This is a genomic window from Micromonospora sp. USAFONa4 (genome assembly GCF_057197825.1).
The window spans coordinates 4,777,604-4,835,274 of sequence record NZ_CM170072.1 but is presented as its reverse complement, the minus strand read 5'-3'; the positions used below and the strand labels follow the sequence as shown (position 1 = coordinate 4,835,274).

General features: G+C 74.5%; 42 protein-coding genes and 1 pseudogene (2 of these 43 running past the window's edge). 22 read left to right on the top strand and 21 right to left on the bottom strand.

Annotated features, from left to right (window positions below; all coding sequences use genetic code 11):
• Both AC0OO9_RS21310 and AC0OO9_RS21305 read right to left on the bottom strand, forming a co-directional pair.
• A protein-coding gene (locus AC0OO9_RS21310) for an acetolactate synthase (RefSeq protein WP_484511863.1) crosses the window boundary here: on the bottom strand, positions 1 to 791 show its 5' portion. It extends 832 nt beyond the left edge of the window; 791 of the gene's 1,623 nt are visible here — the first part of the coding sequence; it begins with the start codon at positions 789 to 791; its stop codon lies off the left edge, out of view.
• Positions 792 to 911: 120 nt separating this feature from the next.
• The gene (locus AC0OO9_RS21305) at positions 912 to 1,685 is read right to left on the bottom strand and encodes an enoyl-CoA hydratase-related protein (RefSeq protein WP_311414554.1); all 774 of its coding nucleotides are present in this window, start codon (positions 1,683 to 1,685) and stop codon (positions 912 to 914) included.
• Positions 1,686 to 1,784: 99 nt separating this feature from the next.
• Between AC0OO9_RS21305 and AC0OO9_RS21300 the strand changes: the two genes are divergently transcribed.
• A complete protein-coding gene (locus AC0OO9_RS21300) occupies positions 1,785 to 2,261 on the top strand; it encodes a DUF6232 family protein (RefSeq protein WP_484511861.1) in 477 nt (158 codons plus the stop codon).
• Here AC0OO9_RS21300 and AC0OO9_RS21295 read toward each other — a convergent pair.
• Entirely contained in the window at positions 2,258 to 2,659 is a 402-nt protein-coding gene (locus AC0OO9_RS21295) for a nuclear transport factor 2 family protein (protein WP_484511859.1), read from the bottom strand. The two genes, AC0OO9_RS21300 and AC0OO9_RS21295, sit on opposite strands and share 4 nt — an antisense overlap.
• Before the next feature lie 430 nt (positions 2,660 to 3,089).
• Between AC0OO9_RS21295 and AC0OO9_RS21290 the strand changes: the two genes are divergently transcribed.
• Together AC0OO9_RS21290 and AC0OO9_RS21285 are read left to right on the top strand one after the other, a co-directional pair.
• On the top strand, positions 3,090 to 3,569 hold the full coding sequence (locus AC0OO9_RS21290; protein ID WP_132240829.1) for a DUF6232 family protein: 480 nt from the start codon (positions 3,090 to 3,092) through the stop codon (positions 3,567 to 3,569).
• Between the two features lie 57 nt (positions 3,570 to 3,626).
• Positions 3,627 to 4,376: a hypothetical protein gene (locus AC0OO9_RS21285; RefSeq protein WP_484511857.1), complete on the top strand. Its 750-nt coding sequence runs from the start codon at positions 3,627 to 3,629 to the stop codon at positions 4,374 to 4,376.
• Positions 4,377 to 4,387: 11 nt separating this feature from the next.
• Here AC0OO9_RS21285 and AC0OO9_RS21280 read toward each other — a convergent pair whose 3' ends face one another.
• Positions 4,388 to 4,978 carry a hypothetical protein gene (locus AC0OO9_RS21280; RefSeq protein WP_484511855.1) on the bottom strand — a complete coding sequence of 197 codons (591 nt, stop codon included), beginning with the start codon at positions 4,976 to 4,978 and terminating at the stop codon, positions 4,388 to 4,390.
• 183 nt (positions 4,979 to 5,161) lie between these two features.
• Here AC0OO9_RS21280 and AC0OO9_RS21275 point away from each other — a divergent pair, with 183 nt between their 5' ends.
• Entirely contained in the window at positions 5,162 to 6,517 is a 1,356-nt protein-coding gene (locus tag AC0OO9_RS21275; RefSeq protein WP_484511853.1) for a BTAD domain-containing putative transcriptional regulator, read from the top strand.
• Positions 6,518 to 6,537: 20 nt separating this feature from the next.
• Here the strand turns inward: AC0OO9_RS21275 and AC0OO9_RS21270 are convergent, their stop codons facing one another.
• Both AC0OO9_RS21270 and AC0OO9_RS21265 read right to left on the bottom strand, forming a co-directional pair.
• Positions 6,538 to 7,434, bottom strand: coding sequence for a ribokinase (locus AC0OO9_RS21270; protein WP_484511852.1), 897 nt, complete (start codon positions 7,432 to 7,434; stop codon positions 6,538 to 6,540).
• Positions 7,435 to 7,531: 97 nt separating this feature from the next.
• The gene (locus AC0OO9_RS21265) at positions 7,532 to 8,326 is read right to left on the bottom strand and encodes an ABC transporter ATP-binding protein (RefSeq protein ID WP_484511850.1); all 795 of its coding nucleotides are present in this window, start codon (positions 8,324 to 8,326) and stop codon (positions 7,532 to 7,534) included.
• A gap of 130 nt (positions 8,327 to 8,456) precedes the next feature.
• On the opposite strand from AC0OO9_RS21265, the gene AC0OO9_RS21260 reads away from it, so the two are divergent.
• Complete coding sequence (locus AC0OO9_RS21260) at positions 8,457 to 9,467, top strand: ABC transporter ATP-binding protein (protein ID WP_484511848.1); 1,011 nt, start codon at positions 8,457 to 8,459, stop codon at positions 9,465 to 9,467.
• The gene (locus AC0OO9_RS21255) at positions 9,464 to 10,477 is read left to right on the top strand and encodes an ABC transporter permease subunit (RefSeq protein ID WP_484511846.1); all 1,014 of its coding nucleotides are present in this window, start codon (positions 9,464 to 9,466) and stop codon (positions 10,475 to 10,477) included. Before AC0OO9_RS21260 ends, AC0OO9_RS21255 begins: the two co-directional genes overlap by 4 nt.
• Before the next feature lie 240 nt (positions 10,478 to 10,717).
• Here AC0OO9_RS21255 and AC0OO9_RS21250 read toward each other — a convergent pair whose 3' ends face one another.
• A complete protein-coding gene (locus tag AC0OO9_RS21250) occupies positions 10,718 to 11,893 on the bottom strand; it encodes an ROK family transcriptional regulator (protein ID WP_132240836.1) in 1,176 nt (391 codons plus the stop codon).
• Positions 11,894 to 12,059: 166 nt separating this feature from the next.
• Here AC0OO9_RS21250 and AC0OO9_RS21245 point away from each other — a divergent pair, with 166 nt between their 5' ends.
• Both AC0OO9_RS21245 and AC0OO9_RS21240 read left to right on the top strand, forming a co-directional pair.
• Complete coding sequence (locus tag AC0OO9_RS21245) at positions 12,060 to 13,511, top strand: glycoside hydrolase family 3 protein (protein WP_484511844.1); 1,452 nt, start codon at positions 12,060 to 12,062, stop codon at positions 13,509 to 13,511.
• Between the two features lie 92 nt (positions 13,512 to 13,603).
• A complete protein-coding gene (locus AC0OO9_RS21240; RefSeq protein ID WP_484511842.1) occupies positions 13,604 to 14,806 on the top strand; it encodes a PP2C family protein-serine/threonine phosphatase in 1,203 nt (400 codons plus the stop codon).
• 1 nt (position 14,807) lies between these two features.
• On the opposite strand, the gene AC0OO9_RS21235 is transcribed toward AC0OO9_RS21240, so the two are convergent.
• Complete coding sequence (locus AC0OO9_RS21235) at positions 14,808 to 15,164, bottom strand: STAS domain-containing protein (RefSeq protein WP_484511840.1); 357 nt, start codon at positions 15,162 to 15,164, stop codon at positions 14,808 to 14,810.
• A 166-nt stretch (positions 15,165 to 15,330) separates the two neighbouring features.
• Here AC0OO9_RS21235 and AC0OO9_RS21230 point away from each other — a divergent pair, with 166 nt between their 5' ends.
• From AC0OO9_RS21230 to AC0OO9_RS21220, 3 genes are read left to right on the top strand one after another with little or no spacing between them, the layout of a single operon-like run.
• A complete protein-coding gene (locus AC0OO9_RS21230) occupies positions 15,331 to 15,963 on the top strand; it encodes a hypothetical protein (protein WP_484511838.1) in 633 nt (210 codons plus the stop codon).
• The gene (locus AC0OO9_RS21225; RefSeq protein ID WP_484511837.1) at positions 15,960 to 16,451 is read left to right on the top strand and encodes a thiol-disulfide oxidoreductase DCC family protein; all 492 of its coding nucleotides are present in this window, start codon (positions 15,960 to 15,962) and stop codon (positions 16,449 to 16,451) included. Before AC0OO9_RS21230 ends, AC0OO9_RS21225 begins: the two co-directional genes overlap by 4 nt.
• Positions 16,414 to 17,112, top strand: coding sequence for a TetR/AcrR family transcriptional regulator (locus AC0OO9_RS21220; RefSeq protein ID WP_132240842.1), 699 nt, complete (start codon positions 16,414 to 16,416; stop codon positions 17,110 to 17,112). The genes AC0OO9_RS21225 and AC0OO9_RS21220 overlap by 38 nt, the downstream gene beginning before the upstream one ends.
• A gap of 200 nt (positions 17,113 to 17,312) precedes the next feature.
• Here the strand turns inward: AC0OO9_RS21220 and AC0OO9_RS21215 are convergent, their stop codons facing one another.
• Positions 17,313 to 17,975, bottom strand: a complete 663-nt coding sequence (locus AC0OO9_RS21215) for a GNAT family N-acetyltransferase (protein WP_484511834.1) — start codon at positions 17,973 to 17,975, stop codon at positions 17,313 to 17,315.
• Between the two features lie 325 nt (positions 17,976 to 18,300).
• Between AC0OO9_RS21215 and AC0OO9_RS21210 the strand changes: the two genes are divergently transcribed.
• Complete coding sequence (locus tag AC0OO9_RS21210) at positions 18,301 to 18,492, top strand: DNA repair protein (protein WP_357578092.1); 192 nt, start codon at positions 18,301 to 18,303, stop codon at positions 18,490 to 18,492.
• A 120-nt stretch (positions 18,493 to 18,612) separates the two neighbouring features.
• Positions 18,613 to 19,131: a hypothetical protein gene (locus AC0OO9_RS21205; protein ID WP_484511832.1), complete on the top strand. Its 519-nt coding sequence runs from the start codon at positions 18,613 to 18,615 to the stop codon at positions 19,129 to 19,131.
• 35 nt (positions 19,132 to 19,166) lie between these two features.
• Here the strand turns inward: AC0OO9_RS21205 and AC0OO9_RS21200 are convergent, their stop codons facing one another.
• Entirely contained in the window at positions 19,167 to 19,892 is a 726-nt protein-coding gene (locus tag AC0OO9_RS21200; RefSeq protein ID WP_484511830.1) for a Clp protease N-terminal domain-containing protein, read from the bottom strand.
• A gap of 206 nt (positions 19,893 to 20,098) precedes the next feature.
• Here AC0OO9_RS21200 and AC0OO9_RS21195 point away from each other — a divergent pair, with 206 nt between their 5' ends.
• Positions 20,099 to 21,067, top strand: a complete 969-nt coding sequence (locus AC0OO9_RS21195; RefSeq protein WP_484511828.1) for a peptidoglycan DD-metalloendopeptidase family protein — start codon at positions 20,099 to 20,101, stop codon at positions 21,065 to 21,067.
• A gap of 9 nt (positions 21,068 to 21,076) precedes the next feature.
• Here AC0OO9_RS21195 and AC0OO9_RS21190 read toward each other — a convergent pair whose 3' ends face one another.
• The 6 genes from AC0OO9_RS21190 to AC0OO9_RS21165 form a co-directional block, all read right to left on the bottom strand.
• On the bottom strand, positions 21,077 to 21,682 hold the full coding sequence (locus tag AC0OO9_RS21190; RefSeq protein WP_101411373.1) for a response regulator transcription factor: 606 nt from the start codon (positions 21,680 to 21,682) through the stop codon (positions 21,077 to 21,079).
• Positions 21,679 to 22,827 carry a sensor histidine kinase gene (locus AC0OO9_RS21185; RefSeq protein ID WP_484518002.1) on the bottom strand — a complete coding sequence of 383 codons (1,149 nt, stop codon included), beginning with the start codon at positions 22,825 to 22,827 and terminating at the stop codon, positions 21,679 to 21,681. Before AC0OO9_RS21185 ends, AC0OO9_RS21190 begins: the two co-directional genes overlap by 4 nt.
• A 38-nt stretch (positions 22,828 to 22,865) precedes the next feature.
• A complete protein-coding gene (locus AC0OO9_RS21180) occupies positions 22,866 to 23,690 on the bottom strand; it encodes an ABC transporter permease (RefSeq protein WP_484511826.1) in 825 nt (274 codons plus the stop codon).
• An 8-nt stretch (positions 23,691 to 23,698) separates the two neighbouring features.
• Positions 23,699 to 24,631, bottom strand: coding sequence for an ABC transporter ATP-binding protein (locus AC0OO9_RS21175; RefSeq protein WP_484511824.1), 933 nt, complete (start codon positions 24,629 to 24,631; stop codon positions 23,699 to 23,701).
• Positions 24,632 to 24,752: 121 nt separating this feature from the next.
• Positions 24,753 to 26,225 carry an amidase gene (locus AC0OO9_RS21170; protein WP_484511822.1) on the bottom strand — a complete coding sequence of 491 codons (1,473 nt, stop codon included), beginning with the start codon at positions 26,223 to 26,225 and terminating at the stop codon, positions 24,753 to 24,755.
• Position 26,226: 1 nt separating this feature from the next.
• Positions 26,227 to 26,532, bottom strand: coding sequence for a hypothetical protein (locus AC0OO9_RS21165; protein ID WP_484511820.1), 306 nt, complete (start codon positions 26,530 to 26,532; stop codon positions 26,227 to 26,229).
• 155 nt (positions 26,533 to 26,687) lie between these two features.
• On the opposite strand from AC0OO9_RS21165, the gene AC0OO9_RS21160 reads away from it, so the two are divergent.
• The 8 genes from AC0OO9_RS21160 (at position 26,688) to AC0OO9_RS21125 (ending at position 38,153) form a co-directional block, all read left to right on the top strand.
• Positions 26,688 to 27,632, top strand: coding sequence for an ABC transporter ATP-binding protein (locus tag AC0OO9_RS21160; RefSeq protein ID WP_484511818.1), 945 nt, complete (start codon positions 26,688 to 26,690; stop codon positions 27,630 to 27,632).
• A complete protein-coding gene (locus tag AC0OO9_RS21155) occupies positions 27,632 to 28,393 on the top strand; it encodes an ABC transporter permease (protein WP_484511816.1) in 762 nt (253 codons plus the stop codon). Before AC0OO9_RS21160 ends, AC0OO9_RS21155 begins: the two co-directional genes overlap by 1 nt.
• A 77-nt stretch (positions 28,394 to 28,470) precedes the next feature.
• The gene (locus tag AC0OO9_RS21150; RefSeq protein ID WP_421457658.1) at positions 28,471 to 29,292 is read left to right on the top strand and encodes a hypothetical protein; all 822 of its coding nucleotides are present in this window, start codon (positions 28,471 to 28,473) and stop codon (positions 29,290 to 29,292) included.
• Between the two features lie 4 nt (positions 29,293 to 29,296).
• Positions 29,297 to 31,087 (top strand): non-ribosomal peptide synthetase, encoded by a 1,791-nt coding sequence (locus tag AC0OO9_RS21145; protein WP_484511814.1) that lies wholly within the window; start codon positions 29,297 to 29,299, stop codon positions 31,085 to 31,087.
• Between the two features lie 2 nt (positions 31,088 to 31,089).
• Positions 31,090 to 34,086 (top strand): condensation domain-containing protein, encoded by a 2,997-nt coding sequence (locus tag AC0OO9_RS21140; RefSeq protein ID WP_484511812.1) that lies wholly within the window; start codon positions 31,090 to 31,092, stop codon positions 34,084 to 34,086.
• A 52-nt stretch (positions 34,087 to 34,138) separates the two neighbouring features.
• A complete protein-coding gene (locus tag AC0OO9_RS21135) occupies positions 34,139 to 35,134 on the top strand; it encodes a TauD/TfdA family dioxygenase (protein WP_484511811.1) in 996 nt (331 codons plus the stop codon).
• Between the two features lie 878 nt (positions 35,135 to 36,012).
• Positions 36,013 to 36,792, top strand: coding sequence for an AfsR/SARP family transcriptional regulator (locus AC0OO9_RS21130; protein WP_311414996.1), 780 nt, complete (start codon positions 36,013 to 36,015; stop codon positions 36,790 to 36,792).
• Between the two features lie 149 nt (positions 36,793 to 36,941).
• Entirely contained in the window at positions 36,942 to 38,153 is a 1,212-nt protein-coding gene (locus AC0OO9_RS21125; RefSeq protein ID WP_484511809.1) for a cytochrome P450, read from the top strand.
• Positions 38,154 to 38,337: 184 nt separating this feature from the next.
• On the opposite strand, the gene AC0OO9_RS21120 is transcribed toward AC0OO9_RS21125, so the two are convergent.
• From AC0OO9_RS21120 to AC0OO9_RS21100, 5 genes and pseudogenes are all read right to left on the bottom strand, one after another.
• Positions 38,338 to 38,583, bottom strand: a complete 246-nt coding sequence (locus AC0OO9_RS21120) for a ferredoxin (protein ID WP_311414152.1) — start codon at positions 38,581 to 38,583, stop codon at positions 38,338 to 38,340.
• An 87-nt stretch (positions 38,584 to 38,670) separates the two neighbouring features.
• Positions 38,671 to 39,546, bottom strand: a complete 876-nt coding sequence (locus tag AC0OO9_RS21115; RefSeq protein ID WP_484511807.1) for an FG-GAP repeat domain-containing protein — start codon at positions 39,544 to 39,546, stop codon at positions 38,671 to 38,673.
• A gap of 81 nt (positions 39,547 to 39,627) precedes the next feature.
• Positions 39,628 to 40,824: an alpha-hydroxy acid oxidase gene (locus tag AC0OO9_RS21110; RefSeq protein WP_421457651.1), complete on the bottom strand. Its 1,197-nt coding sequence runs from the start codon at positions 40,822 to 40,824 to the stop codon at positions 39,628 to 39,630.
• Between the two features lie 58 nt (positions 40,825 to 40,882).
• Positions 40,883 to 50,095: pseudogene (locus AC0OO9_RS21105) on the bottom strand (type I polyketide synthase); the annotation flags it as partial.
• A gap of 66 nt (positions 50,096 to 50,161) precedes the next feature.
• Positions 50,162 to 57,671, bottom strand: the 3' portion of a protein-coding gene (locus AC0OO9_RS21100) for a type I polyketide synthase (protein WP_484511805.1). 3,341 nt of this gene lie beyond the right edge of the window; 7,510 of the gene's 10,851 nt are visible here — the last part of the coding sequence; its start codon lies beyond the right edge, outside the window; it ends in the stop codon at positions 50,162 to 50,164.

Genomic DNA, 57,671 nt, shown 5'->3' with positions numbered 1-57,671 from the left:
ACGTCGGCGCCCCGCAGCGCCACGCGTCGGGCCTTGGCGAAGGCGAGCGGGTGCTCCGGCGGCAGCGCGCCCCGGCCCATCCCGTTGGTGAAGACCGGCACCTGGAGCGACTCGGCGGCGGCCCGCAGGGCGTCGACCGCGTCCCCGGCGTAGACGTCGGAGCCGGCGATGATCACCGGGCGGCTCGCGGCGGCGACCAGGCCGGCCGCCTTCGCCACCTCGTCGGGGTCGGGCTCGACCGGCGCGATACCCGGCAGCGCGGGCAGCTCGACGTCGGAGACCGAGAAGACCGCCTCCAGGGGGAAGTCGAGGAAGACCGGGCCCCGGTGCGGGGTGAGCGCCGTGGTCAGCGCCGCGGTCACCGCGCGCGGGATGTCGTCGGGGCTGAACACCGTCTCGGCGTGCTTGGTGACGGGGGCGACCAGCGGCAGGTGGTCCATCTCCTGGAGGCTGCCCGAGCCCCAGCGGAACTGCGGGGCCCGGCCGCCCAGCACCAGCACCGGGGAGGCGTTGAAGTACGCGCTCGTCAGCCCGGAGATGCCGTTGGTGACGCCGGGGCCGGCGGTGAGCACGGCGAGGCCGGGTCGGCGCTGGAGCTTCGCCACCGCCTCGGCGGCGAAGACCGCCGACTGCTCGTGCCGCACGTCGTAGAGGGGGAAGCCGGTCTTGTGCGCGGCGTCGTAGAGCGGAAAGACGTGCCCGCCGGAGAGGGTGAACATCTCCCGCACCCCGTACGCACGCAGCGCCGCGAGTGCGAGCTCCCCGCCGTGACCTTCGATCCGCTCCGTCATCGCCACTCTCCTCTTCGTCCGCATGGCCGGAGTCACACGCTACTCACCGGTAGGCGGAATGTGAACAGTTCTCTCGACTCGATGCCCGGGCCGGCGGGCCACCCCGCCGGCCCGGTCCGGTCAACGACCGGTGAAGTCCGGCTTGCGCTTCGCCACGAACGCCGCCATGCCCTCGCGCCGGTCGTCGGTGGCGAACAGCGCCGCGAAGAGCTGGCTCTCCCAGGCCAGGCCGGAGTTCAGGTCCATGTCCAGACCGGCGTCGACGGCGAGCTTGGCGGCGCGCAGGGCCTGCACCGGACCGGTGAGGTACGGGCGGACCAGCTCGACCGCGGTGTCGTAGACCTCGGCCGCCGGGGCGACCCGGTCGGCCAGGCCGATCCGCAGGGCCTCCTGGGCGTCCACCATCCGGCCGGACATGATCAGGTCCTTGGCACGGGCCGGGCCGACCAGACGGGCCAGCCGCTGGGTGCCGCCCGCGCCGGGGATGATGCCGAGCTTGATCTCCGGCTGCCCGAGCTTGGCGTCCTCGGCCACCACCCGCCAGTCGCACGCCAGCGCCAGCTCGCAGCCGCCGCCGAGGGCGTAGCCGGTGATCGCGGCGACGACCGGCTTGGGGATCCGGGAGATCGCGCCGAGCGCGCTGGACAGGTCGGCCGCCCGGTCCGCCATGTCCACGTAGGACATGTCGGCCATCTCCTTGATGTCCGCGCCGGCCGCGAAGACCTTCTCCCCGCCGTACACGATGACGGCGCGGACGCCCGGGTCGGTGGTGGCCGCCGCCGCGGCGGCGCGCAGCTCCTCCTGTACCTGGGTGTTCAGGGCGTTCATCGGCGGCCGCTCCAGCCGGATGGTGCCGATGCCGTCCCTGGTCTCCAACCGCACGAACTCGCCCACGCTGGCCCTCACTTCCTCGTCGAAGTCGCGTGCCAACCTTACGGCCCGGATCGTTGGGGTAAGTAGTGTGGTCTCAGGCCCGCCACCGGGAGTACCGCCATGATCACGTACTACGACGACAGGTCCGTGCAGGTCACCTCGACCGCCGTCCGGGTGGACGGCCGGACCTTCCGGCTGGCCGACATCAGCATGGTCTGGCACCAACGCGGCAGCCGGTCCTGGCGGGTGCTCGTCGGGCGCGGCGCGATCGGCGCGGCGCTCGCCGGCCCCCTGGTCGCCGCCGCCCTCGGCATCGCGCTGGCGCTCTGGCTGGACCGCTCCCTCACCGTCACCATCGCCATCGTCGGCGCCTCGGTGCTGATCGGGCTCGCGGTCGGCCCGGTCGCCGACTTCCTCTTCGAGCACCTCGACCGCTCGTACGCCCGGGGCAGCCGGCAGTTGGAGATCTGGGCCCGCTGGCGCGGCCAGCCGGTGCGCCTGCTGTGCACCGGCGACGCGCTGCGCTTCGGCCAGATCTACCGGGCGGTGCAGCGGGCCGTCGAGGCGGGCCAGCCCGCGTCGCCCCGCCGCCGCTAGAACCGGATCGGCTCGTCCGGCAGCATGCCCAGGCCGCGCAGCAGCCCGAACAGGTCCTGCTCGCCCCAGAACTGCACGATCCGGCCACCGGCCAGCCGGTACATCTTGCAGGCGCTCTGCACCGCCGTCGCGCCGGTCGCGTCCCGGCGGTAGGTCTGCGCCAGCGACACCACCACGCGGTCGCCGGCCGCGAAGATCTCGACGAGCTCCTGGTCGAGCACCGTCAGCCCCGGCGAGATGACGGCCCCCTCGACGAAGTGCCGCCCCCGGACCGGCGTGCCGGAACCGTAGATCAGCACGTCCTCGTCGACCACCTCGCGCAGCTCCGCCAGGTCCTTGCTGACGAAGGTCCGCAGGTAGCGGCGAACCACCTCGACGTTGCGCTCCTGCTCCGTCATGACCGGTCACGGTACCGCCCCGAACGGCCCGGCACCGCCCGGTGCCGCCCGGTGCCGCCCCGGACCGCCCGGACCGCCCGGGCCGTCCTGGACGACGGGCTGGCGACGTGGGCCTCGGGGCCCCTCGCCAGGCACGGTGGCCGGCCGCCCACGCTGTCGAGCTGCCCCGCCCGACGGGGCAGGCACGCCGGTCGGCCCTTCGGCTCGCACGCCGCTGAGCGGTCCCATGAACGGGGCAGCTCGACAGCCGCCGGCCGGGCTTCGGCGTCAACTCCGAGGTCGCTCCGACACCCTTGTGGTGCGTTGCAACGCCGAAGCGACGCCGCAGCGGTGGCGTTCCAACGCCGCTTCGGCAGCGCCTCACCTGGCGACACCCCCAGAGCGGGCGGCGCGAGCGGCGCGACCCGTGCGGCAGTGGTTAGGCTTAGTGATGACCATCTATTACCGGGACGACGCGGTGCAGGTGACGTCGGAGTCGATCCGGGCCGGGGGCCACGCCGTGGCGATCGCCGACGTGACGTACGTCTGGCACGCGCAGGGGCCGAAGACGCTGGCGGTACGGGGGCGGGTGCTGGGGCGCGGCGTCCTGGTCCTGCTCCTCTCGCTGCCTCCCCTGGTCGCGGTGGTCTGCGTGCTCTCGCTGGCCTGGTCGGCGCAGGACCGGGGCGAGTGGCAGCTGGCGCTGATCATCCTCGCCGCGTGCGTGGTCGGCGCGCTGGCCCTGGCCCCCTTCCTGGAGATCCCGCTCGGCTGGCTCGACCGCTCCTACGAGCGGGGCAGCAAGGTGCACGAGCTCTGGGTCCAGCACCACGGCCGGGAGGTGCTGCTGCTGCGCACCCCGGACGCCCTGCGGTTCGGGCAGATCTACCGGGCGGTGCAGCGCGCGGTCGAGCAGTACACCGACTCCTGACCCCGCTCCCACCGCCCTGTCCGGCGGCGCGGGCGTGGGCGACGCACACTTGGTGCCATGGTGATTCCCCTCCCCCGGCCCGCCGCGGTCGTCGGTCTGACCCGTTCCGCCCTCGACCAGGCCCTCGGCTCGGCGGCCTCGTTCGCCGCCGTGCCGGCCCGCGCGTTCGCCGTGCTGGACTCGGTGGAGGCCCTGCTGAAGCGGGTCGACGGCGTGGTGGACCGCATCGACGGCGTGGTGGACCGGATCGAGCAGACCCTCGACCGCACCGACCGGGTGCTCACCGACGCCGAGGGCGCGGTAAGGGAGGTGGCCGTCATCAGCGCCGCCGCGACCACCGCGATCGAGACCGCCACCGAGGTGGCCGCCGCCGCGGCCGTCGTGGTCGGCGAGGCGGAGAAGGTGTCCCGCACGGCCGGCGCGGTGGTCGCCGGGGCCGACGCGGTGGCCGTACGGGCCGCCGGCACCGTGGGCACCGCGGCGGAGGCTGCGGCCACCGCCGCCGAGCTGCTGACGGCGTACGAGCCGGCGCTGCGCCGGGGCGCCCCGATGGCGAACCGCTTCGTCGAGCAGCTCAGCCACGAGGAGGTGAACGCCGCGATCCGGCTCGTCGACGAGCTGCCGAAGCTCAAGCAGCATCTGACCGCGGACATCCTGCCGATCCTGGCCACCCTGGACCGGGTCGGCCCGGACCTGCACGACCTGCTCGACGTCACCCGCGACCTGAAGCTCGCCGTCGCCGGCATCCCCGGGCTGGGCATGCTCCGCCGCCGGGGCGAGAAGCTCACCGACGACGCCGAGGCGTGACCGGGACGCGCTCACGCCACGTCGGTGCACACGTCGTGCGTGCTGCCGCGCACCATCGTGATGGTCTTGTCGTACGTCGGGGTGAACTCCACCCGGAACACCCCGTCCACCAGCCACAGGCCGCGCGGCAGCGATCCGGCGTTCTCCCGGAACCCGAGCAGCACCGGCCCGAGCACGTACCAGGTCATCGAGCCGTCCGTGCCGTAGGTCACCAGGGAGGTGCCGCTGGCATCCGCCAGGCTCGTCGCCCCGGTCTCCAGATTGGTCACCTGGCTGACGAGCGCCCCGGTGTACAACTCCCGCTTCGGCGCACCGCCCGGGTACGTCTCCAACACCAGCTTGCGGACCTCGTCGACGACGGGTCGGACGCGCACGGCGAAGTCGCAGCGCGCCCCGGCGGGCATCTCGAAGGCCTCCTGCGGCGCCGGCACCCAGCCGCCGAGCCGGTTCGCCTCGGCGAGGGCGGCGGTGACCTCGGCCGGCGCGGCGGCACCGGCGGGGCCCGGGGACGCACCGGTGCCGGCGGCGGACGCCCCCGTCACCGGGGTCACGGCGAACACGGCGGCGGCCAGGAAGGTTCCGATGCTCGTACTCCAACGCATGGTCACTCCAGCTGTTCTCGACGGTCGGTCGAACCAGGGTCACCGGCGGCGCTGACCACGTCCTGACCGCCGGGCCAGCGGTCGCACCACCGTCGTCGCCGCCAGGCCCCGCCGGCGCCCGCGCGGTCACCAGCGGCTCACCGGCCGACAACCCCCGGCGGCGGTCAGGTGGTATTAGCGGGTATGGACTTCCGACTGCTCGGCCCCTTCGAAGCGCGCCAGGACGGCCAGCCGGTCGAGCTCGGCAGCCGCCGTCAGGAACGGTGCATCCTCGGCGTCCTCCTGCTCGAACCGGGCCACCTGGTCGGCACCGACCGGCTGATCGACCTGCTCTGGCACGGTCAGCCGCCCGCCTCGGCCCGCGGCGCCGTGCACACCTACATCGGACGGCTCCGGGCGGCGCTTTCCCCGCACCGGGTCCGGATCAGCACCCGGGGCGACGGCTACCTCGTGGAACCCGACGGGCACCGGGTCGACGTCGGCGAGTTCACCGGCCTCGTCCACCGGGCCGGCGGCGTCACCGACCCGGCCGAGCGGGTGCGGCTGCTCGACCGGGCAATGGACCTCCGGCGGGGCCCGCTGCTCGCCGACACGGCCGACGACGAACTGCGCGCACGGCTCGACGGCCCGATCGAGGAACTCCACCTCACCGGCGTCGAACTGCGGTCCGAGGCACGGCTGGCGCTGGGCCAGCAGGCCCGCGTGATCGCCGAGCTGACCCCGCTGGTCTCCCGGTACCCCACCCGGGAACGGCTCGTCGCGGCGCTGATGACCGCGCTGTACCGGGCCGGCAGGCAGGCCGACGCGTTGCTGCTGTACCGCACGGCCCGGCGGACGCTGGTGGCCGATCTCGGCGTCGAGCCGGGAATGCGGCTGCGGGAGGTGCACCGGCGGATCCTCCGTGACGACCACCGCCTCGACCGGCCCGACCGGCCCGTGTACGAGGTACGGGTCCACGGCGAGAGCCTGCCGTGGAGCGTGGGTGGGCATCCGGCGTTGGAGTTCTGCAACACCTTCGCCGGCTGGGGACACGAGCCACCGCTGCCCGGCTCGGAGTGGCTGCGCGGCTACCGGACCCTGGCGGTCTGGGCCGGGCACGTGGGGCTGGCCGACGACGCCGCCGTGAGCAGGCTCCTCGTCCTCGCACGGCGCCACCCCGGCGAGGCCGCCGTCGCGCTCGACGAGGCCCGTGCCCTCCGCACCCGCCTGTACGCCTGCCTGACCGATGCGGACGACCGGCACTCGTTCAACGCCGTCGCGCGGGCCGCCGAGGCTGCCGCCGGGACGCTGGTGTTCCGGCGCGACAGCGACGGCCGGGGGCGGTGGTGGACGGACCTCTCGGCCGGGCTGCGGCTGCCCGTGCACGCCGCCGCGTGGAGCGCCGCCGCGCTGCTGGCCGACCCGCGTCGGCTGACCGTCCGCGCCTGCTCGGACGAGCGGTGCGGTTGGCTCTTCCTCGACGAGAGCGGCCTGCGCCGCTGGTGCAGCCTGGGAACCTGCGGGCGCCCGGCCGCGCAGGCGCCGTGCCGGAGCGCCTGACGAGCGGCGGGTCGACCGGATCAGGCGGGGACGTACAGCTCGTCGATCTCGGCCCGGGTGGGCAGCGCGACGGAGGCGCCGAGCCGGCGGGCGCAGGCCGCCCCGGCCGCCGCCGCCCAGCGCACCGCGTCGACCACGTCCCGGCCCTCGCCCCAGGCCACGGCGAGCGCGGCGGTGAAGGCGTCCCCGGCCGCCGTGGAGTCGACCACGTCGACCTTGACCGCCGGCACGTGCACGGCGGTGCCGTCCCGGTCCCCGTACCAGGCGCCCTCCGCGCCGAGGGTGAGCACCGCCCGGGGCGCCAGGTCGAGCAGGGCCGACGGCTCGTCCCGGCCGCGCCCGGTGAGCGCCTGCGCCTCGGTCTCGTTGACCACCAGCAGGTCGGTCGCCGCCAGCAGCTCCGGCGGCACCGGCACGGCCGGGGCGGCGTTGAGCACCACCCGGGTGCCGGCCGCCCGGGCGACGACGGCCGCCTCGGTCACCGTCGCGACCGGGATCTCCAGCTGCGCGAGCAGCACGTCCGCCCCGCGTACGGCGGTCAGCTCGGGCTCGGTCAGGCCGGTCATCGAGGCGTTGGCCCCCGGGCTGACCAGGATCGCGTTCTCGCCCTCGGCGTTGACCATCACCAGCGCCACGCCCGACGTGCCGTACGTCGTGCGGAGCTGCCCGGTGTCGACGCCGGCGGCGGTGATCCGCGCCCGCAGGGTGACGCCGAACGAGTCGGAGCCGATCGCCCCGAGGAAGGCGCAGGAGGCGCCGGCCCGGGCGGCGGCGGCGGCCTGGTTGGCGCCCTTGCCGCCGGGCACCATGACGAAGTCGGTGCCGAGCAGGGTCTCCCCCGGCCGGGGCAGGGCTGGGGCGGTGCCCACCAGGTCCATGTTGGCGCTGCCCACCACGACGACCCGGGTCTGCCGCATCGCCACCTCCTCGCCGCCGGGTTGCGCTGCGGCGAAGTCTAGGACCCCGCGAAGCCCGGGGCCCAGGCGGCGGCTCCGCCCTGGACCGGGGCGTCGGTCAGGCGGCGCGGGCGGTGAACCGGTCGCCGGAGCGCTCGACCAGCAGCGGCAGACCGAAGGTCTTGGAGAGGTTGTCCCCGGTCAGCGTGTCGTCGAGGAGCCCCTGCGCCACCACGCCGCCCTCGCGCAGCAGCAGCGCGTGGGTGAAGCCGGGCGGGATCTCCTCCACGTGGTGGGTCACCAGCACCAGCGCCGGGGCGTCCGGGTCGTACGCCAGCTCGGCCAGCCGGGCGACCAGGTCCTCGCGCCCGCCCAGGTCGAGCCCGGCGGCGGGCTCGTCGAGCAGCAGCAGCTCCGGGTCCGTCATCAGCGCGCGGGCGATCTGCACCCGCTTGCGCTCCCCCTCGGAGAGGGTGCCGTAGGCGCGTTCGGCGAGGCCGCCGATGCCGAGCTGACCCAGCAGGGCGCGGGCCCGGGCCTCGTCGCTGCTGTCGTAGCTCTCCCGCCAGCGACCGAGCACCGACCAGGCGGCCGTGACGACGACGTCGCTTACCCGCTCGTCGGCGGGCACCCGCTCGGCGAGGGCGGCGGTGGAGAGCCCGATGCGGGTCCGCAGCTCGTTGACGTCGGTGCGGCCGATCCGCTCGCCGAGCACGTGGGCGGTGCCGGTGGTCGGGTGCAGCCGCCCGGCGGCGAGGTTGAGCAGGGTCGTCTTTCCCGCGCCGTTCGGCCCGAGCACCACCCAGCGCTCGTCCAGCTCGACCCGCCAGTCGACGTCGTGCAGCAGTGCCGTGCCAGCCCGGCGTACGCCGACGCCGTCGAGGCTGACCACCAGATCCTCGTCCCCAGTCACCCGACCATCCAACCACGCAACGCGGGGCGCCCCCCACGGGCGGCGCCCCGGCCATAGGGTGGGGCGCCGTGTCGTTGGTCACCACAAGCGGAGGACGGTCCATGCCCGATCGGAGCAGGGAGCCGCGCGGATGAGCGCGGTCATCGAGATCGAGGGGCTGCGCAAGACCTTCCACAGCGTGCGGCAGGGCCGCCGGGTGGCGGTCGACGGCTTCGACCTGCTGGTGGAGGCCGGCCAGATCCACGGTTTCCTCGGCCCCAACGGGTCGGGCAAGACCACCACGCTGCGCGCCCTGCTCGGGTTGGTGCGGGCCGACGCGGGTCGGATGACGGTGCTGGGCGTCCCCTCGCCGGACGGGCTGCCCCTGGTGGCCGGGCGGGTCGGCGCGATCGTGGAGAGCCCGCAGTTCTTCGGCAACTTCACCGGCCACCGCACCCTGCGCCTGCTCGCCCGGGCCGGCGGGGTGCCGGTCGCCCGGGTCGACGAGGTGTTGGAGCAGGTGGGCCTGTCCGACCGGGGCGACGAGCGGGTCAAGGGCTACTCGCTGGGCATGAAGCAGCGGCTGGCGGTGGCCTCCGCCCTGCTCAAGGATCCGGAGCTGCTGATCCTGGACGAGCCGGCGAACGGGCTGGACCCGGCCGGCATCCGGGAGATGCGGGACCTGATGCGCTCGCTGGCGGAGGCCGGCGTGACCGTGCTGGTCTCGAGCCACATCCTGGCCGAGATCCAGCTGATCTGCGACCACGTGACGATCATCTCGCGGGGCCGGCGGGTGGCCGCCGGGCGCGTCGACGAGGTGCTGGCCGGCTTCGACCGGCACGAGCTGCTGGTGCGGGTGGACGATCCGCAGCGGGCCGTGGAGATGCTGACGGCGGCCGGGCTGGCGGCGACCGGGCACGACGACCACCTGGTGGTGGGCGGCGTGGACGACGCCACCGAGGTCAGCCGCACCCTCGGCGAGGCGGGCCTCTGGGTGCGCGAGCTGACCCCGCTGCGGCCCGACCTGGAGAGCGCCTTCCTCGAACTGACCGGCACGGCGACGCACCCGACGCTGCCCCGGCAGGTGGACGACTCGGTGCTGCCCGACGGCGGGGCCTCCGAACCGGTGATCGACCTCGACGAGCGGGGAGTGGACGCGTGAACCTGGTCCGTGCCGAGCTGGAGCGTCTCGGCGCCCGGCGCTTCGTGCAGCTCATGCTCGTCCTGTTGGTGCTCGCGTTCGGCGTCACGGCGGCGACCACCCTGGCGAGTTCCCACCGGCCCACCGCCCAGGAGGTCTTCGACGCCCAGCAGGCCGCCGCCGCGGCGCGCAGCGAGCTGGAGCGCACCCACCAGCTCTGCCTGGACCGGCAGCGCGGCGTCGTGCAGGCGGACGACGTGCAGGAGTACGTCCCCGACGACTGCAGCGAGGTCGACCCGGCCCTGATGGAGCGGGCGCCCGTGGCGTCCGACTACCTCGCCGGGGTGTTCACCTTCGCCGAGGAGGCCAAGCCGCTGCTCTACTTCCTCATCGCCTTCCTCGCGCTCTTCGGCTTCCTGGTCGGCGCCTCCTACATCGGCGCCGACCTGAACTCCGGTGGCGTGGTCAACCTGCTGCTCTGGCGTCCCCGGCGGATGACCGTGCTCGGCACCAAGCTGGGCACGCTGCTCGGCGGGACGGCACTGCTGTCCGTGCTGGCCTCGGCGGCGTACCTCGGGACGTTCTGGCTGATCGCGCAGGTCGCCGGGCGGCCGGGGCGGCTCGACGGGGAGTTCTGGGGCTCGCTGGGCGCGAACTGGGGGCGCGGCATGCTGCTGGTGCTGCTGCTCACCGTGCTCGGGTTCGCCGTCGCCACCCTGGGCCGGCACACCTCGGCGGCGCTCGGCGCGATCGCCGGCTACCTGGTGGTGTGGGAGCTGGGCGCCCGGCTGGTGATGGAGATCCTGGAGGTCGTCAAGGTGGACCGGTACATGCTCTCCAGCTACGCCGCCGCCCTGCTCAACGGCCGGGTCGAGTTCTGGGACTACCGGGCGTGCGACAACGGGGTCTCCAACTCCTGCGACGGCCTCTACGTGGTGACCTGGCAGCCGGCGCTGGTGTTGCTGCTCGGGCTGACCGGCGCGCTGGCCGCCGCCGCCTTCGTGGCGTTCCGCCGCCGCGACCTGATGTGACGCCCGGCCGCCGTCGGCGGGCGCGGGCGCGGCAGGACCTTGCAGTCCCCGGGCCCGCGATGAAATATTCCTTCACATGACGCCCGGCCGCCGTCGGCGGGCGCGGGCGCGGCAGGACCTTGCAGTCCCCGGGCCCGCGATGAAATATTCCTTCACATGACGCCGGGCCGCCGCCGACCCCGCCGACCCTGGTCGGCGGGGTCCGGCGCGCGGTCCACGCCGGCCGTCGGCCGACCCCGGTCAGCCGACGGTCGAGCCGAAGACCTCGTCGCGGACGGCGTCCAGCGCGGTACGCAGCGCACCCCGCAGGATCGGCTCCTCGGTCAGCCCCGTCGGCACGACCCGGGGACGGACCAGCGTGATCGCCGCGACCTCGTGCTGCACGCGCTCGGCCAGCGCCGCCCCGCCGGCCTGGCCGACCTCGCCGGCGAGCACCACCAGCGGCGGGTCCAGCACCACACAGGTGCTCGCCACGCCCAGCGCCAGCCGGCGGGCCACCTCGTCGAGCATGGGGCCGCCCGCCGTGCCGTCGGCCACCGCCGCCCGTACCGCGACCGCGCCGCTGTCGTCCGGGTAGCCGTGCGCACGGGCCAGGTCGCGGACCGCGTCCGCGCCGATCAGCTGCTGGAACGCCGGCTTCGCCCGGCGGGACACGTCGCGCGGGATGGGCGCGCCGGGCACCGGCAGGTAGCCGATCTCGCCGGCGGCGCCGCTGCTGCCGTGGTGCAGCCGGCCGCCCAGCACGATCGCCAGGCCGACGCCGGCGCCGACCCAGACCAGCACGAAGTCCGTCAACCCCTGGGCCGCGCCCGACTGCGCCTCGGCGACGGCGGCCAGGTTCACGTCGTTCTCGAAGACCACCGGGGTGTGCAGGTCGTCCCGGAGCGCGGCGAGCAGACCGGTGTGCCAGCGGGGCAGGTTGAAGGCGAACGTGATGTCGCCCGTGCCCGGGTCGACGAGGCCGGGGGTGCCCAGCACGATCCGCCGTACGCTCGACAGCTGCGCCCCTGCGCTGCTCGCGGCCTGGACGACCGCGTTGTGCACCACCCCGACGGGGTCGTCGGTGTCCCGGGTCGACTGCTCGACGCGGCCGATCACCGCCCCGGTGATGTCCGCGCAGGCGGCGACCACCCGGTCGGCGCCCACGTCCACCCCGACCACGTGCGCGCTGCCGGGCCGCACGGCGTAGAGCTGGGCGTTGGGCCCCCGCCCGCCGGCCTGCTCGCCGACGCGCGTGACCAGGCCCCGCTCCTCCAGCCGCTCGACGAGCTGGGAGGCGGTGACCTTGGACAACCCGGTCAGCTCGCCGAGCCGGGCCCGGGTCAGCGGCCCCCGCTCCAGCAGCAGCTCCAACGCCGCGCGGTCGTTCAGCGCCCGCAACAGGCGGGGGGTGCCGGGCAGCCGGGTCGCACTCATGCCACGTCCTCTAGTTTTGGTAAACCTTGCTAACTGTAAACCGACCTGCGAGCGGGTAGCCGACAGCGTATCGGCCGCCCGGGAGCGGGGTGGTCGGCCGACCCGGTACGTCACCGACCCCCGCCGGTACGACTTCCGTACCGCGGGGACGAAAGGGGAAGATCACGTGGGGCTGGATCCAGGACTGCGCCGGCTCGCGCTCGGCACGCTGCTCGCCGCGTACCCGGGGCCGGTTCCCCCGGGCTGGGCGGTCGACCTGGTCGCCGAGGGGCTCGCGGGGCACACCCTGTTCGGCACCAACGTCCACGACCCGGCGCAGGTGGCGGCGAGCACCGCCGCCCTGCGGGCCGGGCGCCCGGACGTGCTGATCGCGATCGACGAGGAGGGCGGCGACGTCACCCGGCTGGCGCACGCCACCGGCAGCCCGTACCCGGGCAACGCGGCGCTCGGCGCGATCGACGAGGTGGCGCTGACCCGCCGCGTCTACGAGGCCATCGGCGCGGAGCTGGCCGCCCTCGGCGTCACCGTCAACCTCGCGCCGACCGTCGACGTGAACACCGCCGACGAGAACCCGGTGATCGGCACCCGCTCGTTCGGTGCCGACCCGGCCCGGGTCGCCGCGCACTCCGCCGCCGCCGTCACCGGCCTCCAGGCGGCCGGGGTCGCCGCCTGCGCCAAGCACTTCCCGGGCCACGGCGCGACGGTCGCCGACTCCCATTACGAGCTGCCCACCGTGGACGTGCCGCTCGACGTGCTGCGCCGGCGCGACCTGCCGCCGTTCGCCGCTGTCGTCGAGGCCGGCGCGAGGGCCGTGATGACCGCGCACATCCGGGTGCCGGCGCTGACCGGCGACGGCCCCGCCACGTTCAGCCGGGCGGTCCTGGTCGACCTGCTGCGCGGCGAGTACGGCTTCACCGGCACGGTCATCACCGACGCGCTGGAGATGAAGGGCGCCGCGGTGGCCGCCGGCGGGGTCGGCCCGGCCGCCGTCCGGGCCCTGGCCGCCGGCGCCGACCTGCTGTGCATCGGCGCCCAGGTCGACGCCGAGCTGGTCGAGCGGGTGGTCGCGGAGATCGTCGGCGCGCTCGGCGACGGCCGCCTGGACCGCTCGCGGGTGGAGGAGGCGGCCGGCCGCGCCGCCGCGCTCGCCGCCTGGACCCGGACCACCGGCGCGACGCCGGCCGCCCCCGACGGACTCGGGTACGCCGCGGCGCGACGCGCCGTGCGGGTGGAGGGGGAGCTGACCGGCCTGGACCGCCCGCTGGTCGTCCAGCTGCACGCCGCCTCGACCATCGCCGAGGGGCGGGTGCCGTGGGGCCTCGGCCCGCACCTGGACGGCACGGAGGAGCTGCGGGTGGTCGCCACCGAGACCGGACCGGCCGCCCTGCGCCAGCTCGCCGGGGACCGGCCGATCGTGCTGGTCGGCCGCCATCTGCACCGGCTGCCGGGCGGCGCGGACCTGGTGACCGCGCTGGCCGCCGAGCATCCGGTGACCGTGGTCGAGATGGGCTGGCCCTCCCGGTGGCGGCCGGCCGGCGTACGGGCGTTCGTCACCACGTACGGCGCGAGCCACGCCTGCGGTCGCGCGGCCGCCGAGGTGCTCGGCCTGGCTGGCTGACGCCGGCACCGGGGGGCCGCGCCGGCAGGTGGCGGTCACTCCCGGGCGGGCCCGGCCGGCTTCGACCGGGCCCGCCCGGGGTATGCGACAGCATGACCGCCACCGACCCATGGCACCGGGCCCTGGCCGACCTCATGTCCCGGTCCCATCGGCTGCCGCCGGACGAGCTCGCGGCCACGGTCGACGCCGCGCTGCGGCCGTTGGGCGTGACGGCGACCGTGTACCTGGTCGACGCCGAGCAGCACGGCCTGCGCCCGCTGCCCGGGACGAGGCGGGCGGCGCCGGAGGTGCTGCCGATCGACACCAGCCTCGCGGGGCGCGCCTTCACCCAGGTCGAGGTGCACGCGGGGCAGGGGCCACCGCCCCGACTGTGGGTGCCGATCGTCAACGGCACCGACCGGCTGGGGCTGCTGGAGGTGTTTCCGCCGGCCGACGCCGACCTCGCCGACGGGGCGCTGCGGGACGGCTGCCGGCTCGTCTCCGGGCTCGTCGGCCACCTGGTCACCAGCAAGGGCGACTACGGGGACGCCCTGCACCGGGTGCGGCGCAGCCGGCCGATGGGGGTCTCCGCCGAGCTGCTCTGGAACCTGCTCCCGCCGCTGACCTTCGCCACCTCGGAGGCGGTGGTCAGCGCCCTGCTCGAACCCTGCTACGAGGTCGGCGGCGACGCCTTCGACTACGCGGTGCACGGCGGGACCCTGACGCTGGCGATCCTCGACGGGGTCGGGCACGGCCTGCCGGCGGTGCTCACCACCTCGGTGGCGCTGTCGGCGCTGCGGGCGGCCCGGCGTACCGGCGCGGACCTGCCGGGGCTGGTCCGGGCGGTGGACGCCTCGATCGCCGGCCAGTGGGACGACGCGCGGTTCGTCACCGCCGTGCTCGCCGAGTTCGACACCGGCTCCGGAACGCTGCGGTACGTCAACGCGGGGCACCCGCCGCCGGTGCTGCTGCGCCGGGGACGGGCCGTGCAGGAGCTGACCGGGGGCCGCCGGCTCCCGCTCGGCCTGCCCGACGGCCGCGTCGAGGTGGCGCGGACCCGGCTGGAGCCCGGTGACCGGCTGCTGCTGCACACCGACGGAGTGACCGAGGCGCGCGACGCGGCGGGCGAGATGTTCGGGCTCTCCCGCCTGGCGGACCTCGCCGAGCGGCACATCGGTTCCGGGCGGCCGGCGGCGGAGACGCTGCGCCGCCTCAGTCACGCGGTGACGGAACACCAGGGCGGGACGCACCAGGACGACGCGACCCTGCTGCTGGTCGAGTGGTCCGCCGCCGCGGCGGCGAACTCGGAGCCCTGAGTCAGTCCAGCCCGCGCCATCCCCGCGCGACGGGCCGGTCGGCGTCGGCGTCGGCGAGCCCGAGCAGGGTGCCGACCCCGGTGATCCGAAGGACCCGCGCCACGCCCGGCTGCGGGCCGGCCACCCGCATCGTCACGTCGCGCTCGCGGCCCACGGAGACGCCGTGCACCAGGACGCGTACGCCGCTGGAGTCCAGGAACCGCAGGTCGGCGAGGTCGACGACGACCTCCCGGACGCCGGGTCGGCGCAGCGCCTCGGTGAGCGTCGCCTCGAACTCGCCGGCGGTGGCCATGTCGATCTCACCGGCCGGGCGCAGGACCACCTGGCCCGGCTCCGCGTTCCGCTCACCCGGATCCATGGCCGCCTCACCGTCGAAGGTCGCGCCGGCTCCGACGCGACTCGACCATACCGACCCCCGCCCGACCGGACCACGCCGACGGCCACGAGGGACGACTTGAACGCGTTCAAGAAGTCGCCTACGCTGAGGCGACAACATTTGAACACGTTCAAGAGGGGCGTCGGCGATGGATACGAAGGTCTGGATGTACCTGGTCTACCTGGCGGTCAGCATCGGGTTGACCGTCTGGGTGGCCCGGGCGCTGTCGCGCAACGGGCTGGTCTTCCTGGAGGAGGTCTTCGCCGACGAACGGCTGGCCAAGGCCGTCAACAGCCTGCTCGTCGTCGGCTTCTACCTGCTCAACCTCGGCTACGTCACGGTGGCCATGAAGCACCCCGACCCGGTCGGTTCCACCGCCCAGGCCATGGAGGAGCTGTCCCTCAAGATCGGCCTGGTGCTGCTGGTGCTCGGCGCGCTGCACTTCTTCAACGTCTTCGCGCTCGGCCGGTACCGCCGTGGCCGGCTGCGCCAGTTCGCCACCCATCCGCCGCTCGCCCCGGTCGGCCGGCTCCCGATGCCGCCCGCACCCCGCGGCCCGCACCCGGCCGGACCGCACCCCGCCGGACCGCACCCGGCTGCCCCGCACCCCGCCGGCGCCCACCCGGCCGCCCCGCACCCGGCCGCCCCGCACCCCGCCGGCGCCCACCCGGCCGCCCCGCACCCCGCCGGCGCCCAGCCCGCCGGCCCGCGCCCGGCCGGCCCGCACCCCGCCGGCCCGGGGGCGGAGACCGGGCCGGCCGGCAGCCCGCCCGTCCGATGACCGCCGGGCCCGTCGGGTCGGGCGGACTCCCGGACGCCACCGCGCACGGGGGCGGTGGCGTCCGGGGGTTCACCGTCCTCTACGACGCGCACTGCCCACTGTGCCGGTCCGCCCGGCGCTGGCTGGCGTCCCGCGCCCAGCTCGTACCCCTGGAGTTCGTGCCGGCCGGCTCGGCCGAGGCCCGGCGGCGCTTCCCCGGCCTGGACCACGACGCCACGCTGCGCGACCTGACCGTGGTCGCGGACACCGGCGAGGTGTACGCGGGGGACGGCGCCTGGTTCGCCTGCCTCTGGGCCCTGGCCGACCACCGGGGCGCCGCCGAGCGGCTGGCCCGACCGCACCTGCTCCCCCTGGCCCGGCGGGTGGTGGCCGCCGCCGCCTCGGTCCGCGAGCGTGTTCGCGACCCGTGGGCGGAGCCGGGCGACGACGTGGCGGGATACGGTGACCCTGATGACCGAGCAGACTGCGCCGACGACCGCTGCGGGTGAGCCGGCGACCGCGCGCGGCGAGCAGACCCGGCAGCTCATCCTGGACACCGCGATGCGGCTGTTCCGCGAGCGCGGGTACGCCCGGACCACCATGCGCGCCATCGCCCAGGAGGCCGGGGTGGCGGTGGGCAACGCCTACTACTACTTCGGCTCCAAGGAACACCTGATCCAGGAGTTCTACGCCCGTTCCCAGGTGGAGCACCGGGCGGCGGCCGGGCCGGTGCTCGCCCGGGAACCCGACCTCGCCGCCCGGCTGGCCGGGGTGATGCACGCCGGGATCGACGTGCTCACCCCGTCGCACTCCTTCGCCGCCAGCTTCTTCAAGACGGCGGCGGAGCCGACCTCCCCGCTGAGCCCCTTCTCTGCGGAGTCGTCCGGCCCGCGCGAGGCGGCGATCGGTCTCTTCGCCGAGGCGCTGGAGGGCTCCACCGCCCGGGTCGACCCGGAGTTGCGCCCGCACCTGCCGGAGCTGCTCTGGTTGGGTTACATGGGGGTGGTGCTCTACTGGGTCTACGACCGCTCGCCCGGCCAGACCCGCACCCGGCAGCTGATCGACGGGGCGGTGCCGTTGGTCGACCGGCTGGTGGGACTGTCCCGGTTGCGCGTGCTACGCCCGGTGACCCGGCAGGTGCTCGACCTCATTCGCACGCTGCGTCACTGACCGCTCACGACGCCATCCCCTGAGTAGTCGCAGGTCAAGTCCGCTATTCGACACCCGGATCGCACCTACGGCGTCTTGCCTTCGCCCTCACAGTTACGTAGCGTGATCGGTGCGCACGTCACCTGCGGGACCCTGGGGGAGACTGCGGACCGTGGATCCGGCCCGGGATCCACGGTCCGCGCCCACCGCGAGGGGCGGGCTCAGGGCGGGTAGACGACGAACGAGCGCCAGCCCCGGTCGGGGAACCCGGCGGCGGTCGCCACCCGCGCGGAGGCGGTGTTGGTGGGATCGTGCAGGTACGTCGGGACGGCCCCCTCGTCGAGCACCCGGCGCGCCGCCTGGGCGACCAGCCGCCGGGCCAGCCCCCGCCCCCGGGCCGCCGGCACGGTGCCGACGGCAAGTTCGTGGCCGTACGCGTCGTGCCGCTTGATCCCGACGCCGGCCAGGTAGCGCCCCCGGGCGTCGCGCACCACCAGCACCGGCCGGTCGAACAGGCGCAGCCAGGACGGCAGCCCGGCGGCGCCCGGAGGTGTCCACTCCCCCACGTCCGGCAGCGGGGCCGGCGCCACGCTCCACCGGAACACGTCGTCGTGCACCGCCCAGCCCGGTCGTCCGACCGCGGCGGGCAGCGCCGGAAGCGGCGGCCCGCCCGGCAGCCGCGCCAGCTCGCGGACCGCCGCGACCCGGTCGGGAGCCACGGAGAGCACGGTGCTCGCGCCGGCGGTCACCGCGACGGCGGGCCGGAGCCGGCCGTCCCAGGCCGGTCGGGCCCGTCGGTGCGAGCCGACCACGTGCAGCCCGGGCCCCGCCGGCCACTGGCCGAGCCAGCTCGCCAGGTGCAGGTGCAGCCGCCGGTCGAGCATCGCCGCCCACCTCCCCGCAGCCGTCGGTGGTCAATCGGCGTCCGGGCCGCCGACGCCCGGCCCGCCTCGCCGACGATCACCGTACGCGGGCCAACCGGCGGGTGGGACGGAACCCTTGGGGTGGACCTCGGCGCCGCGCGACCCGGCCGGCCCTTGCGGTGCGGGGCGGCACGAGGGTTGGACGGCGCGGCGGGGGGTAGACGTACCGACAGATCGAAGTCCGCCGGTTTCATGGGTGCACCGACCGATCAGGGGAACCAAACGCATCGATTGGTCGTCATATTCATTTTCATACATGGACAACTTTGTTTGGGACGGTATGGTCATGCCGAATCAGCCGAACGACCGGTACCACCAGGCCCCCGAGCGACTCTGGCGGGCCAGCGAGGCCGCCGGGCGGTTCCCGGCCCAGTCGGCGTACCGGGGTCACCGCGCCGGGGCCGAGGCGCTGCCGTGGAGCGAGGTGGACAAGCAGCCCGCCGGCGCCGCCTCGCCCGGCGGACTGAACACCCGCTGACCGTCCCGCGCGGCGGGGGCTGCGCGACACACCCGGACGGTCCACCGGCGGCTTTCGCACACCTGTCGGGTAATTTCTTCTGGTCCGGCATCCCGGCCAACGACAGGAGAAGCTCCGCGCATGGGCAAGAAGACGATCCACGTCTCCGACTTCAGCGGCACGGTCATCCAGCCCGACGACGAGGTGGTCCGCGTCGTCGTCCTGGAACACCCTGACCTGGTCGCGGGGCCCGTGCGGTTGGACGCCACCCCGGTCGAGGTGGAGGGCATCGACGACGCCGCGTTGGACGTCGCGGTGGTCGAGATCCACGACCGGCACGGCGACGGCGAGCCGCGCCGGGTGGTGCTCACCGCGAGCGAGTTCGACGCGATGGCGACCGACGTGCCGATGGCGCAGCTGTTGAAGACGGCCGAGCGGGTCCGCCCGCCGAAGGCCCGCAAGGGCGCGGAACGGGTCGACTACGGCACGATCGAGCACGCCGGCAGGCCGCACCGGGGCCGGGTCACCGAGGAGGAGGCCCGGCTGGTGCGCGAGCGGCTCGACGAGGTCAACAAGCGGCTCGCCGACGCCGGGGTCCGTCAGGTCGACCCGACGGACCCCGAGCACGCCGCCCGCTACGGCTTCCCCGGCGCCTCCTGACCGTCGTCCCGACGGCCGGGCCCCGACCGCCGCAGTCAGTCCCGCAACTGGATCGCCCGCAGGGCCGCCGCCACCCACTCCTCGACGGCGGCCTTGGTGACGCCGAGTTCGCTGAGCACACCGGTGCCGTTCTCGTGCTCCAGCAGGGCGAGCAGGATGTGCTCGGTGCCGATGTAGTTGTGCCCCAGCCGCAGGGCCTCCCGGAAGGTCAGCTCCAGCGCCTTCTTGCCCTGGGCGTCGTACGGGATCAGGTCGGGCACCTCGGCCGCCGACGGCGGCAGCGCGGCGGTCGCGGCCTCGCGTACCCGCTCCAGCGGCACACCCCCGGCGACGATCGCCTTCGCGGCCAGCGCCTCGGGCTCGCTGAGCAGCCCCAGCACCAGGTGCTCGGGGCGGATCTCGGCGTGCCCGGTGGCCCGGGCCTCGTTCTGCGATGCCATCACCACGTTGCGGGCGCGGGGGGTGAACCGGGCGAAGCCCTGCTGCGGGTCCAGCGGCGTCTCGTCGGCCTTCGGCACGAAGCGCTTCTGTGCCGCCTGCTTGCTGACGCCCATGCTGCGGCCGATCTCGGTCCAGGACGCGCCTGAGCGGCGGGCCTGGTCGACGAAGTGGCCGATCAGGTGGTCGGCGATCTCGCCGAGGTGGTCGGCCGCGATGACCGCGTCGGTGAGCTGGTCGAGCGCGTCGGTGTGCGCCTTCTTGATCGCCCGGATCAGGTCGTCCAGGCGTACCGGGTTGTTCATCTGGGTGGGTTCCGTCATGCGTCAACCATAGGTTGACGGCACCCTGACCGTCAACCCTAAGTTGACGATGATCGCCCATGGTGCACCCCCGGCCCATGACCCCGGCGGATGACGGTGCGTGACGGATCGTAGGAAAGTTTCACCATTGCCCCCGACGATATAGAAGATTTACGATCCGGTCTCCATCGTCCAACCGCCCCTTCGGGGCGAGCATCGGAGGCAACATGTGTGACGCACCGGAGACAGCCGGCCTGAGCCACCTACCGGCCCGACGCCGCACCCTCCTCACGGCGCTCGGCGTCGGCGTGGGGATCGGGGTCGTCGGCCTGCCCAGCCCCGCGATGGCCGCCGTCGCCGGCTGGAGCAACCCGACGCGCGGCACGTTGACCTCCGGATACAAGACCCCCAGCCGGCCGACGCACACCGGCTGGGACGTGGCCAACAGCCAGGGCACCCCGGTCTACGCCACGGCAGCCGGGACCGTCCGGGACATCAAGACCAACTCGTACCCGGGTGACACGGCGAGCGGCCCGCTGGCCGGGCGCACCGGCAACAGCGTCCACATCAACCACGCCGACGGCTACTTCTCCTACTACGGCCACCTGTACCGGGTGCTGGTCAGCGACGGCCAGCAGGTCAGCTGCGGCCAGTTGGTCGGCCTGATGGGCACCACCGGCAACTCGACCGGCCCGCACCTGCACTTCGAGATCCACAACCCCCGGCTGACCTCGATGGACCCCCGGGTCTTCCTGGCCAACCGCGGCATCACCCTCGGCTCCACGGCCCCGGTGGGCAGCACCGGCTACCCGAGCGTCGGCCAGGGCGCCTCGGGCTGGGTGCCCCGGGTGATCCAGTACCTGGTGCGGGCGCGCGGCGTCTCCGTCGTGGTGGACGGGGTCTACGGGCCGGGCTGCGCCGCCTCGGTCAGGTCGTTCCAGAGCGGCCGGGGCCTCTACGCCGACGGCATGGTCGGCCCGATCACCTGGACCGCGCTCGTGCTGCCCCTGCGGGAGGGCAACTCCGGTGACCTGGTGCGCGGCCTGCAGACCGCGCTCAACGCCCGGGGGGCGAACCTCCTCGTCGACGGCGGCTTCGGCGCGGTCACCACCAGCGCGGTACGCAACTTCCAGAGCCGCAACGGCCTCGTCGTCGACGGTCTCGTCGGCCCGGTAACCTGGAGCGTGCTCATCTGAGCGGGCCCGTCACAGCCAGCCGTTGTCCCGGGCGGTGCGGAACGCCTCCGCCCGGTTGGCCACCCCGAGCTTGCTGACCGCCGCGGAGAGGTGGTTGCGGACCGTGCCCGCCGACAGGTGGGTACGCCGGGCCACCTCCGCCACCGGCGTGTCGTACTCGGCCAGCCGCAGCACGTCCAGCTCGCGCGGTGTGAGCGGGCACTCGGGCGCGGTGAGCGCGTCGGCGGCCAGCGCCGGGTCGACGTACCGGCCGCCGGCGTGCACGCGGCGGATGACGTCGGCGAGCGTCCCGCCCGGCGCGCCCTTGGGCAGGAACCCCTTGGCCCCGGCCGCCAGCGCGCGTTGCAGGTGCGGCGGCCGGCCGTGCCCGGTCAGGATCACCACCTTGCAGGCGGGCAGGACGCGCGCCAGCTCGGCGGTCACCTCCAGCCCGTCCAGGGCCGGCATCTGGAGGTCCACCACGGCGACGTCCGGCCGGTGGGCGAGCGCGGCGGTCACGGCGGCCCGCCCGTCCGGCGCCTCGGTCACCACCTCCAGGTCGGACTCCAGACCGAGCAGGGCGGCCAGCGCCGCGCGGATCAGGTCCTCGTCATCGGCGAGCAGCACCCTGATCACGGGCGGGTCCGTACCGTCACGTCGAGGCGGAACACCCCGTCGTCGATCCGGTGGCGCAGGGTCCCCCCGGCCTCGGCCAGCCGCTCGGCCAGCCCGCGCAGCCCGAAGCTGTGCCGGTCCGGCGACGCCCCCTCGGCGCCGTCGTTCGTCATGGTCATCCGTACCTCGTCCTCGTCCTGGCTGATCTCGATGGTGCACCAGGTGGCCCGGCTGTGCCGCAACACGTTGGTGCTGGCCTCCCGCAGCACCGCGACGAGCTGCCGGGCGATCTCCGACGGTACGTCGTCCGGCGGCAGCGCGACCGCGCAGCGGATGCCGGAGGAACGCAGCACCTGCTCCACCGCGGCGATCTGGTCCCCGAGGTCCACCGCACGGTACCCGTGCACCACCTCGCGCAGCTCGACCAGCGCCGACGCGGCCAGCCGCTGCACCTCGGCGGCCTCCCGGCTGGCGCGCCCGGCGTCCGTCGCCGCCAGCCGGGACGCCAGCTCGGCCTTGAGCGCGATGACCGAGAGGCTGTGCCCGAGCAGGTCGTGCACGTCGCGGGCGAAGCGCAGCCGCTCCTCGGTGGCCGCGAGCCGCCCCTGGGCGGCCCGCCCCCGCTGCGCCTGGACGAGCAGCCCCCACAGCCAGAGCTGGAGGGCGTTCCACGCGGCCATGGAGAGGCCGGCGACCAGCACGATGGTGACCTGGCCGCGGACCGGGGCCCCGTTCCAGGCCGCCACCCCGGCGGCCGTCGCCAACGACAGCAGCACCGCCGGGCCGGCGGCCCACCACTGCCGCAGCAGGGACACCGAGCCGATCACCGACGCCCCCAGGAATCCCCAGGTCGCCCACTCCGGCCCGCTCACGGGCCCGACCAGCGGTACGGAGAGCACGGCGGCGCAGACGAACCCGGCGAGCAGGCGGCGCCGCGTCGCCTCGGCCAGCCACGGGGTGATCGCCCCGTACAGCGCTCCGCTCTGCGCGGCGACGAACAGGACGACACCCACCGCCCCGGCCGCCGCCCAGCGGGGATCCTCCTCCCGCGACAGTCCGACGGCGGCCAGCAGCAGCGTGCCCAGGACGCCGCTGCCGACGGTGCTCAACGTGACGGCACGGGCGCGGCGCAGGCCGACGTCCCGCTCGACCTGCGCCCGCTCCATGCTCACGCTCCCGATGCCAGGTGGCGCGATGACCTCGATCATCCGTGCCGGGGCTCCCAGCGGAAGTACCGGACGGCCGTGAACAGCGACACCGCCAGCCAGACCAGCAGCACCCCGAAGGAGGGCAGCGTCTCGACAAGCGTCCCGGCGAAGCTCAGGGCCTGGCCCTCGTCGGTGCGGGCGAGCCAGCCGACGCGCATGATCTCGGTGAACGGCCCCATGGGCAGGAACCAGAGGATCCGTTCCAGCGACTCCGGCAGCGCGCCGAGCGGCAGCAGCGCACCCGGCGTGGCCAGGAAGATCACCAGGCTCGGCAGGGTGGTCAGCATGGCCGCCTCGGAGCTGCGGGTGATCGCGGAGAGGGCCGCCGAGAAGGCCGCCAGGATCGCGGACCCGATCAGCAGCGCCAGCGCCATGACCAGCGGGTTCTTCGGCATCGGCAGGTCGAGCGCCAGCATGGCGTAGCCGGCCAGCACGACGAACTGGGCGAGGAAGATCGCCACGGTGCTGCTGGCCGTGCCGAGCAGGATGGTGCGGTCCGAGGCTAGCCCCGCCCGCAGCCGCTTGAGCACCAGCTCCTGGCGGCGCGACGCGTACACGGTGGTCAGGTGGTGGTGCACCAGGAAGACCATGATCAGGGTGGTGATGCTGACGACCCGGCGCACGCCGGGCACCGTCTGGCCGCCGTACTCGCTGACGAGCAGGATGGCGATCATCAGCGGGGTCACCACGGACATGGCGGTGGCCGTCCAGTTGCGACGCAGCGCCAGCAGCTCCATCTTGAGCATCGCGGCCATCTGCCAGAGCGGCCTGGTCGCCCGGTCGCGCGGGGTGGCGGTGGTGGTGGGGCTCTGCGTCGTCATCGTCCCGCTCATCGGGCGGCCTCCGGTTCCGCGTGCTGGTCGGTCTGGTCGTGGTCGGCGGCGATGTCCAGGAAGACATCCTCCAGGGTGGCCGGTCGGGCCGACAGGGACGCCAGTCGGATGTCGGCCGCGTTGGCCCATTCGAGCAGCCGGGTGAGGTCGGTCTGGAGCTGGCGGGACTCGTACGTGACCCGGTCGCCGTCGACCATGCGGGCGGCGTGCGGCAGGTCGGGAAGGGCGTCCGTCGCCGGCAGCCGGAAGCTGATCCGGGCGGGCAGGGTGCGTACGACATCCTCCGGGGCGCCCGTGGCGACGATGCTCCCGCCCCGCATGATTGCCACCCGGTCGGCGAGGACCTCCGCCTCCTCCAGGTAGTGCGTGGTGAGCAGGACGGTGGTCCCACCCTTCTGGAGCTCCCGGACGACGTCCCAGGTGCGGCGCCGGGAGGCCGGGTCCATGCCGGTGGTGGGCTCGTCGAGGAAGAGCACCTCCGGCCGGCCGAGCACGGCCAGCGCCAGCTCCAGCCGCCGGCCCTCGCCGCCGGAGAGCTGCTCGACCGCCACGTTCATCCGGCCGCCGAGGTCGACCAGGTCCAGCACCTCCGCGGTGGTCTGCGGCCGAACGGTGAGGGAGCGCCAGATCTCCACCGTCTCCCGGACGGTCAGCGCACCGGTGAACCCGCCGTGCTGGAGCATCACCCCCGTGCGGGGACGCACCGAGTTCCGGTCCCGCACCGGGTCCAGCCCGAGCACCCGGACCCGGCCGGAGGTGGCCGGTTGTAGTCCCTCCAGGACCTCGATGGTGGTGGTCTTGCCGGCACCGTTGGTGCCCAGCAGGGCGAACAGCTCGCCTCGTTGGATCCGCAGCGAGATCCCCCGCACCGCCTCGAACTCCCCGTAGCTGCGGCGCAGCCCGTCCACTTCGATCACGACGTCATCCATGCTTCACAGGCTGCCGTCGACCGGCGACAGAACCAACCCCCGTCGCGTCACGTTCCGACCGTGTCGTACGCATGCCTCACCCGTGCGTCTCCCACGTGCGCGACGCCGCCCCGCCGGGCGCTCACCCGGTGGTGGCGACGAACGGCGGCACGTCCACCGGGAGTTCCGGCAGCACACCCGCGAGTGCCTGGACCTTCGACCACGTCATGGTCACCTGGTCGAGGTCCCCCTCCCCCAGCGGGACGCCCAGCTCGCCGAACGCCTGGGCCAGCCGCTCCCGCCGGACGGGGTCGACACCGTCGGCGGGCGCCTCCGGGGCGCAGACCGCCGCGAGGTCCGTCACGACTTCCAGCTTCGGCTCGCGCTCGTGCCAGCCCGTACGCCGCTGGTAGACGTCGGCGACGGCGGCCAGCTCGAAGTCGCGGCCGGGAGCGGCGGCCAGTTGCAGCGACAGCGGCAACCCGTCGCCGTCGGCCCCCATCGGCAGCGCCAGCGCGGGGAAGCCGACCGCGCTCCAGATGCTGGGCAGGAAGGAGATCGTCTGGAGGCTGGCCTGGTCGTCGTAGCGGGGGGCGGCGGACGGCCAGGCGGGCGTGGCGATGACGTCGACGTCCCGCAGCCGCGCCCGCAGGGCCTCGGCGCCCCACCCACGCACCCGCTGGGCCCGCAGGTAGGTCTCCGCCGGGAGCACGCCGCCGAGCGCGACGTTCCACCGGAACGGCCGACCGTAGTCGTTCCAGCGCGCCCGGAACTGCGCCCCGTGCACCTCGAACGCCTCCACCAGCATCGTCACGAGCTGCGCGGCGAAGAGCGGGAACGCCTCGTCGAGGGGCACGTCGACGACCTCCGCCCCGGCGGCGCGCAGCTCGTCGAGCGCGGCGTCGAAGGCGGCGGCGGTGTCGTCGGTCAGCGCGGCGGCGTACCGCACGAGGTCGCCCGGGACGCCGACGCGGACGCCCGCGAGGTCGGCGAGCGCCGGCCGGGACAGCTCCGCGGGCCGATCCGCCATCACGGCGAGCAGCCGCGCGCACTCCCGGGCCGTACGGGCCAGCGGACCCGCCGTCTCGACCGACCGCGCCAGCGGGCGGACGCCCGCCGCCGGCAGGAGGCCCTGCGTCGGCTTCAGCCCGGTCACGCCGCACAGCGCGGCCGGGATCCGGATGCTGCCGTTGCTGTCGGTGCCGACACCCGCGTCGAAGAACCCGGCGGGGATGCCGTTGGCGCTGCCGCAGCTCGATCCGCCGGTCCACCGGTGGGGGTCCCACGGGTTGCGCGGCACCGGGAAGGACGCGTCCGGGTCCGGCCGGGACAGCGCGTGCTCCGCCATCGTGGTCTTGCCCACGATCACCGCGCCCGCCGCGCGCAGCCGTGCCACCACGGTCGCGTCGCGGTCGGTCCACCAGCCCGCGTCGTGCACGACGCTCTGGCAGGTGCTCGGCGCGCCGGCGACGGCGACGACGTCCTTGACACCGATCAGCGTGCCGCGCAGCGGCCCGTCCGTGCCGGGGTCGTCGAGCGGGAAGCGGTGCAGGAAGGTGCCGAGCATCGGCCCGAGCCGGTCGGCCCGCTCGGCTGCGGCGGCGAGGCGGTCCATGTCAGCTCACCACCTGGTGACCGGGCCGGCCGGGCGCGACGGTTCGCGGGGCGGCGGAATTGACGGGACGATTACCGGGCAATTCCCGTTCGGTGCCCGTCGCGGTTTCCCGAAAGAAGTCGGTGTGTGGAAAGGCGAACAACTCGGCCGTGGCGTCGTCACGACCCATGACATCCGTTCCCGCGTCGACGGTCGACGAATGACCGTCACCGTTGCGCCTCTGACGTGCCACGAACACCTCCCCGCACGGGCCACCGAATACGCAGCCCAGGACCACGACAGGTCCGACGATGGCGGGTACGGCCATCGCGGGGTAACCCCTACGGCCACCCCTCACCACCCCGGAATAAGGCACCTCGGACGCCAATTCTCGCGGTGGTGGCCCCGGAATTCCTGGCTCCCCGTTCCCTAGCGCTGCTAAATACTATTCGCATACCCGCACCGATCTAAATGGGGAAATCAATGAGCAACGCAATCGCGAACCTCGTGGCCACACCCACGCTCGGTGCGGTGGACCCACAGGCGATCGACGTGGCGGACGTGCACAAGAGCTACGGCGACGTGCGCGCCGTCAACGGCATCGACCTGCGGATCGCTCCCGGCGAGGTGGTCGCGTTGCTCGGGCCCAACGGCGCGGGCAAGTCCACGCTCGTCGACATGATCCTGGGGCTCACCCGCCCCGACCGTGGCGAGATCCGGGTCTTCGGGCACACCCCCCGGGAGGCCATCACCCGGGGCGTCATCGGGGCGACGCTCCAGGACGGCGCGCTGCTCGACGACGTGTCGATCCGCGAACTGCTCACCGTGGTGGCGTCGCTGCACACCGCCCCGTTGCCGATCGCCGAGGTGCTGCGCCGCACCGACCTCACCGACGTCGCCGACCGCCGCAGCCGGCTCTCCGGCGGTCAGCGCCAGCGGCTGCGGCTGGCCATGACCCTCGTGTCCGACCCGAAGCTGCTGGTGCTGGACGAGCCGACGGTGGCGATGGACGTCGAGTCCCGCCACGTGTTCTGGGCCGCCATGCGGGAGTTCACCGACTCCGGGCGCACCGTGGTGTTCGCCTCCCACTACATGGAGGAGGCCGAGGAGTTCGCCGACCGGGTGGTGCTCGTCCAGGCCGGGAAGATCATCGCCGACGGCACGGTCACGGAGATCCGCTCCGTGGTGGCGGGGCGCTCGCTGGCGGCCACCGTCCCGGACGCGACGGTCGAGCAGCTGCGTCTGCTGCCCGGCGTGATGACCGCCGAGGCCCGGGGCCAGCGTGTCGAGATCGTCAGTTCCGACTCCGACGCCACCGCCCGCGAGTTGTTCGCGCGCTTCCCCCAGGCGTACGACGTCGAGATCGGCGCCCTCGGCCTGGAACAGGCGTTCCTGGCCCTCACCGCGACGAAGGGCGGGGCCGCCTGATGAGCGCCGGTTTCCTCAAGCTCGAAGTGAAGCGGGTGATCCGGGCCCGCAAGTTCTGGATCGCCGCGTTCCTGTTCCCGACGCTGCTCTACCTGATGCAGGCCAACCTGTTCGACATGATGCAGGCCAACATGTTCCGCGGTGGGGCCGGCGGAGGCGCCGGCATCAACTTCAGTGAGCACCTGCTCGGCAGTCTCGCCGCCTTCGGGGCGATCTTCGTCGCGCTGAACGTCGGCACGCGGGTGGCGATCGAGCGGTCCACCGGATGGCAGCGTCAACTGCGCATCACCCCCCTGTCCCCGACCTCCTACCTGGCGGCGAAGCTGGCCGCGGCGATGGTGGTGGCGCTGCCGGCGATCACGGCGGTGGCGCTCACCGGCGCGCTGTTGCAGGGCGTCCGGCTGCCGGTGGGCGGCTGGCTCCAACTGGTGCTCGGGGTGTGGCTCGGCACGCTGCCGTTCGCGCTGCTGGGCGTCTTCATCGGCCAGGTCGCCACGGCCGAGAGCGTGCAGGTCCTCACCTCCGTCTCGCACATGCTGCTCGGCGTGCTCGGCGGCGCGCTGGTCCCGTCGATCGCGTTCCCCGACTGGATGCAGACGGCGTCCGCGATCATGCCGAGCCACTGGCTGGCCGAGATCGGGCACGGCCCGTTCGAGGACACCGCCCGGCTCGGGCTCGCCGCCGTGGTGCTCGCGGGCTGGACCGTCGTGCTCGGCGGCGCCGTGATCCTGCGGTACCTGAAGGACAGCGCCCGCGTCTGAGCGCCCGCGACCGGGAGCGCACGGGCCGCACCCCCTGAACGACGAACGTACGCACCGCTACGACGAGGGATCCCATCGTGAAGAAGAACTCCTGGCAGATACTGCGCAAGGGCGGGCCGGGCGGCCTCACGCTCACCGTCGACTTCACCAGCACCGGCCGCACCCAGGCGTGCTTCCGCGACCTGGTCCCCCTGTTGAGCGCGCCCGGCGAGATCTGGGAGACCGTGGCACCCGCCTCCGGCGCCGAGGACACCATGTCCGGCGCCGACTACGTCGAGCGGTGGGCGAAGGGCGTACGCCGGCGGGAACGCACCGTCGACACCGTGATCGGCTACTGCGTGGGCGCCGTGTTCGCCGCCCCCCTCGCGGCCCGGCTGGCCGAGTCGCAGGACGAGGCACCGAGGCTGGTCCTGCTGGACCCGGAGCTGCCGAACATCGTCGGGCTGTACCGGGACTTCCACGCCGCCGCGGACGCGCTGAAGACCATCCTCACCCCCGAGGAGATCGCGGCGTTCCACGCCGACGGCCAGGCGGTGCAGGAGAAGCACGGGCTCGAGGACCTCAGCCTCATCGGTCCCGCGCTCGCCGGGATCTTCCGCGACGCGATCGACGTGGCGGGCCGCCGGCTCGGCCTGGACGACGACGTCCGGGCCGAACTGGGCGGCAGCTTCGCCTCGTTCGTCGGCTACCTGCGGGCGGCGACCGAGATCGACCCCGCCCCGCAGTGGGCGACGGCGACGGCGATCACCTCCGCGCACTCGACCCAGCGCGGGCAGGGCTTCGGGCGCACCATCCCGCTCGCCGTCGACCACGACCAGATGCTGCGCCACCCCGACGTCGCCGCGACGGTCTCCGGCCTGATGACCGGTGCGGACGCCGGTCAGCGGATCGCGGGGTAGCGCGGTGGCACCGGGCCCGGCGGGCGGCGAGCCCGCGCTCTTCACCGACCTGTTCGCCGAACAGGTGCGGCGCACCCCGGACGCCACCGCCGTCGTGTGGGGCGAGCAGCGCAGGACGTACGCCGAGCTGGACGCCGAGGCGAACCGCCTCGCGCACCGGCTGGTGTCGCTCGGCGCGGGCCCCGAGCGGCTCGTGGCGATCGGGATCCGCTCGGCGCACCTGGTGGTCGCGGCCCTCGCCACCCTCAAGGCCGGGGCGGCCTACCTGCCGCTGGACCTCAGCTACCCGGCGCAGCGGCTGGAGCACATGCTCACCGACGCGCGGCCCATGCTGCTGCTGACCACCGGCGACGACCAGCACGCGGTGCCGGCGGCCGACCTGCCGCGGGTCCTGCTCGACGACCCGGACGCGTACGCCGGCCAGCCGGACACCGACGTCACCGACGCCGACCGGCTCGCCCCGCTGCGGCCCGCCAACGTCGCGTACGTCATCTACACCTCCGGCTCCACCGGCAGCCCGAAGGGCGTGGTGATCGAGCACCGCCAGCTCGGCACGTACCTGCGCCACGTCGTGCGGTCCTACCCGGGCGTACGCGGCCGGGCGCTGCTGCACTCCTCGTTCGCGTTCGACCTGACGGTCACCGCGTTCTATGCGCCGCTGATGACGGGCGGCTGCGTGCACATCGGCGCCCTGGAGGAGATGGGCACGCCCGCCGCCGGACCGGCCGGGCAGCAGCGGCCCACCTTCGTCAAGGTGACGCCGTCGCACATCCCGCTGCTCACCGCGCTGCCGGCCCAGGCGTCCCCGACCGGGGAGCTGATGGCCGGCGGCGAGCTGCTGCTCGGCGAGACCATCGACGCCTGGCGCCGCCGGCACCCCGGCGCGCGGGTGGTCAACGAGTACGGCCCGACGGAGACGACCGTCGGGTGCAGCACCGTGGTCATCGAGCCCGACCAGCCGGTGCCGCCGGGGCCGCTGCCCATCGGCCAGCCCATGCCCGACGTGCGCTACCACGTGCTGGACGACGAGCTGCGCCCGGTACGGCCCGGCGAGATCGGCGAGCTGCACATCGCGGGCGGCCAGCTGGCCCGGGGCTACCTGCACCGGCCGGGCCTGACCGCCGAGCGGTTCCTGCCCGACCCGTTCGGCCCGCCCGGCTCGCGCATGTACCGCTCCGGCGACCGGGTCCGGCCCACCGAGGACGGCGAGTACGAGTTCTGCGGGCGGGTCGACAACCAGGCCAAGATCCGCGGCTACCGCATCGAGCTGGGCGAGATCGAGGCGGCGCTGCTGCGCCGTCCGGAGGTGCGGCACGCGGCGGCGGTGATCCGTACGGACACGCCGGAGGTCAAGCAGCTCGTCGCGTACGTCGTGCCCGGGGAGGGCGCGCGGATCGACGCGCAGCAGCTGCGCAAGGACCTCGCCGAGACGCTGCCGGAGTACATGGTGCCGAGCGCCGTGGTGAGCCTCCCGGCGCTGCCGCTGACCGTGAACCGCAAGCTCGACACGGCGGCCCTGCCGGCGCCGGAGGTAGCGGCGACCCCGGGTGGGCGGGCGCCGGCCGACGAGTTGCAGGCGCTGCTGTGCGAGCTCTTCGCCACCTACACGGCCGTCTCCTCGATCGGCGTCGACGACGACTTCTTCGTCCGGGGCGGCACCAGCCTCGGCGCCGCCCAACTGGTCAACGAGGCACGCCGGCGCGGTCTCACCCTGTCGCTGCGCGACGTGCTGGAAAACCGGACCGTGGCGCGGCTCGCCGAGGTCTGCGCCGACACCGACCGAGGGGACGAGTGAGCATGAGCATCGCGGCCAGCAGGAAGGAAGCAGCCATGTGGCTGCTCGAGCGGCTGGTGCCGGACACCGGGGTCAACAACGTGGCGGTCGCCTTCGAGGTGGCCGGCCGGATCGACCGCGGCCTGTTCACGGCGGCGCTGCGGGCGGTGCTGGCCCGGCACGAGGTGCTGCGCACCGTGTTCCGCTCCGACGACGCGACGCTGACCCGGGAGGTGCTCGCCGCCGACCAGCTCGACGTGCCCGTGGTGGACATCCCGGCCGGCGACGACGGGACGGACGCCGACCTGACCGCGTTCGCCGCCGAGCCCTTCGAGATCGACGGCCGCCCCCTGCTGCGGGCGGGGATCCGCACGGGAGCGGACGCCGACGTGTGCTGCGTCGTCGTGCACCACCTGAACTTCGACGCCATGTCGACCACGATCCTGCTCCGCGAGCTGCTCGCCGGCTACGAGGCGCTCGCGGCGGGCGGCCGGCCCGACGACGCCCCGCTGGCCGCCCTCGCAGAGCGCGCGCCGAACGAGCGCAGCGTCGCGTACTGGCGCAAGAACCTCGACGGGCTGCGGGCCGCCGAGGCGGGCCTGTGGTGCGCCCTGCCGCCCGTCGGGGCGCCGTCCCTGCGCGCCCGCACCGTCCACCACGAGCTCTCCGCGCCGGCCCGCGCCGTGGTGCGCCGCTTCCAGCGCGAACTGCGCGCCTCCGAGGCCGTCGTGCTGCTCGCGGCGTACTCGGTGCTGCTCGCCCAGCACGGCGCGGGCTCCGACGTGGTCATCGGCACCCCGGTGAACGTGCGCGACCAGCGCAGCATGAACGCCATCGGCTACCACGCGAACCTGGTGCCGCTGCGGGTGCGGGTCGACCCGGACGCCGACTTCCGCGCCGTCGTCAAGCAGACGCGCAGCACCTTCCTGGAGGCGATCAGCCACGCCGACGTACCGCTGGAGCACGTCTCCCCCGCCGTGCTCGGCGACGCGCCGTCCTCGTGGCGCAGCTCGTTCTTCCGGCACCTGTTCAACTACGTGCCCGGCACCGTCGACGCCTCCGCCACCCTGACCGGGATGCCGGTGCGCCACGTCATGGTGGAGAACGGCTACAGCCGCTTCGACCTCGAGTTCTTCATCATGCCGGGCGAGGACGCGACCACCGTCCGCGCGGCGTTCTGCGTCGACGCCTTCGACGCCGCCGACGTCGGGCTGCTGCTGCAACGGTACGACGCGCTGCTCGTGCGGCTGGGCGACGACCTGGACCGGCCGGTGGCGCAGCTGTCCCGCCGGGGCGAAGACGACCTCGCCCTGCCGGCGTCGCCGCCGGAGACGGCCACCACGGCGTCCGTGCTGGACGCCGTGCACGCGACGGTCGCCGCGAGCCCGGACCTCGTCGCGGTGCGGGACGGCACCCAGGACGTGTCGTACGGCCGGCTGTGGTCGGCGGCGCTCGCCACCCGGGACCTGGTCGCCGACTCGGACGGGAGCACGGTCGCCGTGCTGGCGCCGCGCGGCGCGGAGCTGGCCGCCGCGTGGCTCGGCGTGTGGCTGGCGGGCAGACGCTGCGTCCTGCTCGATCCGACCCAGCCGATCCCCGACCTGGCCGCGCGGCTGGCCGACTCGGGTGCCGCCCCGGTGCTGGCGGCCGAGGGCCTCCCCGTGCCCGGCGCGGTACGCATCCCCGCCGCCAGCGACGCGGTCCGCACCGACGCGCCGTCCGGTGTCGACCTCGACGCGGTGGCCTACCTGGAGTACGACCTCGACGCGCCCGCCCCGCTCGCGGTGACCGTCACCCACCGGGCGCTGGCCTGTGCCGTCGCGCGGCTCGCCGGGCGGGTCGCCGCCACCGGGCCGGCCGTCACCGCCTGGCTGGGCAGCGCCGCCACCGAGGCGGCGCTGACGGAGCTGCTGGTGGCGCTGACCACCGGCGGCCGGGTCGTCGTCGCCCCCGACCAGGCCCGCGCCGACGGCCACGCGCTCGGCGAGCTGGTCCAGCGGCAGGACGTGACCGTGGTGCAGGCGCCGCCGGCGGTGTGGCGCCAGGTGGTCGAGCACGCGGGTGACCGGCTCGCGGGCCGCGCCGTCCTGGTGGCCCACGAACGGCTCCCCCGCCCGCTCGCCGCGCAGCTGCGCGCCACCGGCGGCACGCCGTACCACGGCTACACCACGCCCGGCGTCGCCGGTTACGCCGCGCTCGACGGCGGACGGGACGGCACCGGTGTCCTCCCGGCGACCCGCGTGTTCGTCACCGAACCCGGCACCGATCACGAGCTGGGCATCGGCGTACGCGGGGAGCTGTGCGTCGCGGGCGACACGCTGGCCGCCGGCTACCACGGCCGGCCGGAGCTGACCGCCGCCCGGTTCGGCGAGCACCCCACGCACGGGCGGTTCCACCGCACCGGGGACCTCGCGCGACTGCTGCCGGACGGCCGGATCGACGTCGTCGGCCCCCTGTCGGCCCACGTACGGATCGCCGGCCAGCGGATCCACCTGCGCGACATCGAGTCCGTCCTCGCCGCCCACCCGGACGTGGAGGCGGTCGCCGCCGTCGGGTCCGCCGGCGACGCGCAGGACGGCACGGTCGTCGCGTTCGTCGAGTCCCGCAAGCCCGACGTGGCGGAGCGGCTGCGCGAGCACGCCCGTGCCGCCCTGCCGCTCACGCCCGACCTGGTCGTGCTGAACCAGTTGCCGGTCACCGTGGCGGGCACCGTGGACCGCACGGCCCTCGTCGCGCTCGCGGCGGCGCGGGCGGCGGCCGAGGTCGACCCGCCGGACGAGACGACCGCCGCCCTGGTCGGGATCTGGACCGAGATGCTCGACCGGCCGGGCCTGCACGCGGACTCGAACTTCTTCGCCAGCGGTGGCCACTCGCTGCTGGGCGCCCAGCTCGTGCAGCGGGTGCGGACCGAACTGTCGATGCCGGTACAGCTCGCCGACCTGTTCGCCAACCCGACGCCACGGCAGCTCGCGGAGCACCTGCAGGACGCGTTCTGGGACGACGACGAGGACGACGACTGACCGATCGCTCCACCCCCACACCGTCTCGGACCCTCAGCAGAGGAGGCTCGGCGTGACCGTCGACGTCCAGCCCACACGCAGTACAGACCGATCGATCGTCCTGACCCGCGAGGAGAACATCGAGGTCGACACGATCGCCCGCTACCTGGCGGGCCGACCGCCGCGCCTGGTGGACTCGGCCGCCTGGCTCGAAACGGCCCGCGAGCTCTCCAGCAACCTGCCCGTGCGCCTGCGCCAGATGGTGCGGCGCTTCGCCTGGGATCCCGGGCCCGACGCCGTGCTGCTGGTGCGGAACCTGCCCGTGGACGCCGACGAGCTACCGTGCACGCCCACGGTGGCCGGCTCGGCGCAGCGCGAGTCCACCGTGCCCGCCGCCGCGCAGGTGCTGCTCGGGCTGCAACTCGGGGAGCTCATCGCCTTCAAGGAGGAGAAGAGCGGCGCGCTGGTGCAGGACGTCGTGCCGGTGCCGGGCATGGAGAAGTTCCAGGGCAACGCGGGCTCGGTGACGCTGTCCATGCACGTGGAGAACGCCTTCCACGTCTACCGCCCGGACTACGTCGGGCTGCACTGCCTGCGCAACGACCACGACAACGTGGCCGGGTTGCAGGTGACGTCCATCCGCAACGCGCTGCCCCTGCTGTCCGAACAGGTCCGCAAGGTGCTGCACGAGCCGCGGTTCGTCACCGAACCGCCGGCGTCGTTCGGCGACCTGCGCAGCGCGCCGGAACCGCACGGCATCCTCAGCGGCAGCCCCGAGGACCCGGACGTCCAGGTCGACTTCCAGAGTTCGTTCCCCCTCGACCCGGAGGCCACGCAGGCGCTGTCGATGCTCGGCGACGCGCTGCGCACCGTCCGCCGGACGTTCATCCTGGAACCCGGCGACCTCGCGTTCGTCGACAACCGGCTGGCCCTGCACGGCCGGACCGAGTTCACGCCCCGCTACGACGGCTACGACCGGTGGCTTCAGCGGATCTTCGTGCACCGCGACTTCCGGCGCTCCCGGGCCCTGCGCCCGCAGGACGGGAACGTGCTCGACAGCGGCAACTGACGGCCCGACCGAAGGTCGGCGGGCTGGCCCGTACGCACGGACCAGCTCGCCGACGACGGACCGTGGGACGCGGTGGTGACCGGCGCCGGAACGCGGCAGCCGCACCACCGCGTCCGTGTGTGGTGGCCTTACCAGCGTGTCCGTGCGGTGGCCCTACCAGCGCGTCCGTGCGGTGGCCCCGCCCGCGTGTCCAATGCGGTAGCCGCACCAGCGCGTCCGTGCGGTAGCCCACCCGCGTCCACCAGCGCGTCTGTGGCGACCCGGCGGACGCCGCCCGCGCGGGCCCCGTCCGGCGCCGCGCGTCCCGACCGGCCCGCATTCCCCGACCGCGGTGTCAAGCCCCGCGCTCGGGCGTGGCACCATTCGCACCTGACCGATCGGTGCGTGCCCCCACGAGGCCGCCATTCGCCTCCCGGCGCGAGGGTCGACCATTCCGCGCCCCCTCGGCCGCCCGCCCCGGCAGATTCACCGGCCGGCGACTCCCGTCAATTCGTCGCGCGGAATGGTCCCGCGTGCCGGGGCGCGGCCCTGCCGTGGCACACCGGTTCTTCCGCGCCCGGATCTGGGCAACGGTGGCGCCGGGCAGGCGGGGAGGCGACGGGGAGAAGGCGTCCCGGTCCGCGTCGTTACCGATCCGCACCGGTGCGCGGGCGCCGTTCCCGCACCGTGTGTGCGCCGTTCATCGGACCCGGATGACGGACTCACGCCCCACCACCACCCGACAATGCCTGACCAGCAACTCCACACTGCCAACCCAATAACACCCACCATGCACCCACACCTCCTGCGGGGTGCCCTAGGGGTGCCCGCCCAATGACCACCGATGGGAAACTCAAAACCCACCCCCCACCACACCACCGGACAACCGGAGCACACCCATGCGCTTCTCCGTACTCGGCAGCACCGAAGTCACCAACAACGGCCACCACCTCGAACTCGGCGGAATCCGCCAACGCGCAATCCTCGGCTACCTCCTCCTCAACGCCAACAAAGTCGTCGCCACCAGCCAAATCCTCCACGCCATGTGGGACGGCAACCCACCCCCCACCGCCCGCAAAATGGTCCAGAACGCCGTCTCCGGCATCCGCCGCATGCTCACCCACAACACCGACCCCACCACCAACCCCACCCTGCGCACCCACCCACCCGGCTACCAACTCCGCATCGACACCGAAACCATCGACCTCTACCGCTTCCGCAGACTCGTCCGCGAAGGCCGCCACGCCACCACCACCAACAACCCCACCCGCGCCGCCCAACTCCTCACCGAAGCCCTCACCCTCTGGCGCGGACGCGCCCTCGCCGACCTCGTCGAAACCGGCACCTGCTGGTCAGAACTCGCCGCCATCGAAGACGAACGACTCTCCGCACTCGAAGACCGCCTCGACGCCGAACTCGCCTGCGGCCGACACCGCGAAATCACCCCCGAACTCGAAATCCTCACCGCCACCGAACCCATGCGCGAACGCCTCTGCCACCAATTCATGCTCGCCCTCTACCGCAGCGGCCGCCAAGTCGACGCCCTCCGCGTCTACCGACGCACCCGCGAAGCCCTCGTCGACGGCCTCGGCCTCGAACCCGGCCGCAGCCTCCAAGAACTCCAACAACGCATCCTCGAACACGACGCCAAAATCCAGATCCCCGCACTCACCCACTAACCCACCGATCCACTCCGCACCAGCCACGATCGCCTCCACGATTACCCGAGGGTGGACCGTCTGCGGGCAACATCAGGAGCGCGCGGTCCGTGACGCCTGGCGCACCGGAGGCCGACGGCGATTCCTGCTCAGACCACAGCGAGGACGACATGGCGAACAAGTGCCCGGCGCACGGGCATCAGATGGTGATGGACGACGACTACTTCGCTAGCCCGTACGCGGCGTACGAGGTCTACGCGTCACTGCACGAAAAGGGTGCCGTGCACCGCACCTGCCTGCCCGACCACGGCCCCGTGTGGCTGGTGACCGGCCACGCCGAGGTCTACTCCGCGCTCCGCGACAGGCGCCTCGCGCGGCCCCGCGAATACAGCAACGGGGACTTCACCAGCAAGCGCTTCCCGGAGGGCGAGGCGACCGGGACGATCGTCACCCTCGACCCGCCGGAGCACACGCGGCTCAAGAAGATGATCAACTTCACCTTCCTGCCCCGCAACCTGGAGACCTTCCGCCCCCGGGTGCACCAGCTGGTCAAGGCCCGGCTGGACGCGATCGAGGAGGCCGGCGGCGGCGACCTGGTCGAGGACTACGCGGCCATCCTGCCGATCACGATCGTCTGCGACGTGCTCGGCATCCGCGAGGAGTACCGCAAAGACCTGAAGCACTGGGCGGACCTGGTGTTCAGCGGCGACAACGAGACCAACGCGATGGTCCGCACGAAGATGTCGCACTTCATGAACATGGTCCGCGAGGAGAAGACGAAGGAGCCCGGCGAGGACCTCTTCTCGTACTGGATCCACGCCAAGAACGCCGACGGCGAGCCCGAACTCAACGTCTACCAGGTGATGGCCCTGGCCCTGCTGACGATGCTGGGCGGGTACGACACCACCGCGGGCATGATCGGCCGGGGCGCGCTGGCGCTGCTCGACAGCCCGGAGACGCTGGAGCGGCTCCGCAAGGACCCGGACCTGTTCGACGTGGCCGTCGAGGAGCTGCTGCGCCGCAACGGCTCCGTGCACCACGGCTTCCGCCGCTTCGCCACGGAGGACCTGGAGATCGACGGCACGAAGATCGCCAAGGGCGAGACGGTGCTGCTGCACCTGACCGCGGCGGGCAACGACCCGAAGCGGTTCCCCGATCCGCAGGTGCTCGACATCGACCGCGAGGACAAGGCGCACGTGGCGTTCGGCGGCGGCCCGCACTTCTGCTCGGGTTCGGAGCTGGCCCGGATGGAGACGACCATCGCCCTCCGGGAGCTGTTCATGCGTTTCCCGAACATCAAGCTCGCCGCGCCCCGGGAGTCGCTCAAGGTCCGGCGTACGCCGCTGGTGCCGGCGCTGATCTCCCTGCCGGTCACGGTCTGAACGCTACGGAAGACGCGGTCCGCCGGTCACCCCGCGAGGTGGCCGGCGGATCGCGTTCTGTCGGCCCGGGCCGCTCGGTGGACACCGCCCGGGCCCGCCGCAACGGAAACGAAGAAGGGCCGCCCACGGCGGCGGTGCGGGACGTCGGCCCGCCGGGCGTTGTCGCACCCGGCGGGCCCCGCCGTCATCGCTTCGGGGCGATCGGCGTCCCGTCCTGTGCGTCGATCACCGAGATGGCCTCCACGGGGCAGAACTCGGCGGCCTCGATCACCTGGTCGGACGGCGCCACCACGTCGGCCAGCGGCCGGGAGACGGGGTCCATCGCGAAGTGGTCCGGCGCGCTGCCCACGCAAAAACCCGAGCTGATGCAGCGCTTCGACTCCACCACCAGCCGCCACCCGGCCTGGTCGCCGGCCTCGTTCACGCTCACCGCTACTCCTCTCGTCGTGCGTGCACTGTGTCGGGTTGCCGGGCCGCGCGTGGCGGCCCGCCCGGTCGCGGCGCGAGCCGGCCCACGTCAGCTCACCACCGAGTACTTCTGCCAGCCGGTCGCGACGACCTCCGGCGCGGACAGCGTCGCGAACGGCCGGTCCGGGTCGAACGTGCCGTGGTGCAGGTGGACGACGAGCGTGCCGTCGGGGCGCAGACCCAGCACGTCCGGGCGGCCGTCGAGATCGATGTCCGTCACGGTGATGATCTCGTACTCCTGCCAGCCGTGGGCGAGCGTGAACCACCGGCCCTCGCCGCGCCACCACGGGCCCTCGCCGGAGGTGTTGTGCGCGAACTCGTACAGGTCGAGGTCGCCGTTGGCGCGGCGGACCAGCAGGTCGGCCCGGCCGGTGCCGGTGAAGTCGGCCATCGCGAGAGGGAAGTCGTCGACGTCGACGGTCACCATGCGGTGCGCGGTGCGGTCGTACGTCTCGTTCTCCGTCACCTGCCGCTGGTTGAAGAACGCGTCGACGTGGCCCGCGTTCTGCTCGCGGCCGAACATGTCGTCACAGCCGTCCAGGTCCAGGTCCGCGATGCCGAGGGTCTCCCACTTCTTGTCGTCGCGGGCACCGGAGATGCGGATCGGCTCGCCGAGCGTGTCGAGACCGTTCAGCCCACCCCTGTTCGGATAGAGGAAGATCCCATGGGTCTCGTTCATGTGCGTCATGCTGACGCCGATGACGTCGGCGTAGCCGTTGCCGTTGACGTCGATGGGGCGGACCAGCCCGTGGTTGCGGTTCGGATGGAAGCCGGTGCTGATCAGCTCCGGCTCGCCGAAGGTCCCGCTACCCCGGAAGCTGCCGCTGTGCGGGAAGACCAGCAGTTCGCCCGTGACGTCGTCGCGGACCATGATGTCCATCCTCCCGTCCCCGTTGAACGAACGGCAGTGACCGTTCCCGCTCATGCGTGCCACAAATAACCTCCACGTACGCCCCGAAATGCGAAAGCCCGATCGTTCCGACCGGAGACCGAGAAACGGCGGGAATCAGCGGAACCTGACGTGCGAACGGTTCAGCTCGCCCACCGAGGAGACCCCGAGCAGCTTCATGGTGACCTCGATCTCCCGGCTCAGGATCTCCATGGCCCGTACGACGCCGCGCCGGCCGCCGGCCATCAGCCCGTACTGGTAGGCCCGACCGACCACCGCGGCGCTGGCGCCCAGGGCGATCGCCGCCACGATGTCCGCGCCCGAGGTGATGCCGGTGTCGACGAGCACCTCGACCCGGTCGCCCACCTCGTCCACGACGTCGGGCAGCAGCTCGACGGGCACCGGGGCCCGGTCGAGCTTGCGTCCGCCGTGCGTGGACAGCCACACCCCGTCGACCCCGACGTCCGCGACCCGCCTGGCGTCGGCGACGCTCTGCACGCCCTTGGCGACGAGCTTGCCCGACCAGGCGCCGCGCAGCCACTCGACGTCGTCGATGGACAGCCGCGGGTTGAACACCCGCTTGATCATGTCGGACGCGGACCCGCCGGTGGCCTTGAGCACCTGCGGGGACGGCGTGCCGGCCCGCCACTGCCGCATCCACCAGCCCGGGTGCAGGAACGCCTCGGCGATGGTGCCGACGCTCATCGACGGCGGGATGGTCAGGCCGTTGCGGATGTCGCGGCGGCGCGGCACGGAGATCGGCGTGTCCAGCGTCAGCAGGATGGTGTCGAACTTCGCCTCCTCGGCGAGCGCGATCAGTTCCTTGACCATCGCCCGGTCCTCGGCGAAGTACAGCTGGAACCAGTGCCGGCCCTCCGGCGCGGCGGCGGCGACGTCCGCCAGCGAGGTGGTCGCGAGGGTGGAGACCGAGTACGGGATGCCGAACTGCTGCGCCACCGACGCGACGGCCGGCTCGCCCTCGGCGTGCATCACCCGGTTGAAACCGACCGGCGCCAGGGCGAACGGCAGCTTCTGCCGCTTGCCGAGCACCGTCCGGCTGGTGTCCAGGTGGGACACGTCGCGCAGCACCGACGGCTGGAACTCGATGTTGGCGAACGTCTCCCGGGCGCGGCTGAGGCTGCGCTCGCTGTCCGCCGCCCCGTCGCAGTAGTCGAACACCATCCGGGGCACCGCCCGGCGGGCCACGTCGCGCAGGTCGGCGATGCCCGCCGCGCGCAGCAGCCGGCGTTCCGTCGGGTTCCACGCCACCTTGGGCGGCTTGATCAGCGTGCTCATCCGAGCGGACTTGCTCATGGGGGCTTCCTTCCGAGAGGGGGGTGACGAAGGTCCGCTCCTCGTCGTGGGGGGTCTGCTACGCGACGAGGGCCCGCTGGGCGAGCAGTTCCTCGACCACCTCGGCAGGCGTCGGGTGGTCGTAGACGAGCGCGGCGGTCAGCTCCAGCCCGGTGAGAGCCTCGAGCCGGCGCCGCAGTTCCACGGCGGTGAGGGAGGAGAAACCGATGTCGAGGAACTCCTGGTTCTCGTCGACCGTGGCGGCCGACGGCAGACCGAGCGTGTAGGCGGTCTGGGCCCGTACCACGTGGGACAGCACCGCGCGGGTCTCGGCCTCGTCGGCGCCGTCGAGCAGCCGGCGCAACGCGTCGGGGCTGTCGGCGTCGAGCGTGTCCTCGGCGGCCTCGGTGACGTGGCGCATCGCGTCCGGCAGGTCCCGCAGCAGCGGGCTCGGCCGGTACCGGGTGTAGTCGGGCACGAACGAGGGCCAGTCCACGGCGGCGGCGACCCGGCCGGCCGCGCCCGTGCCCACCGCCGCGCCGAACTGCTCGACGGTGACGTCCGGGCCGACCGCGATCGACACAACCCCGTCGCGCTGCTGGGCGATCGCGTCGAACACGGCGGCCGTCCCGGCGGCGCCGGCGAGACCGAACAGCTCGTCGGCCGTGTGCACGAGCACGAGCCGCTCGGCGCTGGCGGCGAGGGCGGTCGCGACCGGGTCGTCGGCGTCGCTGGTGACGACCACCGTGTCGGCGGCCCCCGTGGTGACCGTCGCGCCCGCCGCCTCCAGCAGGGCCGCGATCCGGTCCGCCAGCGGCCCGCCGTGCAGCGCGACCGGGCCCGCCGGGCGCCACGGCTCACCGGTCGGCGCGGGGGCCGCGACGAGCCGGCGGGCGAAGACGCCCGCCGAGCGCAGCGCCACCTGGTCCTCGCCGGCGCCCCGGGTGAGCACCCGGCACAGGGCGGTCAGCGTCCGCTCGTCGAGCGTCTCCGGCAGGTCGACGACCCCGCCCCAGGCCCGGGGCGTGGCGAGGGCGGTGGACCGCCCGAAGCCGTACGCCGCCGCCCCGTCCAGGTCGGTGATCCGCTCGGTGGGGGTGACCGCGGCCGCGCCCCGGGTCAGGCACCACACGGGAGCCTCGACGCGGGACTCGTCGAGGGCCCGCAGCAGCCCGGCCGGGGTGGGGCCGGCGGACGTCGTCAGCACCCCCGCCGCCACGTGTTCGGGCACCAGGTCGAGCAGCTCGTCCGCCGTGCCCTCGCGGTACACGCGGACGTCGGCGCCGTGCCGGGCCATCGCCTCGCCGATCCGGTCGGCGTCCGCCGGCACCAGCCACACGCCCCGCAGCGCGGGCACCGGCAGCTCCGTGACCGGGGACCACCGCAGCTGGTAGCCGGGCGCGGGCCCGCGTCGCCACGACGACAGCGCCACCGCCACGTCCTTCAGGGTCGCGGTGTCGTCCAGGCCCAGCAGCGCGCCCAGGTCGTCGCGCTCGACCGCGGCCCAGAAGTCGTCGCCGGGCGCGGCGGCGGCGGGCGGGTCCGGCCACAGGCGGGTGCGCTGGAAGGCGTACGTGGGCAGGGCGACCGGGCGCGCGCCGGCGAAGAAGGCCGGCCAGTCGACGGGTACCCCGCGGTTGTGCAGGCGGGCGAGCGCCTCCGTCGCCACCTGCGGCCCGTCCCGGTCGGCGCGCTGGGCGGGCACGAACTCGCCGTCGGCCACGCACTCCCGGCCGAGCGCGGTGAGCACCGCGTCCGGGCCCAGTTCGAGGAAGGTGCGTACGCCGCGTGCCGCCAGCGCCTCGACGGCCGCGGCGAACCGGACCGTCGCCCGTACCTGACGCACCCAGTACTCGGGGGTCAGCTCGGCGGGCTCACCGGTGACCGTGGAGAGCACCGGGATCGTCGGCGGGTGGTGGGTGACGGACCTGGCCACCGCGCGGAACTCGTCGAGCATGGGCTCCATCAGCGGCGAGTGGAACGCGTGCGACACGGTGAGCCGCCTGGTCTTGCGGCCGCTGGCAGCCAACTTTTCGGCGACCGCCAGGGTGGCGGCCTCCTCGCCGGAGAGCACCACCGACTCCGGCCCGTTCACGGCGGCGATCGCCACGGCGTCGGAGAGCAGCGGGACGACCTCGTCCTCGGTGGCGCGTACGGCCACCATCGCGCCGCCGGTCGGCAGCGCCTGCATCAGCCGGCCGCGGGCGGCCACCAGCCGGGCGGCGTCCGGCAGGGTGAGGACCCCCGCCACGTGCGCCGCCGCCAGCTCACCGATCGAGTGCCCCGCCACGAAGTCCGGCCGCACCCCCCACGACTCGAACAACCGGAACAGCGCCACCTCCACCGCGAACAACGCCGGCTGCGCCCACCCCGTCTGATGCACCTGCTCGGTGTCCAACACCTCCCGCAACGGCCGCTCAAGATGCCTGTCCAGTTCCCCGCACACCTCGTCGAACGCCGCCGCGAACACCGGGAAGCCCAACAGTTCCCCCGCCATCGCGACCCGCTGCGACCCCTGCCCGGTGAAGAGCACGGCGGTCGCCCCGGCGGTGTCGGCGACCCCGCCGACGACCCCGGGGGCGTTCTCGCCACGGGCCAGTGCGGCCAGTCCGGCGCGCAGCTCGGCCAGGTCCCGGCCGAGCACGACCGCCCGGTGCCGCAGGGCGGTACGGGTGGTGGCCAGCGAGAAGCCGGCGTCCACGGCGGACGCCGCGTCGGTGAGGTGCGCGGCGAGGCGGGCCGCCTGGTCCCGCAGCGCGGCCTGGTCCCGGCCGGACACCACCAGGGGCACCACCGGCACCTCGGCCGTCGAGTCCACCACCACGGGCTCGGGCGCCTGCTCGATGATCGCGTGCGCGTTGGTGCCGGAGATGCCGAACGAGGAGACGCCGGCGCGACGCGGGCGGCCCGTCTCCGGCCACGGCACCGCCGCGGTCAGCAGTTGGACGGCCCCGTCCGCCCAGTCCACGTGCGGCGACGGCGCGTCGACGTGCAGGGTCGGCGGCAGCAGGCCGTGCCGGATCGCCTCCACCATCTTGATCACCCCGGCGACGCCGGCGGCGGCCTGGGTGTGCCCGATGTTCGACTTGATCGAGCCGACCCAGAGCGGGTGCTCGCCCCGGTCGCGCCCGTACGTCGCGATGAGCGACCGGGCCTCGATCGGGTCGCCCAGGGTGGTGCCGGTGCCGTGCGCCTCGACGGCGTCCACGTCGGCCGGTCGCAGCCCCGCGTCGGCGAGCGCCTGGTTGACCAGGCGCTGCTGGGACGGCCCGTTCGGCGCGGTCATGCCGTTGCTCGCGCCGTCCTGGTTGACGGCGGTGCTGCGTACGACGGCGAGCACCGGGTGGCCGTTGCGGCGCGCGTCGGAGAGCCGTTCGAGCACCAGCACGCCGACGCCCTCACCCCAGCCGGTGCCGTCGGCGCCGGCCGCGAAGGACTTGCACCGGCCGTCCGGCGCGAGGGCCCGCTGGCGGCTGAAGTCGATGAACGCGTTGGGCGTCGCGAGCACGGTCACGCCACCGGCCAGGGCGAGCGTGCACTCGCCCCGGCGCAGCGACTGGGCGGCCAGGTGCAGGGTGACCAGCGAGGACGAGCACGCTGTGTCGACGGTGACCGCCGGCCCCTCCAGGCCCAGCGCGTACGACACCCGGCCGGAGACCACGCCGCCGGCGACGCCGGTGCCGATGAAGCCGTCGAGCTCGGGAGGCAGGTGCTGAAGGTGCGCGGTGTAGTCGTGGTACATCAGGCCGGCGAACACCCCGGTGCGACTGCCGCGCAGGGTGGTGGGATCGATGCCGGCGCGCTCGACGGCCTCCCACGAGGTCTCCAGGAACAGCCGCTGCTGCGGGTCCATGGCCAGGGCCTCGCGGCGGGAGATGCCGAAGAACTCGGCGTCGAACCAGGCCGCGTCGTACAGGAAGGCGCCCTCCCCGCAGTAGGTGCGGCCGGGCTTGTCCGGGTCCGGGTCGACGAGGTTGTCGATGTCCCAGCCCCGGTCGGTCGGGAAGCCGGCCACCGCGTCGACGCCCCCCGCGACCAGGTCCCACAGCTTCTCCGGGGAGGTGGCGCCGCCGGGGAACCGGCAGCCCATGCCGACGATCGCGATGGGGTCGTCGGTGCCGTCGGTGGCGGCCACGACCACGGCTGCGGCCGACCCACCGGCGAAGAGTTCCGCGTCCAGGTGCTCGGCCAGCGCGGTGGGGTTCGGGTAGTCGAAGACCAGCGTGACGGGCAGCCGCAGGCCGACGACCGCATTGAGGCGGTTGCGGAACTCGACGGCGGTGAGCGAGTCGAAGCCCAGTTCCTTGAACGCCTTCGTCGCGCCCACCGCCTCGGCGCCGCCGTGCCCGAGCACGACCGCGACCTGCGTACGGACGATGTCGACCAGCTCCTTGCGGCGCTCGGCCGGGCCGCGACCGGCGAGGGCCGCGACCAGGTCGGAGGCCGCCGCGGCGTCGGCGGAGACCTGGCGCCGTGCCGGGGTGCGGACCAGGCCACGCAGCACCGGGGGCAGCACGCCGCCGGTCGCCTGCTCCCGCAGGGCGGCGAGGTCCAGGTGGATCGGCACGAGGGCGGCCTCGGGCGCGCCGAGCGCCTCGTCGAAGAGCGCGAGCCCGTCCTCGGTGGAGAGGGGCCGCACGCCGGAGCGCCGCATCCGGGCGAGGTCGGCGTCGTCGAGCGCGCCGGTGAGGCCGGTGCGCTCCGCCCACATGCCCCAGGCCAGCGACACCGCGGGCAGGCCCAGGGCGCGCCGGTACGCGGCGAACGCGTCGACGAAGGCGTTGGCCGCCGCGTAGTTGCCCTGGCCGGGGCCGCCGAGGACGCCCGCGGCGGAGGAGAAGACGACGAAGGCGCTCACGTCGCCGACCAGCTCGTGCAGGTTGACGAGCGCGTCGACCTTGGGGCGCAGCGCGGTCGCGACACGCTCCGGCGTGAGCGACGGGATCATCCCGTCGTCCAGGACGCCGGCCGTGTGCACGACCGCCGTGGGCGGGTGCTCCGCGACGAGCGCGGCCAGCGCCTCGCGGTCGGCGGCGTCGCAGGCGGCGACGGTCACGTGCACGCCCTGGGCGGTCAGCTCGTCGTGCAGCGTCCGCAGGTCCCCGGTCATGCCGCGACGGCCCGCGAGCACGAGGCGACGGACGCCGTGCCGCGCGACGAGGTGCCGGGCGACGAGGCGGCCGAGCGTGCCCGACGCCCCCGTGACGAGGACCGTGCCGGTGATCTCCGGTGGCGTGCCCGGCTGCCCGGACGCCTTCGCGATGCGGGGTACGAGGACCTCGGTGCGGCGCAGGGCGAGCTGCGGCTCGCCCGAGCGCAGCGCCGGCACGAGGTTCGGCGCCCACTGCCCGCCCGCCACGTCGACGAGCACGATCCGGCCGGGGTTCTCGGACGCGGCCGAACGCAGCAGGCCCCACACGGCGGCGAGCGCCGGCCGGGTCGCGTCGGTGGCCCCCTCGGTCAGCACGACCAGGCGGGCGGCGGCGAACCGGTCGTCGGCGAGCCACTCCTGGACGGCGGCGAGGGCGTGCTCCACCGCCCGGTAGGTGACCCCGACCAGGTCGTCGCCGTCGGAGGTGACCGGGAGGACCACGAAGTCGGGTACCTCGCCGATCGCGGCGAGGCTGTCGTACGCGGTGGCGCCGGGCAGCTCGCCGCCCACGACCGCCAGCGTGGCCGCGCCGTCGGTCACCGGGACGGGCACCCAGTCGAGCACGTGCATCGCCTGGTGGCGCGGGTTGGTCAGGTCGGCGAGCGCGTTCGCGGGCAGGCGGCGCACGGCCAGCGCGTCGATCGTGGCGACCGGCGCACCCGCGTGATCGGCGACGGTCACCGCGACGGCGTTCGGGCCCGCCGACCGGATGGTGACCCGCAGCCGGGCGGCACCGGTGGCGTGCAGGGTCACCCCGTGCCAGGCGAAGGGCAGCCAGGGCCCACCCTCGCCGTCGTCGGAGGTGAACACGCCCAGGCCGAGCGGGTGCAGCGCCGCGTCGAGCACCGCGGGGTGCAGGCCGAAGCCCGCGACCTTCGCCGTCTCGGGGGCGGTGACCTCGGCGAACAGCTCGTCGCCCCGCCGCCACACCGACCCCAGGCCGCCGAAGGCGGGGCCGTACGTCACGTCGAGCGCCGCGAACCGGTCGTACAGCTCGGCGGTGTCCAGGGCCTCGGCGCCCTCGGGCGGCCAGACGCCCGCCGGGGCCGCCGCGCGGTCGTCGGCGCCGGAGTTCCCGGTGCCCAGGGTGCCGGTGGCGTGCCGAGTCCACGGGCCGTCGCCGTCGGGCCGCGAGTGGACGGTCAGCCGCCGGGCGCCGTCCGGGCCGGGCTCGCCGACGCGGAGCTGGACCTGCACCGCGCCCCGCTCCGGCACCACCAGGGGCGCTTCGAGCGTCAGCTCCTCGACCTCGCCTGCGCCCACCTCGTCGCCGGCGCGGACCGCCAGCTCGACGAAGGCCGTGCCGGGCAGGAGGATCCGGCCCGCCACCCGGTGGTCGGCGAGCCACGGGTGCGCCGAGGTCGACAGCCGGCCGGTGAGCAGCACCCCGTCCGCGCCGGCCAGCGACACGGTCGCGCCGAGCAGCGGGTGGCCGGTGGAGCCGAGGCCGAGGCCGGTGGCGTCGACCGGGCCGCCCGCCCCGCTGGGCCAGTAGGTGCGGCGCTGGAAGGCGTACGTGGGCAGGGCGACCGGTCCGGCGGGGGCGGTGACCAGCGTGGCCCAGTCCGGCTGCACGCCCCGGGTGTGCGCCTGCCCCAGCGACAGCAGGAACCGGCGCAGGCCGCCCTCGTCGCGGCGCAGCGTGCCGACGACCGAGCCGCCGCCCGCCTCGTCGAGCAGGTCCTGCACGGCGGGTACGAGCACCGGGTGCGAGCTGACCTCGACGAAGGAGTCGATGCCGTCGGCGATGACGCCGCGTACGGTCTGCTCGAACTCGACGGTCTGCCGCAGGTTGCGGTACCAGTACTCGGCGACCAGCTCGGCGGTGTCGAGCAGCTCACCGGTGACGGTCGAGTAGAGCGGCACGTCGCCGGTGCGGGGCCGCACGCCGGCGAGGACCCGGAGCAGCTCGTCGCGCATCGACTCGACGTGCGCGGAGTGCGAGGCGTAGTCGACGTCGATGCGCCGCGCGCGGACCCCGTCGCGCTCGCACTCGGCGAGCAGCTCGTCGAGCGCCTCGGGCGCGCCGGAGACGACCACGGTGGACGGCCCGTTCACGGCGGCGACCGACAGCCCGGGCCGCAGGCGCCGGGCGAGGCTCGCGACCGGCTCGGACACGGACACCATGCCGCCCCGCCCGGCGAGGTCCACGGCGATCAGCTGGCTGCGCCGGGTCACCACCAGGGCGGCGTCGTCCAGGGTGAGCGAGCCGGCCACGCAGGCGGCGGCGATCTCGCCCTGGGAGTGCCCGACGACGGCGGCGGGCTCGATCCCGTGCGAGCGCCACAGCGCCGCCAGCGAGACCATCATGGCGAACAGCGCCGGCTGGACGACGTCGACCCGCTCCAGGGAGGCGGCACCGGGGACGCCGCGCAGCACGTCGAGCAGCGACCAGTCGGTGTGCCGGTCCACGGCGGTGGCGCACTCCGCCATCCGCTCGGCGAAGACGGGTGCGGTGTCCAGCAGCTCGGCGGCCATGCCCAGCCACTGCGAGCCCTGGCCGGGGAAGAGGAACGCGGTGCGCTCGCCGGCGTCGGCGAGCCCGGTGACGAGGTTGCGGGCCGCGCCGCCGTCGGCGAGCGCGTCGAGCGCGGCGGACAGCTCGTCCCGGTCCCCCACGAGGACGGCGCGGTGCGGTAGGCGGGCGCGGGTGCTGGCGAGCGCGTACGCGACGTCGTGCGTGCCGAGGTCGTCGGTCAGGCGGTCGCGCAGCCGGACCGCCTGCTCGCGCAGCGCCGCCTCGGTCCGGGCCGACAGCACCCACGTGGCGGGGCCCTCGGCCGGCGGGGCGCTCTGCGGGGCCTCGGCGGCCGGTGGTTCCTCGATCAGCACGTGGGCGTTGGTGCCCGAGATGCCGAACGACGAGACCCCCGCCCGCCGCGGGTTCTCGCCCCGTGGCCACCGCACCGGCTCGCTGAGCAGCTGGACGGCGCCGTCGGCCCAGTCCACGTGGTGCGACGGCTTGTCGACGTGCAGGGTGCGGGGCAGCTCCTCGTGCCGCAGCGCCATGACCATCTTGATCACGCCCGCGACGCCGGCGGCGGCCTGGGTGTGCCCGAAGTTCGACTTCACCGAGCCGAGCCAGAGCGGCCGGTCACGCTCCTGGCCGTAGGTGGCGATGAGCGACTGGGCCTCGATCGGGTCGCCCAGCGTGGTGCCCGTGCCGTGCGCCTCCACCGCGTCCACGTCGGCCGTGGTGAGCCCGGCGTTCGCCAGCGCGGCCCGGATGACCCGCTGCTGCGACGGCCCGTTCGGCGCCGTGAGGCCGTTCGACGCGCCGTCCTGGTTGACGGCCGAGCCGCGTACCACCGCCAGGACTCGGTGCCCGTTGCGGCGCGCGTCCGACAGCTTCTCCAGCACCAGTACGCCGACGCCCTCGCCGAACGCGGTGCCGTCCGCCGCCGAGGCGAACGCCTTGACCCGGCCGTCCGGGGCGAGCCCCTTCTGGCTGGAGAACTCGATGAACGTGCCGGGCGTGGAGATGACGCAGGTGCCGCCGGCCAGCGCGAGGTCGCAGTCGCCGCTGCGCAGCGCGTGCGCGGCCACGTGCACCGCCACCAGCGACGACGAGCAGGCCGTGTCCACGGTGACGGCCGGACCCTCCAGCCCCAGCACGTACGACACCCGGCCGGACACGACGCTGCCCGCGACCCCGGTCATCGTGTAGCCGATCAGCGCGTCCACGTCGCGCTGCATGGCGTTCAGGTACTCGACGCTGTTCGCGCCGACGAACACGCCGGTCCGGCTGCCCCGCAGCGAGTGCGGGTCGATCCCGGCGTGCTCGAACGCCTCCCACGACGTCTCCAGCATCAGCCGCTGCTGCGGGTCCATGGCGAGCGCCTCGCGCGGGCTGATGCCGAAGAAGCCCGCGTCGAAGTCGGTGGCGTCCGGGATGAAGCCGCCCCGCCGCACGTAGCTGGTGCCGGAGCCGCTGTCCGGGTCGAACAGGTCGTCCAGGTCCCAGCCCCGGTTGGTGGGGAAGTCGGTGATGCCGTCGCCGCCGGACGACACCAGCTCCCACAGGTCGTCGGCGGAGCGCACGCCGCCGGGGAAGCGGCAGCCGATGCCGACAATGGCGATCGGCTCCCGCTCCGTCGCGGTACGCAGCTTGCGCCGCGTCTCGTGCAGGTCGGCCGTCACGCGCCGGAGGTACTCGACAAGCTGCTCTTCGTTCGCCATCAGTAAGCCCTCCTCAGCGCGTCCGGTTCAGGCGGCGCCGAGTTCGTCGTCGATGAACCGCAACAGCTCGTCGGCGGAGGCGGTCTTCAGCACCAGGCCCACGTCCGGTCCGTCGGGTTCGGCGTCCACGTCGGACCTGCCACGCCAATTCGACATCACCGCGTGCAACCGATCGGTAATCCGTGCCTTGACCGCGTCCTCCAGACCCGCCGCACCGGCCTGCGCGAACGAGCGCTCCAGCCGGTCCAGCTCGGCCAACAGCCCCGCGGCCGGGTCCACCTCGGCCGGGGCCAGCCCGGCCAGCAGGTGGTCGGTGAGCGCCGCGGCGGTCGGGTGGTCGAACACCATGGTGGCGGAGAGCTTCAGGCCGGTGGCCGCCTTCAGCCGGTTACGGAACTCGACAGCGGTGAGCGAGTCGAAGCCCAGCTCGGTGAACGGCCGGTCGGGGTCCACCGCGCTCGCGCCGGCGTGCCCGAGCACGGCGGCGGCCTGTGCCTTGACGAACTCCAGCGCGGTGTGCCGCCGCTGCGGGCCGCTCTGGCTCGCCAGGTGGTCGCGCAGGGCGCCGGGCGACTGCGCCGCCTGCTCGACCGACCGTCGGGACGGGCCCCGCACCAGGCCACGCAGCAGCGCGGGCAGCAGGCCCGAGCGGCCCAGCTCGCGCAGCGCCGCCGGGTCCATCGGCATCGGCACCAGCAGCGACTCGTCGACCAGCTCCGCCGCGTCGTACAGCGCCATGCCCTGCTCCACCGACAGCTCCAGCAGGCCGACGCGGGCCATCCGGGCGCGGTCGTTGGCGTCGAGATGCGCGGTCATCCCGCTCGCCTCGCTCCACAGGCCCCAGGCCAGCGAACGGGCGGGCAGCCCGGCCGCCCGGCGCCGCGCCACGAGCGCGTCCAGGAAGGTGTTCGCCGCCGCGTAGTTGCCCTGCCCGGGGCCGCCCATCGTGCCGGCCGCCGCGGAGAACACGACGAACTCGGCCAGCTCGGCGTCCAGGGTCAGCTCGTGCAGGTTGACCGCCGCGTCGACCTTGGGCCGCAGCACCGCGTCGACCTGCTCCGGGGTCAGCGCGGCGACCAGGCCGTCGTCGAGGACGCCCGCCGTGTGCACCACGGCGGTCAGCGGGTGCGCGGCGGGCACCCGGGCCAGGGTCCCGGCCAGCGCCGCGCGGTCCGCCGCGTCGCACGCCGCGACGGTGACCTCCGCGCCGTACGAGGTCAGCTCGGCCACCAGCTCGGCGGCCCCGGGGGCGTCCGGGCCACGGCGGCTGGTCAGCAGGAGGTGCCGCACCCCGCGCCGGGTCACCAGGTGCCGGGCCAGCAGACCGCCGAGGGTGCCGGTGCCGCCCGTGACGAGCACCGTGCCGTCGGGGTCCCGCCGGGGCGGCGCGGTGAGCACGAGCTTGCCGACGTGCCGGGCCTTCGACATGAACCGGAACGCCTCCGGGGCGCGACGGATGTCGTACGGCCGCACCGGCAGCGGCGTGAGGTCGCCCGTCCCGAACAGGGCGACCACGTCGCGCAGGATCGCGCCGACCCGGTCCGGGTCGATGGCGAGCAGGTCGAACGCCTGGTAGGCGACGCCGGGGTGGTCGGCGGCGACCCGGTCCGGGTCCCGCACGTCGGTCTTGCCCATCTCGACGAACCGGCCGCCCGCGCCGAGCAGGCGCAGCGAGGCGTCGACGAACTCCTTCGCCAGCGAGTCGATCACCACGTCGATGCCGGCCGCGCCGAAGCGCTCCTCGAACTCCAGGGTGCGGGAGTTGCCGATGTGCGTGTCCGGCAGCCCCATCGCGCGCAGCGCGTCCCACTTGCCGGTGCTGGCGGTGCCGTACACCTCCGCGCCGAGGTGCCGGGCGAGGCGGACCGCCGCCATGCCGACGCCACCGGCCGCGGCGTGCACCAGCACCCGCTCCCCCGGCTTGACCTGGGCCAGGTCGACAAGCGCGTAGTAGGCGGTGCAGAACGCGATAGGCGTCGACGCCGCCGTGGCGAACGACCAGCCCGACGGCACCGGCACGACCATCCGCGCGTCGGTGACCACCTCGGTGCCGAAGGCGCCGTAGAACAGGCCCATGACCCGGTCGCCGACCGCGACGCCGGTCACGTCCGGCGCGGTCTCGACGACCACGCCGGCTCCCTCGCCGCCCATCACGCCGCCGCCGGGGTACATGTCGAGGGCGATCAGCACGTCCCGGAAGTTCAGGCCGGCGGCCCGCATCGCGATGCGCACCTGGCCCGACCCCAGCGGGCGCGGTTCCTCCGCCTCGGGCAGCAGCGCCAGGTTGTCCAGCGTGCCGCGTTCGGTGACGTCCAGCCGCCAGCGCTCGGCCGGCGGCGCCGCCAGCGCGGGGCTGCTCGCCGCGCGGGCGAGCCGGGGGGCCAGCAGGACGCCGTCGCGGACAGCGAGCTGCGGCTCGTCGGCCGCGACCGCCGCCGCGAGCGCCCGGTGCGGCTCGCGGTCGTCGACGTCGAGCAGGACGAAGCGGTCCGGGTGCTCGCTCTGGGCCGACCGGAGCAGGCCCCACACCGGTGAGCTGGACAGGTCGGGGGCCGCCTCCTGCACGCTCACCGCGTCCCGGGTGACGACGACCAGCCGGGCGTCGGCGAACCGCTCGTCGGCGAGCCACTCGCGCAGCACCGCGAGGGTGTCGTGGACGACCCGGTGGGCCGCCCCGGCGGGGTCGTCGGCCGCGCCGGCCGCGCAGGGCAGCACGACCAGGGCGGGCGTCGGCGCGCCGTCGGCCACCCGGGCCCGCAGGGTCGCCAGGTCCGGGTACGCGTCGGTGACGAGGCCGGCGTCCTGCGGCAGGGTGCACCCACCGAGGGCCGCCCAGCGGGCGTCCGGCGCGGTCGCCGGCGCGGCGACCGGGGTCCACTCCAGGCGGAACAGGGCGTCGTGGTGCGTGCTCGGCTGCGCGGGGGCGGTGGCCTCCCGCAGCACCAGCGACTCGACCTCGGCGACCACGGTGTTGCCCTGGTCGGCGACGGTCACCGCGACCGTGTTCCGGCCGCGCGGACGCAGCCGGACGCGCAGCTCCGTCGCGCCGACGGCGTGCACGGAGACGCCGCTCCACTCGAACGGCAGCAGCGCCTCGGTGCCGCTGGTGACGAGCGCGAGCGGGTGCAGCGCGGCGTCGAGCAGCGCCGGGTGCAGGCCGTACCCGGCCGCCGTCCGGGCAGCCTCCGCCGGCAGGGCCACCTCGGCGAAGATGTCCTCGCCCTGCCGCCACACCCGGCGTACGCCCTGGAACGTCGGGCCGTACGTGAGACCGGCCGCGGCCAGGGTGGCGTACAGCTCGTCGGACGCGACCGGCTCGGCCGCCGGCGGCCACGCGGTGTCGAAGCCGCCCGCCGGCTCCCCGGGGGCGAGCAGGCCGACGCCGTTGCGCACCCACGGCGCCGCGTCGGTGGCGACCCCGTCCGGCCGGGAGTGGACGGTCAGCTGCCGCTGCCCGTTCTCGTCGGGCGCGCCGACGCGCAGCTGCACCTGGACCCCGCCCTTCTCCGGCAGCACCAGGGGCGCGGTCAGGGTCAGCTCCTCGACCCGGCCGCAGTCGACCTCGTCGCCGGCACGCACCGCGAGATCCACGAGCGCGGTCCCGGGCACGAACACCTGCCCGCCGACCCGGTGGTCGGCCAGCCACGGGTGCGCGGCCACCGAGATGCGGCCGGTGAAGAGCAGGCCGTCGGTGTCGGCCAGCGCGACCGCCGCGCCGAGCAGCGGGTGCTCGGTGGCGGCGAGCCCCAGCCCGGCCGCGTCGGCGGTGGCCGTGCCGACGGCCGGCCAGTACCGCTCGTGCTGGAACGGGTAGCCGGGCAGCCGGACCCGGCGCGCGCCCTCGACACCCCACGTGGGGTGCACGCCGTGCACGTGCGCCTCGCCCAGGGAGAGCAGGAAACGCGCCAGTCCCCCCTCGTCGCGACGCAGCGAGCCGACCACGGTGGCGGTGGCCTCCGCGTCGTCGATGACGTCCTGCACGCCGATGGTGAGCACGGGGTGCGGGCTGACCTCGACGATCGTGGTGACGCCCGCGTCGAGCAGTGCCCGGACGGCGGGCTCGTACCAGACGGTCTGGCGCAGGTTGCGGTACCAGTACTCGGCGTCCATCGCGACGTCGTCCAGCCAGCGGTCGTCCACTGTCGAGTAGAGCGGCACCCCGGGCCGGCGGGGCTCCAGCCCGGCCAGCACCTCGCGCAGCTCCTCGTGCAGCTCCTCCACGTACGCCGAGTGCGACGCGTAGTCCACGTCGATGCGCTTGGCGCGCACGCCGTCGCGCTGGCACTCGGCCAGCAGCTCGTCGAGGGCGTCCAGCTCGCCGGCCGCCACCGTCGAGCGCGGCCCGTTGACGGTCGCCACGGTCACCCGGCCGTCGAAGCGCTCCAGCCGGTCGCGCACCTCGGCCACCGGCAGCGGCACGGAGACCATGCCGCCCTTGCCGGACAGGCGCAGCAGCGCGCGGCTGCGCAGGGCGACGACCCTGGCCGCGTCCGCCACGGAGAGCGCGCCCGCCACGCAGGCGGCGGCGATCTCGCCCTGGGAGTGCCCCACCACGGCGGCGGGCTCGACCCCGTGGGAGCGCCACAGCTCGGCCAGCGACACCATGACGGCGAACAGGACGGGCTGGACGACGTCCACCCGGTCCAGCTCCTCCCCCCGCCGCAGGACGGCCTCCAGGGACCAGTCGACGTGCGGCGCCAGCGCGGCCTCGCACTCGGCCATCCGGGCGGCGAAGACCGGGGCGGTGTCGAGCAGCTCCACGGCCATGCCGATCCACTGCGAGCCCTGCCCCGGGAAGGAGAACGCCACCTTCCCCGGCGTGCCGGCGGCGACCCCGGTGGCCAGGTTCGGCGCGGGCTCCCCCGCGGCGAGCGCGGCGAGGCCGGCGCGCAGCTCGTCGGCGCCGCCCACCACGACCGCGCGGCGCGGATGGGTGGCCCGCAGCGACAGCGAGTACGCCAGGTCGCGGGGCGCCACCTCGGCCAGGAGCGGCTCGAGGTCGGCGGCCTGCCGGCGCAGCGCCCCGTCGGAGCGGGCGGAGAGCACGAGCGCGACCGGCCCGTCGTCGGGCGTCCGCTCGGCCTCGGGCGCCTCCGGCGCCTCCTCGATGACGAGGTGGGCGTTGGTGCCGCTGAACCCGAACGACGAGACGCCGCCGCGACGCGGCTGGCCGTTGCGGCCCCACGGCTGCGGTTCGGCGAGCAGCCGCACCCCGCCCGACCAGTCGACGTGCGCCGTCGGCTCGGCCACGTGCAGGGTCCGGGGCAGTTCGCCGTGCCGCAGCGCGAGCACCATCTTGATCACCCCGGCGACGCCGGCGGCGGCCTGGGTGTGACCGATGTTCGACTTCACCGAGCCCAGCCAGAGCGGGCGCTCGGCGGCGCGGTCCCGGCCGTACGTGGCGAAGAGCGCGTCGACCTCGATGGGGTCGCCAAGCGTGGTGCCGGTGCCGTGCGCCTCGACCACGTCCACGTCGGCGGTGGAGAGCCCGGCGTCGGCGAGCGCCTGCCGGATGACCCGCTGCTGCGAGGGGCCGTTGGGCGCGGTCAGCCCGTTGGACGCGCCGTCCTGGTTGACCGCGGTCCCGCGTACCACGGCGAGGACCTCGTGGCCGGCGGCGAGCGCGTCGGAGAGCCGTTCGAGGACGACCACGCCGATGCCCTCGCCCCAGTTGGTGCCGTCCGCGCCGGCCGCGAACGCCTTGCAGCGCCCGTCCGGGGCGAGCCCGCGCATCCGGCTGAACTCCAGGAACGCGCCCGGCGTCGACATGGCGGTGACGCCGCCCGCGACCGCCATCGCGCACTCGCCCGAGCGCAGCGCCCGCACCGCCAGGTGCATCGCCACCAGCGACGACGAGCAGGCGGTGTCCACGGTCACGGCCGGGCCCTCCAGCCCCAGCACGTACGAGAGGCGACCGGAGAGGATGCTCGCGGCGTTGCCGGTGGCCATGAAGCCTTCCGCGCTCGCCCCGGCCGCGCCGGTGATCCGGGCGTAGTCGACGTTGTTGGCGCCGACGTACACGCCTGTCGCGCTGCCCCGCAGCCCGGTCGGGTCGATGCCGGCGTCCTCGAAGGCCGCCCAGGACGCCTCCAGCACCAGCCGCTGCTGCGGGTCCATGGCCTCCGCCTCGCGGGGGCTGATGCCGAAGAAGGCCGCGTCGAAGCCCGGCAGGTCGGCGAGGAAGCCGCCCTCGCGGACGTAGCTGGTCCCGGAGTGCTCCGGGTCGGGGTGGAACAGGCCGTCGAGGTCCCAGCCGCGGTCGGTGGGGAACGGGCCGATGCCGTCGCGCCCCTCGCGCAGCATCGTCCACAGCTCCTCGGGCGAGCTGACGCCCCCGGGGAAGCGGCAGCTCATGCCGACGATGGCGATCGGCTCGTCGGCGGCGACGGTGCCGACGACCACCTCGGTGCGACCGGTCTCCAGCAGGTGCTCGGCCAGCGCGACCGGGGTCGGGTAGTCGAAGGCGACGGCCGCGGAGAGCCGTACGCCGGTGGCCTCGACCATCCGGTTGCGGAACTCCACGGCGGTGACCGAGTCGAAGCCCAGTTCCTTGAACGCGGAGGCCGGCTCGACCGCCTCCGGGCCCGCGTAGCCGAGCGTGAGCGCGACCTGGGTGCGGACCAGCCCGACGACGTGGTCGAGGCGGTCCGCCTCGGGCAGGTCGGCGAGCCGGCGGGCGAAGTCCGACGAGGCGGAGGCCTCGGCCGGTTCCTCGTCGGCCACGGCCTCGGGGATGGTGTCGAAGAGCCGGCTCGGCCGCAGCGCGGTGAACGACGGCACGAAGGTGACCCAGTCCACGTCGGCGAGCACGACGTCCGTGTCCCCGGCCGCCAGGGCCGTACGCATGGCCGCGACGGCCCGCTCCGGCGCCATCGGCGCCAGGCCCCGCTTGCGCAGCGAGGCCGAGATCTCGTCGTCCACCAGGGTGCTCTCGGCCCACGGGCCCCAGGCGAGGGCGGTGGCGACCTGCCCCCGGGCGCGCCGCGCCTCGGCGAGGGCGCACAGGTGCGCGTTGCCGGCGGCGTAGGCGGCCTGGCCTCCGCTGCCCCAGACGCCGGCCACGGAGGAGAAGAGCACGAACTCGTCGAGATCCCGCTCGGCGAAGATCGCGTCGAGGTGGGTGGCGCCGGCGACCTTGGCGGAGACGACGTCGGCGTACTCGGCGAGGTCCATGTCGACGATGCCGGTGAGCTGGGCCAGCCCCGCCACGTGCACCACGGCGCGTACGTCGGGGTAGGCGTCGACGACCGCCGCCAGGGCGGCCCGGTCGGCCACGTCGCAGGCGACGACGTCGACCTGCGCGCCCAGTCCGCGCAGCTCGTCGAGCGCCTCGGCGGGGGCGGTGCCGCGCCGGCTCAGCAGCACGACCCGCTCGGCGCCGTGGCGCGCGTACAGGCGGGCGGCCTCGATGCCGAGGGTGCCGGTGCCACCGGTGATCAGCACGGTGCCGGACGCGCCGCGCCAGCGCGGGGCGCCGGTCACCGGCGCGCGGTGCAGCCGGCGGACGAACACCCCGTCCGGGCGCACCGCGACCTGG

What these genes read in the sequence shown, in the direction of transcription:
- AC0OO9_RS21220 (WP_132240842.1), top strand. Translation starts at nt 16,414, where the DNA reads ATGACCGAGCAGACTGCGCCGACGACCGCTGCGGGTGAGCCGGCGACC.
- AC0OO9_RS21115 (WP_484511807.1), bottom strand. Translation starts at nt 39,546, where the DNA reads ATGAGCGGGAACGGTCACTGCCGTTCGTTCAACGGGGACGGGAGGATG.
- AC0OO9_RS21300 (WP_484511861.1), top strand. Translation starts at nt 1,785, where the DNA reads ATGATCACGTACTACGACGACAGGTCCGTGCAGGTCACCTCGACCGCC.
- AC0OO9_RS21200 (WP_484511830.1), bottom strand. Translation starts at nt 19,892, where the DNA reads ATGACGGAACCCACCCAGATGAACAACCCGGTACGCCTGGACGACCTG.
- AC0OO9_RS21205 (WP_484511832.1), top strand. Translation starts at nt 18,613, where the DNA reads ATGGGCAAGAAGACGATCCACGTCTCCGACTTCAGCGGCACGGTCATC.
- AC0OO9_RS21165 (WP_484511820.1), bottom strand. Translation starts at nt 26,532, where the DNA reads ATGGCCGTACCCGCCATCGTCGGACCTGTCGTGGTCCTGGGCTGCGTA.
- AC0OO9_RS21295 (WP_484511859.1), bottom strand. Translation starts at nt 2,659, where the DNA reads ATGACGGAGCAGGAGCGCAACGTCGAGGTGGTTCGCCGCTACCTGCGG.
- AC0OO9_RS21170 (WP_484511822.1), bottom strand. Translation starts at nt 26,225, where the DNA reads ATGGACCGCCTCGCCGCCGCAGCCGAGCGGGCCGACCGGCTCGGGCCG.
- AC0OO9_RS21235 (WP_484511840.1), bottom strand. Translation starts at nt 15,164, where the DNA reads ATGGATCCGGGTGAGCGGAACGCGGAGCCGGGCCAGGTGGTCCTGCGC.
- AC0OO9_RS21180 (WP_484511826.1), bottom strand. Translation starts at nt 23,690, where the DNA reads ATGACGACGCAGAGCCCCACCACCACCGCCACCCCGCGCGACCGGGCG.
- AC0OO9_RS21290 (WP_132240829.1), top strand. Translation starts at nt 3,090, where the DNA reads ATGACCATCTATTACCGGGACGACGCGGTGCAGGTGACGTCGGAGTCG.
- AC0OO9_RS21110 (WP_421457651.1), bottom strand. Translation starts at nt 40,824, where the DNA reads ATGAGCAAGTCCGCTCGGATGAGCACGCTGATCAAGCCGCCCAAGGTG.
- AC0OO9_RS21230 (WP_484511838.1), top strand. Translation starts at nt 15,331, where the DNA reads ATGGATACGAAGGTCTGGATGTACCTGGTCTACCTGGCGGTCAGCATC.
- AC0OO9_RS21280 (WP_484511855.1), bottom strand. Translation starts at nt 4,978, where the DNA reads ATGCGTTGGAGTACGAGCATCGGAACCTTCCTGGCCGCCGCCGTGTTC.
- AC0OO9_RS21130 (WP_311414996.1), top strand. Translation starts at nt 36,013, where the DNA reads ATGCGCTTCTCCGTACTCGGCAGCACCGAAGTCACCAACAACGGCCAC.
- AC0OO9_RS21260 (WP_484511848.1), top strand. Translation starts at nt 8,457, where the DNA reads ATGAGCGCGGTCATCGAGATCGAGGGGCTGCGCAAGACCTTCCACAGC.
- AC0OO9_RS21175 (WP_484511824.1), bottom strand. Translation starts at nt 24,631, where the DNA reads ATGGATGACGTCGTGATCGAAGTGGACGGGCTGCGCCGCAGCTACGGG.
- AC0OO9_RS21125 (WP_484511809.1), top strand. Translation starts at nt 36,942, where the DNA reads ATGGCGAACAAGTGCCCGGCGCACGGGCATCAGATGGTGATGGACGAC.
- AC0OO9_RS21270 (WP_484511852.1), bottom strand. Translation starts at nt 7,434, where the DNA reads ATGCGGCAGACCCGGGTCGTCGTGGTGGGCAGCGCCAACATGGACCTG.
- AC0OO9_RS21250 (WP_132240836.1), bottom strand. Translation starts at nt 11,893, where the DNA reads ATGAGTGCGACCCGGCTGCCCGGCACCCCCCGCCTGTTGCGGGCGCTG.
- AC0OO9_RS21275 (WP_484511853.1), top strand. Translation starts at nt 5,162, where the DNA reads ATGGACTTCCGACTGCTCGGCCCCTTCGAAGCGCGCCAGGACGGCCAG.
- AC0OO9_RS21215 (WP_484511834.1), bottom strand. Translation starts at nt 17,975, where the DNA reads ATGCTCGACCGGCGGCTGCACCTGCACCTGGCGAGCTGGCTCGGCCAG.
- AC0OO9_RS21195 (WP_484511828.1), top strand. Translation starts at nt 20,099, where the DNA reads ATGTGTGACGCACCGGAGACAGCCGGCCTGAGCCACCTACCGGCCCGA.
- AC0OO9_RS21240 (WP_484511842.1), top strand. Translation starts at nt 13,604, where the DNA reads ATGACCGCCACCGACCCATGGCACCGGGCCCTGGCCGACCTCATGTCC.
- AC0OO9_RS21160 (WP_484511818.1), top strand. Translation starts at nt 26,688, where the DNA reads ATGAGCAACGCAATCGCGAACCTCGTGGCCACACCCACGCTCGGTGCG.
- AC0OO9_RS21285 (WP_484511857.1), top strand. Translation starts at nt 3,627, where the DNA reads ATGGTGATTCCCCTCCCCCGGCCCGCCGCGGTCGTCGGTCTGACCCGT.
- AC0OO9_RS21210 (WP_357578092.1), top strand. Translation starts at nt 18,301, where the DNA reads ATGCCGAATCAGCCGAACGACCGGTACCACCAGGCCCCCGAGCGACTC.
- AC0OO9_RS21185 (WP_484518002.1), bottom strand. Translation starts at nt 22,827, where the DNA reads ATGGAGCGGGCGCAGGTCGAGCGGGACGTCGGCCTGCGCCGCGCCCGT.
- AC0OO9_RS21155 (WP_484511816.1), top strand. Translation starts at nt 27,632, where the DNA reads ATGAGCGCCGGTTTCCTCAAGCTCGAAGTGAAGCGGGTGATCCGGGCC.
- AC0OO9_RS21140 (WP_484511812.1), top strand. Translation starts at nt 31,090, where the DNA reads ATGAGCATCGCGGCCAGCAGGAAGGAAGCAGCCATGTGGCTGCTCGAG.
- AC0OO9_RS21225 (WP_484511837.1), top strand. Translation starts at nt 15,960, where the DNA reads ATGACCGCCGGGCCCGTCGGGTCGGGCGGACTCCCGGACGCCACCGCG.